Below are 57,671 nucleotides of genomic sequence, written 5' to 3'. Positions count from 1 at the left end.
CCCGGATGTGAACAGCATGTACGCGGCGTCGTCCGGCCGCACCGGCCGCGGCGCCGCCAGCGCGCCGGACGGGCGCGGCTCGATCCGTACGACGCCCGGGAGCGCGCCCGCCGGACAACCCGGCGCGAGCACCGGCAGCGCCGCGCCCGGGTCCTGCGCGGTGGACGCCGGCCCGTCGTCCGGGTCCGGCGCCAGCAGCTCCGGCAGCTGCGCCCAGCCGGCCTCGTCCACGATGACCGCCGACACCCCGGCGGCCCGCATCATCCGGCGGGTGCGCGCGACCGGGAAGCCCGGCTGGAGGGGCACGACGGTGGCGCCCGCGTACAGCGCGGCCAGGATGCCGACGTACGCGCGGACACCCTTCGCCGCCAGCACCGCCACCGCGCCCGGCGGCCCCGCCACCGCCGCCGACAGCGCGCCCGCCCACTCCAGGGCCCGCTCGTGCGCCTCCTCGTAACCGATCGCGTCGGCGCCGACCCGCACCGCGTCATTGCGCGGCGCCAGCTCCACTCCGCGCAGGAAACGCCCGTGCAGCGCCGTGTCCAGGGTGCTGTCCGACGTGGCGTCCACCGCTGCTCCTCTGCTGCTCACTGGGTTCGCTCCGGGACGTGCGGCGGCGCCGCTCAGGCGGCCTGGTCCGCGACCAGCCGGGACAGCGCCTTCCACAGCACGCCGGGCGTCGCGAACGTCTCGGGGCTGAGCGCGTCGTCGTGGAAGCGCACCTGGTACGCGTCCTCCAGCGCGGCGAGCAGCTCGACGATGCCCAGCGAGTCCAGGCCCAGGTCACGCAGCCCGGTGTCCTGCGTGAGCTGCTCGTCGGCGCCCAGGAACGGCAGGAACCCGCGCAGCAGGTCCTCGAACTTCTGGTCCCACATGGTGATGGCCTCTCGGTGAGTCGGTGTACGGAAAAGCGAGGGGAACGTCTTGGGGAGGGAGGGTTCAGGCGCTCGCGGGGCGCGGACGCGGGCGCAGCGCCAGCCGCGGCGTCGCCGGGACCACCTCGAAGGCGTCCGTGGTGCGCCGCACCCGGCCGAAGAGGCTGTCCTGGCCCGCCACGCACACCGTGCCGACCCCGGCCTCGCGCAGGGCGTCCACGACCGCCGGCCACCGCAGCGGGCGCACACAGCTGTCCAGCATCATGGCGCGCACCCCCTCGCCCGTGGTGACCAGCGCACCGTCCTGGTCGGCGATCACCGGGACGGTCGGGTCGGCGAACTCCAGCGGGCCGAAGACCTCCTCCTCGGCCCGGTCGCGCAGCCCCTTGAACAGCGAGCAGTGCATCGGCGGACGCATGGTGTACAGCGACATGCCGCCCAGCGCGCGGAGCCGGGCAGGCAGCCACTCCAGGTTGTGCTCGCGCAGCGTCAGCATGGTGAAGTCGTCGTCGATGTAGCAGGAGATCTCGTACATCTCCCCGCGCTCGTCCAGCTCCCCGAGCAGTTCGCGCAGCGTGTCCTGCGGCACGCGGACGAACGAGTGGGTGACGAGGTCCGTGTACTCCGTGGCGAAGTAGTCCTCCAGCAGCCGCGCGAACGCGGCGGTGGCGCGGACGGCGTCGGGGAAGTCCAGCGCCCCGGAGAACGCGGCGGCCGGCTTCTCGCCGAAGCTGGGGCCCGTGCACAGACCGGCCTCGACGCCCAGCGTGTGCCCCGCCCACTGGGCCAGCGCCAGCGAGTTGACCATGAACGCGACCTGGGCGTACTCGCTGTAGTCGCCCTCGGTGGTGCGGTAGCGGTCGACGAGCGAGTAGCCGAGCACCCGGTCGGCGGCGGCGACCAGCTTCCGGGCGAAGGGGTTGACGACCATGAACTTCCCGACCTCCGCGAAGGGGGTGGGCCCCATACCGGGGAAGATCATCGCGGTACCGGTCCGGGACGCGGTGGTCATGTGCGCGGTCCTTCCGAGACAAGCGGACGTGCGGGGGCCGGCCCCTCGTCGACCGGCCGCGCGGACGCGCGTGGCGGTGGACGGTGGCGGGGGCGGACGATGGCGGGGATGAGCGGCGGTGGAAGTGAGCGGCGGCGGCCGGCGGATGGCGCTCGCGACCGGCGGTTCCGGCGGCCTGGGAGACACGCCGCCGGAACCGGAAGTGACGGGCCCGGGGAGACCGCCGGCCCGGGGAAGGACTACTCCTCGGGCGCCAGCAGGGCGCCGCTGTCGGCGTCGCGCACCGCCAGCGCGGCCACCGGACAGGTCTCCGCGGCGTCGAGCACCGCGTCGTCGGGGTCGATCACGGCCGCCCGCGGCCGGGACTTGCCGTCCGCCAGCTCGAAGTGCCCGGGCGCGTAGTTCGCGCACACCGAGGCGCCGATGCAGACGCCGCGGTCGACCTCGACCGACCAGCGGCTCACCAGGTCACCCGCAGCAGCTTCGGGCCGCGCACCAGCATGCCCTGCTTCCACACCACCCCGTCCGCGCCGTCGGCGAAGTCCAGGGTCGGGAAGCGGGTCACCAGGGTCGTCAGCACCGTCTGCAGCTCCATCCGGGCCAGTTGGGCGCCCAGGCAGTGGTGCGGGCCGTGACCGAAGCCGATGTGCGGGTTGTGCTCGCGGGTGACGTCCAGCCGGTCCGGCTCCTCGAAGATCTCCGGGTCCCGGTTGGCCGAGGCCACCGAACCCACCACCGGCTCGCCGGCCTTCACCGTGACGTCCCCGAACTGGATGTCCTCCAGGGCGTACCGGGCGAACATCGCCGAGTAGTTCAGCGGGATCCAGCGCACCAGCTCCTCGACCGCGCGCGGCACCAGCGACGGGTCGGCGCACAGCAGCTCCCACTGGTCGCGGTGGCTGAGCAGCGCGTACAGGAAGTTGGGCATCTGCGAGGCGGTCGTCTCGGTGCCGGTGATGAGCAGGCCGCCGGTCACATGCATGACCAGCTCCTCCTCGCTCAGCCGGTCGCCGTCCTCGTCCCGCGTCTTCACCAGCGCACCGAGCAGGTCCTCGGTGGGGTTGCGGCGCCGCTCGGCGACCAGCGTCCCGATGTACGCGAACAGCTCCTTGGCGTTGCGCTCCATCTCCTCCCACGGCAGCGCCGTGGTGGAGACCATCGCCTCCGACCAGCCGCGCAGCCGCGGACGGTCGGCCTCCGGCACGCCGAGCATCTCGGAGATCACGGTGACCGGCAGCGGGATGGCGAAGTTCTCCACCATGTCGAACGGGGCACCCTGTTCGAGCATGTTGTCGACGAGCCCGTCCACGATCCGCTGGGTGTCGTCGCGCATCAGCTCCACCCGGCGTCCGGTGAACGCCCGGGCGACCAGCTTCCGCAGCCGCGCGTGGTCCGGCGCGTCCATGCCGACCAGACCGTCGTCCAGGTGCTCGTCGGGGTGGGTGCGCGGCTGGTCCCGGGTCTTGGCGACGGCCCGGCTGAACCGCGGGTCCGCCAGGACCGTGCGGACGTCGTGGTAGCGGGTGGCCAGCCAGGCCGGCTCGCCGAGCGGGAACTGCACCCGGCTCAGCGGCTCCTCCGCGCGCAGAGTGGCGTACATCGGATCGAGTTCGAGCCGGTCCGGTTCGCTGAACGGATAAGCGCGAATCTCATGAGCGGTGGTCACCCGAGCGCTCCTTCCTTGGGTTCCGTGGATTCCCCGGGCAGGGACGGGGACGGAATCGCCGCCGCCGCGCCCGGTATTGCTGTTCCTCCGGCACCGTCGAGCTCCGCGAGGAACGCGGTGAGAACGGAGGTGAAACGCTCGGGTTCCTCAAGGTGCGGCACATGGCTCGATTCCTCGAGGATTTCCCAGCGGACATCCGGTATCAGGTCGTAGAACGGCTGCACGGTCGCCGGGGTCGCCTCGTCGTGCCGCCCGCTGATCAGCAGCGTGGGGACGTCGATGTGCGGAATCCGGTCCTCGACCGACCAGTCCTTGAGGCTGCCGATGACGTGGAACTCGTTCGGCCCGTTCATGGCGTGGTAGACGGTCGGATCGTCGTTGATCTCCATGAACGTCGCCAGGTAGTCCCGCGGCCACGGCTGGACGCGGCACACGTGCCGGTCGTAGAACACCCGCATGGCCGCGAAGTACTCGGCGGTGTCCGTGGTCCCCGCCGCCTCGTGCCGCAGCAGCGTCTCCTGCACCTCGGGAGGCAGCCGCTCCCGCAGCACCGCCATCTCCCGCAGCCACAGGGGCATCGAGGCGGGGGAGTTGGCGATCACCAGGCCGCGCAGGCCGGCGGGCCGGTCGGCGGCGTGGTCCGCGGCCAGCATCCCGCCCCACGACTGCCCGAAGAGGATGTAGTCGTCGCCCACCTTGAGGTGCCGCAGGAGATTGTCCAGCTCCTCGCGGAACAGGCGCACGGTCCAGAAGTCCGTGCCGCGGTCCGGCAGCCGGGTGGACCCGCCGTTCCCGAGCTGGTCGTAGTGCACGACCGGCCGGCCGGCCTCCGCCAGGGACGCCAGGCTCAGCAGGTAGTCGTGCGTGCTCCCCGGGCCGCCGTGCAGGACGACGACGGGCGTACGCCCGCTCCCCAGGTCACCGGTGACGCGGTACCAGGTCTTGTGGTCGCCGAAAGGGGCGGTTCCTTTGACGATCGGTGTCGCGGGCATCTTCCTACCCCGAATCGATGTTTCGCGGCTTGCTGTTTCGCGGCTTCCTTGACGTGACTTCCGGCTTGACGTGGCTTTCGGACTTCCGGTGTTCGTTTCCGGCTCCAGCGGCTCTTCCGGTCCGGCTCTTCCGGCTCCTGCCGGTGTTCCGGCTCCTACCGGTGTTCCGGTCTTCCGGGATCGAGCGGCTTCCGAAGAAATCGAGCCGCCGGACGTTTCGCCGCGTCCGATGCCGAGAACGCTATAGCAGTGCGGTGGTGGGACGGACCCCTATCAAACCCCTAGGGGCCCTTAGCCGAACGGCGCCCGCGGCCCGCGGAGAACCCCTCCAGGACCCCGGCCCGACCCTCGCCGGACACATGGAATTCACCCGGACGTTTCCGTTCCGCGGCCCCTGATAGGGGTACCTAGGGGGAGCTAAGGGTGGCTGCCCCCGAGAAGCCGCCCGTAGCGTTCCGGGAGACCGCCCGTCCCGGCACGCGCAGTTCGCGGACGGCCCCTCGCAGAGGCAAAGCAGCCAGGCGAAGGCCCGGCACGTCACAGCCGGGACACGGGAGCACGGGGCGGAACGGCCGTACCAGCGGGAGCGGTACGGCCGGACCGCGGAACCACCGGGCCCCGCCCGGGCGGTGCGGGCGGCGACCAATCAGACCGGGTACCGGGCGCGTTCCGGGTTCAGGGGGTTCTTGGGTGGAAGGCGAGAAGAAACTTCTCGATTACCTCAAGCGGGCGACGGCCGACCTTCGGGAGGCCCGCCGCCGGCTGCGCGAAGCCGAGCGCAGGGAGCACGAACCCATCGCCGTCATCGGGATGAGCTGCCGCTACCCGGGCGGCGTCACCTCCCCCGAGGAGCTCTGGCGACTGCTGGACGAAGGCCGCGACGGCATCACCCCGTTCCCCGAGAACCGCGGCTGGGACACCGACGCCCTCTACGACCCCGACCCCGAGCGGCCCGGCACCACCTACGTCCGCGAGGGCGGATTCCTGCACGACGCCGCCGACTTCGACGCCGACTTCTTCGGCATCGGCCCGCGCGAAGCCCTGGCCATGGACCCCCAGCAGCGGCTGCTCCTCGAAGCGTCCTGGGAAGCCCTCGAACGGGCCGGCCTCGACCCCCACGCCCTGCGGGGCAGCAAAACCGGCGTCTTCGCCGGAGTGATGTACCACGACTACGCCGCCCGCCTCACCCACGTCCCCGACGAGGTCGACGGGTACGTCGGCAACGGCAACTCGGGCAGCGTCGTCTCCGGCCGCGTCTCCTACAGCCTCGGCCTGGAAGGCCCGGCGGTCACCGTGGACACCGCCTGCTCCTCCTCCCTCGTCGCCCTGCACTGGGCCGTCCGCGCGCTGCGCGCCGGCGAGTGCTCGCTGGCCCTGGCCGGCGGCGTCACCGTGATGGCGGCGCCCGACACCTTCACCGAGTTCAGCCGGCAGCGCGGCCTGGCCGCCGACGGCCGCTGCAAGGCGTTCGCCGAAGCGGCGGACGGTACCGGCTGGGGCGAGGGCGTCGGCGTCCTGGTGGTCGAGCGGCTGTCGGACGCGCTGCGCAACGGGCACAAGGTGCTGGCGGTCGTGCGCGGTTCGGCGGTCAACCAGGACGGCGCCAGCAGCAGCCTCACGGCCCCCAACGGCCCCTCCCAGCAGCGCGTCATCCTTCAGGCCCTGGCCGAGGCCGGCCTCCGGCCGTCCGAGGTGGACGTGGTGGAGGGACACGGTACGGGGACGACGCTGGGCGATCCGATCGAGGCGCAGGCGTTGCTGGCGACGTACGGCAAGGAGCGGCCGGACGACGGACGGCCGTTGTGGCTGGGGTCGGTGAAGTCGAACCTGGGGCATACGCAGGCGGCGGCGGGTGTGGCGGGCATCATCAAGATGGTTCTCGCGATGCGCAACGGCGTGCTGCCGAAGACGCTGCACGTGGACGCGCCGTCGTCGAAGGTGGACTGGACGGCGGGTGCGGTGGAACTGCTCACCGAGGCGCAGGTGTGGGAGAGTGACCGGCCGCGCAGGGCGGGTGTCTCGTCGTTCGGTATCAGCGGGACCAACGCCCACGTGATCCTCGAAGAAGCCCCGCCCGTGGAGGAATCGGCAGCGGAAGAGCAGGCCACCGGTCCGGCTCTGCCGTGGCTGCTCAGCGCCCGTTCCGCGGATGCTCTGCGCGCCCAGGCCGCGCAGCTGCTGAGCGTGTTGGAGCGCGAGGACGGACCGGGGCTGCTGCGGGAGGTGGCGGTGGCCCTGGCGACGACGCGGGCACAGCTGGAACACCGTGCCGTGCTCACCGGCACCAACCGCGCGGACCTCACCGCCGCCCTCGCCGCGCTGGCGGCAGGGCAGGACGCGGCGGGCCTGGTGCGGAGGACGGCCGCCGAAGGCCGGCTGGCGTTCCTGTTCACCGGGCAGGGGGCACAGCGGGTAGGAATGGGCCGGGAACTGTACGAAGCGTTCCCGGTGTTCGGCAAGGCGCTGGATGAGGTGTGCGCCCACCTCGACGCACGCCTCGAACTTCCGCTCAAGGACGTCCTCTTCGGCGAGGACGGCGAGCTGCTGAACCGCACGGAGTACGCGCAGCCGGCGCTGTTCGCCGTCGAGACGGCGCTGTTCCGCCTGGTGGAGTCCTGGGGCGTACGACCGGAGGCACTGGCCGGACACTCCATCGGCGAGATCGCGGCAGCCCACGTCGCCGGGGTGCTCTCCCTGGCGGACGCGTGCACGCTGGTGGCCGCACGCGGCCGGCTGATGCAGGCCCTGCCCGAGGGCGGCGTCATGGCCGCCCTCCAGTGCACCGAGGACGAAGCACTCACCCTCCTTGATGACGCTCAGGACGCTTCCGTTGCTGCCGTCAACGGCCCGCGCGCAGTTGTTGTCTCGGGTGCCGAAGCACCGGTCACCGCGATCGTGGAGAAGCTGCGGGAGCAGGGCCGCAAGACCTCGACGCTCAAGGTCTCCCACGCCTTCCACTCGCCGCTGATGGAGTCGATGCTGGAGGACTTCCGCACGGTCGTGGCGGGCCTGACCTTCACCGAGCCGCGCATCCCGATCGTCTCCACCGTCACCGGACAGCACGCCACCACCGAGGAGTTGACGAGCGTCGACTACTGGGTGGAGCACGTCCGCCGCCCGGTCCGCTTCGCCGACGCGGTCTCGACCCTGACCGCCGACGGCATCACCACCTTCCTGGAGATCGGCCCCGACGCCGTCCTCACCGCCATGGCGGCCGACCACACCACCGCCACCTGCCTCCCCCTCCAACGCCGCAACCGCCCCGAGGCACAAGAAGCCCTCACCGCCCTGGCGACCCTCTGGACCCACGGCCACCCCATCACCTGGCACACCCTCCACCCCTCAGCACAAAAGAGCACCATCGACCTCCCCACCTACCCCTTCCAACGCCGCCGCTACTGGCTGGAGGAGGGCGCGGGAGCCGGTGACCCGGAGGCTCTGGGCCAGGTGCCGGCGCGGCATCCGCTGCTCGGCGCGGCCGTCGCCGTGCCGGACACGGACACCGTCGTCCTGACCGGGCGGATCGGCACCCGTACCCACCCCTGGCTGGCCGACCACACCATCCTGGGGACCACCCTGCTCCCCGGCACCGGTCTCCTCGAACTCGCGCTGCACGCCGGTGACCAGGCCGGCACCCCGTACCTCGACGAACTGACGCTCCAGGCGCCCCTCGTCGTGCCCGCCGACCGGGCCGTCGATCTGCGGATCACGGTGGGACCGGCGGACGAGGCGGACCGGCGTACCGTCACCGTCCATTCGCGGCCGGCGGGCTCGGCGGATCACGCGGAGTGGACGCCGCACGCCACCGGGGGACTCACCGCCGAGGAGCCCGCCGCCGAGGACGCCGGCGACGAGCTCGCCGCGTGGCCGCCCGCCGACGCCCAACCCATCCCGCTCGACGCCGCCTACGAGCGGCTCGCCGACCAGGGGTACGACTACGGCCCGGTTTTCCAGGGACTCCAGGCCGCCTGGCGGCAGGGCGACACCACCTACGCCGAGGTCGCCCTCCCGCCGGAGGCTCAGCACGACGCCGCGTCCTACCTGCTCCACCCCGCCCTCCTCGACTCGGCCCTGCACGCCAACCTCTTCCACGAGGCGGATGAGCAGGCCGCCGCGGAAGGCCCGCGGCTGCCGTTCGCATGGAGCGGTGTCACGGTGCACGCGACGGGGGCCGCCGCGCTGCGCGTCCGCGTGGCGTCGCACGGCCCCGACGAGGCGTCGGTGCTGGTGGCGGACGGGTCCGGGGCACCCGTGCTCACGATCCGGTCGCTCGCCGCGCGGGCCGTGGACGCCGACGCCGTGCGGCCGGCGGGGGAGGAGACGGAAGGTGCCGACGGCGCCGCCCTACTGCGCCCCGTCTGGGCGGAGCGGGCCGTTCCGCCGCTGCCGGGGGAGGGGGAGGAAGACGGTGGCTGGGCGCTCGTCGGTACCGCGCCCGATCCGCTGCTCACCGCCGCGCTGGGACCCGAGGCGCGCGGGTACGCCGATCTCGCCTCGCTCGCCGCGGCGCCCGGCGCCGTGCCCGGCACGGTGGTGCTGCCGTGCGGCGGTCCCGGGCCGGACGGCAGCGGCGACCTGCCGGACCAGGTCCGTACCACCGTCACCGACGTTCTCGCGACCGTACGGGAATGGCTCGCCGAACCAGCGTTCGCCGCCTCCCGCCTGGTGGTCCTCACCAGCGGCGCGGCGGGCCCCGACGCCGCGTCCGGCCCCGCCGTCGACCTGGCGCGCGCCCCCCTGTGGGGCCTGGTGCGCGCCGCGCAGGCCGAGCACCCCGGCAGGCTGCTGCTCCTCGACTGGGACGGCACCCCCGCGTCGGGCCGCCGGCTGCGCGCCACCGCCGCCACCACGGACGACGCCGAACTCGCCCTGCGCGACGGCACGGTGTGGGCGCCGCGGCTCGTCCGGGAACGGCCCGCCGCCCCGGCCGCCGACACCGTCCTCGGCGCCGGCTGGGACCCCGACGGCACCGTCCTGATCACCGGCGGAACCGGCGGCCTCGGCGCCGCCGTCGCCCGGCACCTGGTGACCCGGTACGGCGCCCGCCGGCTGCTCCTGGTCAGCCGGCGCGGCGAGGAGGCGCCGGGCGCCCGCGAGCTGTGCCGGGAACTGGGCGCGGCGGGCGCCGAGGCGCGGGTGGCGGCGTGCGACGTCGCGGACCGCGCCGCGCTGGAGAAGCTGCTCGCCGACATCCCGGCCGGCCACCCGCTGAACGCCGTCGTCCACACGGCCGGACTGGCCGAGAACGGCCTGATCGAGACCCAGACGGCGCATCACGTCGACACGGCGCTGCGCCCCAAGGCGGACGCCGCCTGGCACCTCCACGAGCTGACGGTCCATCAACCACTCGCCGCCTTCGTGCTGTTCTCGTCCACCGCCGGTCTCTTCGTCGGCGCCGGACAGGCCGGTTACGCCGCCGCCAACGTGTTCCTCGACGCTCTCGCCCGCCACCGCGCGGACCAGGGCCTGCCCGCCCTCTCCCTCGCCTGGGGCCTGTGGGACGGCGAACAGGGCATGGGCGGCCAGCTGGCCGACACGGACGTCGAGCGGCTGCGCCGCATGGGCATGCGCCCGCTGCCGACCGCCCGGGCGCTCGACCTGCTCGACGCGGCCCTGGCGGCGGACGGCCCGGTGCTGGTGCCCGTCGGCCTGGAGGCCGCCGCCCTGAACGCCGGGAGCGCGACGGTGCCGGCCCTGCTGCGCACCCTCGTCCGCACCCGGCCGCGCCGTGCCGCGCGGCCGGCGGCCGGAGCTCCCTCCACCGGTGCCGACGCGCTCGCGCACCGGCTCGCCAGCCTCCCGGAGCCCGAGCGCGACCTCGTCCTGCTCGACCTGGTGCGCAGCAACACGGCCGCCGTCCTCGGTCACGGCAGCGGTGAACTCGTCGATCCCGAGCGGGCGTTCAAGGACGTCGGCTTCGACTCGATGGCCGCCGTCGACCTCCGCAACCTGCTGAACGCGGCCACCGGGCTGCGGCTCCCCGCCACCCTCGTCTTCGACTTCCCCACCCCGGCCGTCCTCGCCGCGCACCTCGCCGCCGAGCTGGTGCCGGACCAGGGGGCCGGACGGTCGCTGGCCGACCGGATCGACGACCTGGAGGCCGCCCTGCTGGCCGCGGCCGGCTCCGACGGTGTCCCCGACCGCGAGCACGCCGACGTCGCGGCCCGGCTGGACTCGCTGCTGCGCCGGTGGCGGCACGAGCGCGGCGAGGAGCCGCGCGCCGACGCCCGCACGGCGTTCGAGTCCGCCACCGACGACGAACTGTTCGCCGCGCTGGACGGCGACCTCGGCATGCCGTAGCCCGGCCGCCGCCGCCGTACCACCGTCCGGTGGCACACCCGTGCCCCGGGCGGTGCCCTGCCGACGGAACCGCACACCCACCACTCCCGACGCCCCGGAAACCACCGTCCGAGATTGGCTCACACTTCGATGGCGAACGACCAGAAACTGCGCGACTACCTTCGGCGCGCGACGGCCGACCTCCACGAGACCCGGCGCCGGCTGCGCGAGGTCGAGGACGGCCGGCACGAGCCGATCGCGATCGTGGGCATGGGCTGCCGCTACCCGGGCGGCGTCGCCGGCCCCGAGGACCTGTGGCGGGTGGTGGACACGGGCGCCGACGTCGTCGGGCAGTTCCCCACCGACCGCGGCTGGGACATGGACACGCTGTACGACCCGGCTCCCGGCCGGCCCGGGCGCAGCTATGTGCGCGAGGGCGGGTTCCTGTACGACGCCGCCGACTTCGACCCGGTGTTCTTCGGGCTCAGCCCCCGGGAGGCGCCCGAGACCGACCCCCAGCAGCGGCTGCTGCTGGAGGTCGCCTGGGAGGCGTTCGAGCGGGCCGGGATCGACCCCGGCACCCTCAAGGGCAGCCGCACCGGCGTGTTCGCCGGCCTGATGTACCACGACTACGCGGGCGGCAGCACGGCCGGCAGCCTGGTGTCCGGCCGCGTCTCCTACACCTTCGGCTTCGAGGGCCCGGCGCTCACGGTGGACACGGCCTGCTCGTCGTCGCTGGTGGCGCTCCACCTGGCCGCGCAGTCCCTGCGCAACGGCGAGTGCTCGCTGGCCCTGGCCGGCGGCGTCACCGTGATGGCCGGGCCGGAGATGTTCGTCGAGTTCAGCCGGCAGCGCGGCCTCGCCAAGGACGGCCGCTGCAAGTCCTTCGCGGGCGCGGCGGACGGCGCCGGCTGGTCGGAGGGCGCCGGGGTGCTGCTGGTGGAACGGCTGTCCGACGCGCGCCGCAACGGCCACCCCGTCCTCGCCGTCGTCCGGGGCTCGGCGGTCAACCAGGACGGCGCCAGCAACGGCCTCACCGCCCCCAACGGGCCCTCCCAGCAGCGCGTCATCCGCCAGGCCCTCGACAACGCCGGCCTCACCCCCGCCGACGTCCAGGCCGTCGAGGCGCACGGCACCGGCACCGTCCTCGGCGACCCCATCGAGGCCCAGGCCCTCCTCGCCACCTACGGCCGCAACCGCCCCGACGGCCAGCCTCTTTGGCTCGGCTCCATCAAGTCCAACATGGGGCACGCCCAGGCCGCCGCCGGCGTCGGCGGCATCATCAAGATGGTCGAGGCGATCCGGCACCGGACGCTGCCCCGCACCCTGCACGTCGACGAGCCGACGCCGAAGGTCGACTGGTCGGCCGGGAACGTCCGGCTGCTGACCGAGCCGGTGGAATGGAGCGGCGACGCCCCGCGCCGCGCCGGCGTCTCCTCCTTCGGCCTCAGCGGCACCAACGCCCACGTCATCATCGAGGAGGCGCCGGCCGCCGACGCCCCGGACGCCCCCGGCCTCCCGGAGGCCGCTGACGCCCCGGAGGCCGCCGAGGCCCCCGCCCGCCCGCTGCCCTGGCTGCTGTCGGCCCGCGACGACCGGGCACTGCGCGACGCGGCGGCCCGGCTGCGCGCCCACCTCACCGCACCGCACCCCCACGGCGGCCCCGCGAGCGCCGTGGACGTCGCCTTCTCCCTCGCGACCACCCGCGCCGTCTTCGACCACCGGGCCGCCGTCGTCGACGACGACCGCGACGGGCTGCTGCGCCGCCTCGACGCGCTGGCCGCCGGCGACGACACCCCCGGGCTGGTGCGCGGCACCCCGCGCGGCACCGGCGCCCGGACGGCCTTCATGTTCACCGGGCAGGGCGCCCAACGCCCCGGCATGGCACAGGAGTTGTACGCGTCCGAGCCCGCCTTCGCGGCGGCCCTCGACGCCGTCTGCGACGCCCTCGACCGGCGGCTCGACACGCCGGTGCGGGAGACCATGTGGCTCCACGGCGACGGGCGCGACGCGGCCCGCGCGGAACGGCTCGACCGCACCGGCCACGCCCAGGCCGCCCTCTTCGCCGTCGAAGTCGCCCTCTTCCGGCTGCTGGAGGAGTGGGGCGTCCGCCCCGACCTGCTGATCGGCCACTCCATCGGCGAGATCGCCGCCGCCCACGCCGCCGGGGTCTTCACCCTGGACGACGCCTGCACCCTGGTCGCCGCCCGGGCCCGGCTGATGGAGGCGCTGCCCACGGGCGGCGCGATGGTCGCCGTCGAGGCGTCCGAGGACGACGTACGGCCGCTCCTCGGCGACCGGCTCGCGGTCGCCGCCGTCAACGGACCGGCGTCCGTGGTCCTCTCCGGCGACGAGGACGCCGTCCTGCGCGCCGCCGATCAACTCCGGGAGCAAGGGCGCAAGACGTCGCGGCTGCGCGTCAGCCACGCATTCCACTCACCCCGCATGGACCCCATGCTCGCGGACTTCCGGAAGGCCGTCGACGGCCTCCCGACGGCCCCGCCCCGCATCCCCCTCGTCTCCAACCTGACCGGAAAGCTGTGCGGGGGCGACGAGTTGGCGTCCGCCGAGTACTGGGTGCGGCACGTCCGCGAGACCGTCCGGTTCGCCGACGGCATCGCCACGCTCCGCGAGCACGGCGCCGGCACCTTCGTCGAACTCGGCCCCGGCGCCACCCTCACCGCCCTCGCCCGCCGCTGCGTCACGGACGACACCGGGCCCGACGCCCCGGTCTTCGTCCCGCTGCTCCGCGCCGACCGCCCCGAGCCGCGCACCCTGACCGCCGCGCTGGCCGAACTCCACGTCCACGGCACCGCCGTCGACTGGCCCTCGGCCAGCGGGAGTTGGGGCGGCCGACGGGTGGACCTGCCCACCTACCCGTTCCAGCGGCAGCGCTACTGGTGGGAGGACGACGTCGCGGGCACCCCGCGTCCGGCCGCCCGACCGGGAACCGGCGCCGCCGACACCGCCTTCTGGGACGCGGTGCGCCGCACCGACACCGGCGCCCTCGCCGGGGCCCTGGGCGCCGGCCCCGGCGCCGAGCGGGACGCCCTGGACACGGTGCTGCCGCTGCTCGCCTCCTGGCACACCCGCCGGGTCACCGAGGAGACCGCCGACGCCTGGAGCTACCGCATCGACTGGCAGCCCCTCACCCCGCCCGCCCCCGACGCCGGCGCGGTGGCCGGCACCTGGCTCGTCGTCTCCCCGGACGGCCCGGCCGCCCGGCCGTGGACCGAGCGGCTCGACACGGCCCTGACCGGACACGGCGCCGACGTCCGGCACATCGGCCCGGACGCGGCCGACGTGACCGATGGGACCGACGCGCCCGGTCCGTCCGCCGCCGCCCTCGCCGACCGGCTGCGGTCCGCGCTCAACGGGGCCGGCGACGTACGCGGAGTGGTCTCCCTCCTCGCACTCGACGAGCGTGACGCCGGCGGCGGCCTGAACGCCACGGTCGCCCTCGCCCAGGCCCTGGGCGAAGCGGCCGTCGACGCCCCGCTGTGGTGCCTGACCAGCGGTGCCGTCGCGGTCGGCGGAGCCGAGGAACTGCCGCACCCGGAGCAGGCACAGGTGTGGGGCCTCGGCCGGGTCGCCGCCCTGGAGCAGCCCCGCCGCTGGGGCGGGCTCGTCGACGTCCCGCCGGCACCCGACGACCGCGCCGCCGAACGGCTCACCGCCGTCCTGGCGGGCGCGTCCGCCGCCCCGGACGCCGGCACAGGAACGGAGGACCAGGTCGCCGTCCGTGCCTCAGGAACCTTCGGCCGCCGACTGGTCCGGATACCGGCCGACACGGGCCTCGGCACGACGACCGGCGCCACGGCCGGCGGGGCCGCGGCCACCGAGGCCTCCACCGGCAGCGCTACGGCCGACGGCGTCATGGCGGACGGCACGGCGGTGAGCGGGACCGCGGCGGATCGCACCGTGACGCACGGCACCGAGGCCGGTGACTCCGCGGCCGCCGGTGCCGGCACCACGCCGACCGGCACCGGTAGCCGGGCCACCGGCACCGCCGCCCCCGCCCCCGCCACCGCGACGGTGGGCACCGACGCCCCTGCGGCAGCCGGCCCCGCTGCCGGCCGAGCCGGTGCGGACGCCGCGGGTACGGGCAGCGCGGACGGTGCGGTCGCGGACAGCGCGCCCGGGGAGATCCCCCACCCCTGGCCCCCGCGCGGCAGCGTCCTGATCACCGGCGGCACCGGCGCGCTCGGCGCGCACGTCGCCCGCTCGCTGGCCCGGGACGGCGCCGAGCACCTCGTCCTGACCAGCCGCCGCGGCCCGGACGCCCCGGGCGCCGCCGACCTCGCGGCCGAACTCACCGCCCTGGGCGCCCAGGTCACCGTGGCCGCCTGCGACGCCGCCGACCACACGGCCCTCGCCGCGCTCCTCGACGGGCTCCCGGAGGACCGGCCGCTGACGGCGGTCGTGCACACGGCCGGTGTCCTGGACGACGGCGTCCTGGAATCCCTCACCCCCGACCGGCTCGCCGGCGTCCTGCGCCCCAAGGTGACGGCCGCCCGCAACCTGCACGAGCTCACCCGGGACCGCGACCTGACGGCGTTCGTCACCTTCTCCTCGATCGCCGGACTGCTCGGCAGCGCGGGACAGGGCGCCTACGCCGCGGCCAACGCCTACCTGGACGCCCTGGCCGAGCACCGCAGGGCCCTCGGCCTCGCCGCGACCTCGGTGGCCTGGGGCCCGTGGGACGGCGGCGGCATGGCGGGCGAGGAGGCGTCCCAGGACCGTTCCTGGTGGCGCGGCCTGGCCCCGATGGACGCCGACGTGTGCCTGACCGCCCTCCGGCGGGCCCTGGACCGCCCGGCGGCCTGCGTCGGTGTCTTCGACGCCGACTGGCCCCTGCTCGCGCCGTCGTTCACCGCGACCCGCCCCAGCCCGCTGCTGTCCGCGCTGCCCGAGGTACGGGCCGCCGCCACAGCGCCCGCCGGCGACCCGGCCGGCGCGGCCGAGGCCCCGTCGGACCTGGTCGGCCGGCTCGCCGCGCTCCCCGAGAGCGAGCAGCGGCGCGAGGTGCTCACCCTCGTCCGCGACCAGGTGGCCCTCGTCCTCGCCTACGAGAACAGCGCCGCCGTGCAGTCCGGACGGGCCTTCAACGAACTCGGCTTCGACTCGCTCACCGCCGTCGAGTTCCGCAACCGGCTGAGCACCGTCACCGGCCTGACCCTGCCGGCCACCCTCCTTTTCGACTACGCCAACCCCGACGCCCTCGCCACGCACCTGCACGGCGAACTGTGCGCCGGCGGCGCGACACCCGCCGTCCCGGTCCTCGCCGAGCTCGAACGCATCGAGTCCGCGGCGGACTCCCTCTCGGCGGAGGAGATCGAACGCACCCGGATCGGCCACCGGCTCCGGGAACTCGCCGACCGCCTCACCGCCCGGCTCACCGAGCACGACGGCGCGAGCGGCACGGCCGGCGCGGCCGGGGCGGCACCGGCGGACGGGCCCTCCGTCGCCGACCGTCTCGACTCCGCGACGGCCGAGGACGTCTTCGACTTCCTCGACAAGGAACTCGGGCTCTCCTGACCCGTCGACCCGTCCCCGTCCCCCTACCTTCCACCCCACTTCCCGACCCTCCCGCACACGCAGTCCACGGGAAACGAGACACGGCGAGGCCCTGATGGCGAACGTGAACGAAGCGAAGCTGCTCGACTACCTCAAGCGGACCACCGCGGACCTGCATGCCACCAAGCAGCGGCTCCGGGACATCGAGAACGCCGGACAGGAGCCCGTCGCCATCGTCGCGATGAGCTGCCGGCTCCCCGGCGGCGTGCGCTCGCCCGAGGACCTGTGGCGGCTCGTCGCCGACGGCACCGACGCCATCGGCGGCTTCCCCGAGGACCGCGGCTGGGACACCGGCGACGCCCCCGACGCGCCGGCCGCCGGGACCGGCGAGGACGGCGACGGCACGGACTACCCGCGCAAGGGCGGCTTCCTCTACGACGCGGCCGAGTTCGACCCCGCGTTCTTCGGCATCTCGCCGCGCGAGGCCCTCGCCATGGACCCGCAGCAGCGGCTGCTGCTGGAGACCGCCTGGGAGGCGTTCGAACGCGGTGGCGTCGCCCCCGACACCCTGCGCGGCGAGCGCGTCGGCGTCTTCGTGGGCACCAACGGCCAGACGTACTTCGACCTGAAGCTGCCGGAGGAGTCCGAGGCGTACATGGCCACGGGCAGCAACGCGGCCGTCCTCTCCGGCCGCATCTCCTACGTCCTGGGCCTGGAGGGCCCGGCGGTGACTGTCGACACCGCCTGCTCGTCCTCGCTGGTCGCGCTGCACCTCGCCGTACAGGCCCTGCGCGAGGGCGAGTGCACCCTCGCCCTCGCGGGCGGCGCGACCGTCATGGCCACGCCCGGCCCCTTCGTCGCCTTCAGCCGCCAGCGCGGCCTGGCGGCCGACGGCCGCTGCAAGGCGTTCTCCGAGGCGGCGGACGGCACCGGCTGGTCCGAGGGCGTCGGCGTGCTGCTCGTGGAGCGGTTGTCGGACGCGCTGCGCAACGGGCACAAGGTGCTGGCGGTCGTCCGGGGTTCGGCGGTCAACCAGGACGGCGCCAGCAACGGACTGACGGCCCCCAACGGCCCGTCGCAGCAGCGCGTCATCTGGGACGCCCTGGCGAACGCCCGCCTCTCCTCCGACCAGGTCGACGCGGTCGAGGCCCACGGCACCGGCACGAAGCTCGGCGACCCGATCGAGGCCCAGGCGCTGCTGGCGACCTATGGCCGCGACCGCGCCCCCGAACGGCCTCTGTGGCTCGGGTCGGTGAAGTCCAACCTCGGGCACACCCAGGCGGCGGCGGGCGTCGCCGGCATCATCAAGATGGTCATGGCGATGCGCAACGGCGTGCTGCCGAGGACGCTGCACGTCGACGCGCCGTCGTCCAAGGTCGACTGGTCGGCCGGGCTCGTGCGGCTGCTGACCGAGGACGTGCGGTGGGACGGCGCCACGCCGCGCCGGGCCGGCGTCTCCTCGTTCGGCATCAGCGGCACCAACGCCCACATCATCCTTGAGGATGCCCCGACCCCGGACCCCGCCGAGCAGCCGGACACCCCGGCCGGCGACGACGCACGGGGCCCGGTCCTCTGGCCGGTGTCCGGCGCCACCGCCGAGGCCCTCCGCGCCCAGGCGGCGCAGCTGCTCGGTGTGATGGAGCACGAGGACGCCCCCGAGCCGCGGGACGTGGCGGCGACGCTGGCGACGGCACGGGCACAGCTCGAACACCGCGCGGTGGTGCTGGGCACCGGACACGGGGAATTGACCGCCGGGCTGGGCGCGGTGGCCGCCGGCGAGGGCGCCGGCGGAGTGATCACGGGGACGGTTGCGGAAGGGCGGCCGGCGTTCCTGTTCACCGGGCAGGGCGCGCAGCGGGTGGGTATGGGCCGGGAGCTGTACGAGAGGTTCCCGGTGTTCGCGCGGGCGCTGGACGAGGTGTGCACACATCTCGAACTTCCGCTCAAGGACGTTCTCTTCGGTGAGGACGGGGAGCTGTTGAACCGTACGGAGTACGCGCAGCCGGCGCTGTTCGCGGTTGAGACGGCGTTGTTCCGGCTGGTGGAGTCGTGGGGTGTGCGTCCGGAGGTGCTGGCCGGGCACTCGATCGGTGAGATCGCGGCGGCGCATGTCGCCGGGGTGCTGTCGCTGGCGGATGCGTGCACGTTGGTGGCCGCGCGTGGCCGGCTGATGCAGGCCCTGCCCGAGGGCGGGGTCATGGCGGCCCTCCAAGCCACCGAAGAGGAAGCTCTCGGTCTGCTCGGTGACGCTGAGGACGCTTCCGTCGCCGCGGTCAACGGCCCGCGTGCGGTCGTGGTTTCCGGCGCCCGGGCCACTGTCACCGCGATCGTGGAGGAGCTGCGGGAGCAGGGCCGCAAGACCTCACTGCTGAAGGTCTCCCACGCCTTCCACTCACCCCTCATGGAGCCGATGCTGGAGGACTTCCGCACGGTCGTGGCGGGCCTGTCGTTCGCCGAGCCGCGCATCCCGATCGTGTCGACCGTCACCGGACAGCTCGCCACCGCCGAGGAGTTGACGAGCGTCGACTACTGGGTGGAGCACGTCCGCCGCCCGGTCCGCTTCACCGACGCCGTCGCCACCCTGACCGCCGACGGGGTGAGCGCGTTCCTGGAGATCGGCCCCGACGCCGTCCTCACCGCCATGGCGGCCGACCACACCACCGCCACCTGCGTCCCCCTCCAGCGCCGCAACCGCCCGGAAGCCGCCGAGGCCCTCACCGCCCTCGCCCGCCTGTGGGTGCAGGGTCACCGCGTCGACTGGACGGCGCTCCACCCCGTGGGCCCGGCCGGGCTCGTGGACCTGCCCACCTACCCGTTCCAGCGCGAGCACTACTGGATCAAGAACACCTCGGCCGTCGGCAACATCGCCTCGATCGGCCTGGACGCGGCCGACCACCCGCTGCTGGGCGCCGCCATGATGCTCGCCGATTCCGACGGCGCGCTGTTCACCGGCCGCCTCTCCGTGGGCGGCCACGCCTGGCTCGCCGACCGCGCCGCCGCCGGGTCCGTCGTGTTCCCGGAGACCGGCTTCGTGGAGCTGGCCATCCGGGCGGGCGACCAGGTCGGCTGCGGCGTCCTGGACGACCTGACGCTGGAGACCCCGCTGGTCCTGCCCGCGCGCGGCGGCGTCCAGGTCCAGGTCGCGGTGGGCGCGCCCGACGCGTCCGGCGCCCGGTCGGTGCGGGTGTTCTCGCGCGCCGAAGGCGCGGTGGGCGACGCGTCCTGGACCCGGCACGCCACGGGCCTGCTCGGCTCGGCGGCCCGCGCCGGGACGGACGACGCCGGCCTCGCCGCGTGGCCTCCGGCGGGAGCGGCACCGGTGCCGGTCGAGGGCCTGTACGAGCGGTTCTCCGGGGCCGGCCTGGCGTACGGACCCGCCTTCCGGGCGCTGCGTGCCGTCTGGCGCGACGGTGACACGCTGTACGCCGAGGTCGCCCTGTCCGGGCAGGCCGCCAAGGACGCCGAGCGCTTCGGCCTCCACCCGGCGGCCCTGGACGCCGCCGTCCAGGCGCTCGTGCTGCCGGGCGCCGACGGGGACGCCGAACAGGCCCTGGAACTGCGGTGGAACGCGGAGTGGCGCGGTGTCGCGCTGCACGCCACCGGCGCGTCCGCCCTCCGCGTGCGCCTGTCGCCGCTGGGCGCGGACAGCGTGGCCGTGCACATCGCCGACGCCGCCGGGGAGCCGGTCGCCTCGGTCGAGACCCTGACCGTCCGCCCCGCCCGGGCCGCCGAACTGGCCGGCGGCGGCGAGACGGCGTACCCCGAGTCGCTGTACCGCGTGGACTGGGTGCCGGCGGTGATGGCGACGACGGTGTCCGAATCGGCTCCCGTCGTCGTGGACTTCGAGGATCTGGCGGGTGTGTCCGGAGAGCCGGACGTGGTGATGCTGCGGGCGTTCGGCGGCGGGGTGCCGGATGTGCCCGGCGACGTGAGCGCGACCCTGGAGCGCGTCCTGCTCGACGTACAGGAGTGGCTGGCGGGGGAGCGGTTCGCCGACTCGACGCTCGTCGTGCTGACCAGGGGCGCCGTGTCGGCGGACGGCGCCGAGGTCACGGACCTCGCGGGCGCCGCCGTGAGCGGCCTGGTGCGGTCGGCGCAGGCCGAGCACCCGGACCGGATCGTGCTCCTGGACCTGGACGGGGACGGTGTTGCCCTGCCGTCGGAGCTGCTGAGCCGCGCCCTCGCCTCGCGCGAGCCCCAACTGGCTTTGCGCAACGGGGTGTTCTTCGTCCCGCGCCTGGTGCGTGCGGGTGTCCCTGCTGCCGTCGAGGACTTGGTGTCGGATGACGGCACGGTGTTGGTGACGGGTGGTCTGAGTGGTCTGGGTGCGGTGGTGGCCCGTTGGCTGGTGGTGGAGCGTGGGGTGCGGCACTTGGTGCTGACGTCGCGTCGTGGTGGTGCGGCCGAGGGTGCTCAGGCGTTGGTGGATTCGCTGCTGGAGGCGGGTGCGGTGTCGGTGGACGTCGCGGCTTGTGATGTGGCGGACCGTGAGGCGCTGGCCGGGGTGCTGGCGGCGATCGGTGAGGAGTTCCCGCTGCGTGCGGTGGTGCATGCGGCGGGTGTGCTGGATGACGGTCTGGTGGGCTCGCTGTCGGTGGAGCGGTTGGCCGCTGTGCTGCGTCCGAAGGTGCTGGGCGGCTGGAACCTGCATGAGTTGACGGCCGGGTTGTCGTTGGACGCGTTCGTGGTGTTCTCGTCGGCTGCGGGTGTGCTGGGTGCGCCGGGTCAGGGCAACTACGCGGCCGCGAACGCCTTCCTGGACGGCTTGGTGGAGTCGCGGGTGGCGTCCGGCCTGCCGGGTGCCGCGCTGGCCTGGGGCTTGTGGGGCGAGGTGGGTGGTATGGGCGGTGGTCTCTCGGAGGGTGACCGTGCCCGGATGGCTCGTGGTGGCGTGCTGCCTCTGTCGACGGACGAGGGGCTGCGGCTCCTCGGGGTCGGGGCACGCGCGGACGCCGCGTTGGTGCCGGTGCGTCTGGATGTCGAGGCGCTGCGGGCACAAGGCCCGTCCCTCCCGACCCTCTACCACCACCTCACCGGCCGCCCGGCCCGCCGTCAGGCCACCGCGCGGTCCGCGTCCGCGAGCGTCGGCACGCTCGGCGAACGGCTCGCCGCGCTCCCCGCGGCCGAGCGCCACGAAGCCGTCCTGGACCTGGTGCGCGGGCAGGTCGCCGCGGTGCTCGGGCACGCGACCCCGGCGGCCATCGCGCCGGACCGGGCCTTCAACGACCTGGGCTTCGACTCCCTCACCGCCGTCGAACTGCGCAACAGCCTCAACACCGTGACCGGCCTGCGGCTCCCCGCCACGCTCGTCTTCGACTACCCGACCGCCGGCGACCTCGCGGACCACCTGCTGTCCGAGGTCTCCGGCGAGGTGGCCGCGGCCACCGTCCTGCCGTCCACCGCCCTCCGCACCGACGACCCGATCGTCATCGTCGGCATGGCCTGCCGCTTCCCCGGCGGCATCGCGTCCCCGGAGGACCTGTGGCGCCTCGTCGCCGACGGCGGCGACGCGATCACCGACTTCCCCGAGAACCGCGGCTGGAACACCGACCGCCTCTACGACCCCACCGGCAACCGCCCGGACACCACCTACGTCAACCAGGGCGGCTTCCTGCACGACGCCGCCGACTTCGACGCGGACTTCTTCGGCATCAGTCCCAACGAGGCGCTGATCACCGACCCGCAGCAGCGGCTGCTGCTGGAGACGTCCTGGGAGGCCCTGGAACGGGCGGGCATCGACCCCGCCACCCTCAAGGGCAGCCCCACCGGCGTCTTCGCCGGCGTCGTCTACCACGACTACACGGGCAGCGCCAGCTCCGGCAGCATCGTCTCCGGCCGCATCGCCTACACCTACGGCCTGGAGGGCCCGGCGGTGACGGTGGACACGGCCTGCTCGTCCTCCCTCGTCGCCCTGCACCTGGCCGGCCAGGCGCTGCGCAACGGCGAGTGCGACCTCGCGCTCGCGGGCGGTGTGACGGTCATGGCGTCGCCCGCCGCCTTCGTCGAGTTCAGCCGCCAGCGCGGCCTCTCCCGCGACGGCCGCTGCAAGGCGTTCGCGGCCGGCGCCGACGGCACGGGCTGGGGCGAGGGCGTCGGCATCCTGGTCGTCGAGCGGCTCTCCGACGCGCTCCGCAACGGGCACCGGGTGCTCGCCCACGTCCGCGGCTCGGCGGTCAACCAGGACGGTGCCAGCAACGGCCTCACCGCCCCCAACGGCCCCTCCCAGCAGCGCGTCATCCGCCAGGCCCTGGCCAACGCCGGGCTGGCGCCCGCCGACGTGGACGCCGTCGAGGCCCACGGCACCGGCACGGTCCTCGGCGACCCGATCGAGGCCCAGGCCCTGCTCGCCACCTACGGCCAGGACCGCCCCGACGACAACCCGCTGTGGCTGGGCTCGGTGAAGTCCAACATCGGACACACCCAGGGCGCCGCCGGTGTCGCCGGGATCATCAAGATGGTCATGGCCATGCGCAACGGCGTCCTGCCCAGGACCCTGCACGTCGACGCGCCCTCGGCGCACATCGACTGGACGGCCGGCGCCATGCGCCTGCTCACCGAGGAGGTCGCCTGGGACGCCGGCCGGCCGCGCCGCGCCGGCATCTCCTCCTTCGGCATCAGCGGCACCAACGCCCACGTGATCATCGAGCAGGCGGAGCCCGTCGAGCGGACGGAATCCGCGGACCCGGCCCCGGCGGCGGCCGGTGCCCTCGTGCCGTGGCCGCTCTCCGGCCGCGACGAGGACGGCCTCCGCGCCCAGGCGGCCCGCCTCGCCGCGTACGTCGAGAAGTACGGTGAGGAGCACGGCGAGACGCACGCCGCACTCCGCCCCCAGGACGTCGGCTGGTCCCTGGCGACCACACGCGGCGCCCTCGACCGGCGCGCGACCGTCCTCGGCACCGACACCGCCGAACTTCTGTCCGGCCTGCGTGCCTTGGCCGACGGCGGTACCGCGCCCGACGCCACACGGACCGGCGGGAAGACCGCCTTCCTGTTCACCGGGCAGGGCGCGCAGCGCGCCGGCATGGGACGCGAGCTGTACGCGGCGTACCCCGCCTTCGCCCGCGCGCTCGACGAGGTCGGCGACCGGCTCGACGGCCTGCTGCCCCGCCCGCTGAAGGACGTGCTGTTCGCGGCCGAAGGGACGGCCGAAGCGGACCTGCTGGACCGCACCGAGTACGCCCAGCCCGCCCTGTTCGCGGTCGAGGTGGCCCTCTACCGCCTCCTGGAGACCTGGGGCGTGCGCCCGGACGTGGTGATGGGCCACTCCATCGGGGAGATCGCCGCCGCGCACGCCGCCGGGGTGCTCACCCTCGCGGACGCCTGCCGGCTGGTCGCCGCGCGCGGCCGGCTGATGCAGGAACTCCCGGCCGGCGGCGCCATGATCGCGGTCGAGGCGACGGAGGACGAGGTCCTGCCGCTGCTCGCGACGGCCGACCGGACCGGCCTGGCCGCCGTCAACGGCCCCCGCTCCGTAGTCCTCTCCGGCCCCGAGGCCGAAGTGGAGCGCATCGCCGGGCAGTTGCGGGACCAGGGGCGCAAGACGTCCCGCCTGAAGGTGTCGCACGCCTTCCACTCACCGCTGATGGAACCGATGCTGGACGCCTTCCGGCAGGTCCTGGAGCAACTGACCTTCGCCGAGCCCCGCCTGACCGTCGTGTCCAACGTCACCGGCGACGTGGCCGGCCCGCAGGAGCTGTGCTCCGTCGCGTACTGGCTGCGGCACGTCAGCGAGGCCGTGCGCTTCGACGCCGGCGTCCGCGGCGCGGCGGACCGCGGGGCGACGCGCTTCGTCGAGATCGGCCCCGACGGTGTCCTGACCGGCCTCGCGCAGACGAGCCTGGCGGCGGACGACGCGGAACGGCCGGAGGGCGCGGTGTGCTGCGTACCGCTGCTGCGCAAGGGTCGGCCCGAGGCGCGGTCGCTGCTGACCGGCCTCGGCCGGCTGTACGCGGCCGGCGGCGACGTCGACTGGGCGGCACTATTCGAGGGCAGCGGCGCCCGGCGCGTCGACCTCCCCACCTACGCCTTCCAGCGCCGCCGCTTCTGGTCCCAGGCCCCGGCCGACCAGGGCGACCCGGCGGCCATCGGCCTCGGCGCCACCGACCACCCCCTGCTCGGCGCGGCCGTGGCGCTCGCCGACTCGGCGGGCTTCCTCTTCACCGGACGCCTCTCCGTCCACACCCACCCCTGGCTGGCCGACCACGTCGTCGGCGGCTCCGTCTTCTTCCCCGGCACCGGCTTCGTGGAGCTGGCCATCCGGGCGGGCGACCAGGTCGGCTGCGGCGTCCTGGACGACCTGACGCTGGAGGCCCCGCTGGTCCTGCCCGCGCGCGGCGGCGTTCAGGTGCAGGTGGTGGTGGGCGCGCCCGAGAGCACCGGCGGCCGCTCGGTGCGCGTGTACTCCCGTGGCGAGGACGGGGCCGGCGACGGTGTGTGGGTGCGGCACGCGAGCGGCGCCCTGGGCGCGGTGCGTCGCGGTGACGGTGGTTCCGTTCTCGGTGTGTGGCCACCGGAGGGCGCGGAGCCGGTGCCGCTGGACGGCGTGTACGAGCGGTACGCCGAGGGCGGGCTGGTGTACGGGCCGGTGTTCCGGGGGCTGCGGGCCGCGTGGCGGTCGGGTGACGAGGTGTTCGCCGAGGTGGCGCTGCCGGACGGTGTGAGTGTGGACGGGTTCGGCGTGCATCCGGCCGTGTTGGACGCGGCGCTGCACGCGGTGGGTCTGACGGGGGTGGGGGAGCGGGCCGGTCTGCCGTTCGCCTGGTCCGGTGTGGAGTTGCACGCGACGGGTGCTTCGGCGCTGCGGGTGCGGGTGTCGCCTCTGGGCGAGGGTGCGGTGGCGCTGGAGGTGGCGGATGCCACCGGCCGGCCGGTGGTCTCGGTGGAGCGGCTGGACGTACGGCCGATCTCCGAGGAGCAACTGGCCCAGGCGCGCGCCGAATACCCCGAGTCGCTGTACCGCGTGGACTGGGTGCCGGCGGTGATGGCGACGACGGTGTCCGAATCGGTTCCCGTCGTCGTGGACTTCGAGGATCTGGCGGGTGTGTCCGGAGAGCCGGACGCGGTGGTGCTGCGGGCGTTCGGCGGTGCGATACCGGAGGTGCCCGGCGACGTGAGCGCGGTGCTGGAGCGTGCGCTGTCGGCCGTACAGGCGTGGCTGGAGGACGAGCGGTGTGCGCGGTCGCGGCTGGTCGTCGTGACGCGCGGCGCGGTGTCGGCCGGCGGCTCGGACGTGGCCGACCTGGCGGGCGCGGCGGTGGGCGGTCTGGTGCGGTCGGCGCAGGCCGAGCACCCGGACCGGATCGTGCTCGTGGACCTGGACGGGGATGAGCTGCCTTCGGACCTGTTGAGCCGCGTCCTCGCGGCGGGCGAGCAGCAACTCGCCCTACGGGACGGTGCGTTGTTCACGCCGCGTCTGGTGCGTGCGGCTGTTCCGGCTGCCGCCGAGGACTTGGTGTCGGATGACGGCACGGTGTTGGTGACGGGTGGTCTGAGTGGTCTGGGTGCGGTGGTGGCCCGTTGGCTGGTGGTGGAGCGCGGGGTGCGGCGTCTGGTGTTGACGTCGCGTCGTGGTGGTGCGGCCGAGGGTGCTCAGGCGTTGGTGGCTTCGCTGCTGGAGGCGGGTGCGGTGTCGGTCGACGTCGCGGCCTGTGATGTGGCGGACCGTGAGGCGCTGGCCGGGGTGCTGGCGGCGATCGGCGAGGAGTTCCCGCTGCGTGCGGTGGTGCATGCGGCGGGTGTGCTGGATGACGGTCTGGTGGGCTCGCTGTCGGTGGAGCGGTTGGCCGCTGTGCTGCGTCCGAAGGTGCTGGGCGGCTGGAACCTGCATGAGTTGACGGCCGGGTTGTCGTTGGACGCGTTCGTGGTGTTCTCGTCGGCTGCGGGTGTGCTGGGTGCGCCGGGTCAGGGCAACTACGCGGCCGCGAACGCCTTCCTCGACGGTCTGGTGGAGTCGCGGGTGGCGTCCGGCCTGCCGGGCGCCGCGCTGGCCTGGGGTCTGTGGGGCGAGGTGGGTGGTATGGGCGGTGGTCTCTCGGAGGGTGACCGTGCCCGGATGGCTCGTGGTGGCGTGCTGCCTCTGTCGACGGACGAGGGGCTGCGGCTCCTCGGGGTCGGGGCACGCGCGGACGCCGCGTTGGTGCCGGTGCGTCTGGATGTCGAGGCGCTGCGGGCACAAGGCCCGTCCCTCCCGACCCTCTACCACCACCTCGTCCCCGCCGTCCGGCGCACCGCGGCCGTTAGCGACGGCGGCACCGCCGACACCCTGCACCGGCAGCTGTCCGCGCTCCTGCCGGCCGAGCGGGAACGCGCCCTGCTCGCCGTCGTGCGCGGCCAGGTGGCCGCGGTCCTGGGGCACGCCAACCCGGCCGCGATCGCGCCGGACCGGGCCTTCAACGACCTGGGCTTCGACTCGCTGACCGCCGTCGAACTGCGCAACAGCCTCAACACCGTGACCGGCCTGCGGCTCCCGGCCACGCTCGTCTTCGACTACCCGACCGCCGGCGATCTCGCGCGCCACCTCCACGACGAACTCCTCGGCACGCTCGACACGCCCACCGGCACCCCGGCCGTCCAGGAGAGCGCCCACGGCGACGACCCGATCGTCATCGTCGGCATGGCCTGCCGCTACCCGGGCGGCATCGCGTCCCCCGAGGACCTGTGGCGACTGGTCGCCGACGGCCGCGACTCCGTCTCCGCGTTCCCCGACGACCGCGGCTGGGACATCGACGCGCTCTTCGACCCGGACGCCGAACGCCCGGACACCACCTACGTCGACAAGGGCGGCTTCCTGCACGACGCCGCCGACTTCGACGCGGACTTCTTCCGGATCAGCCCGAACGAGGCACTGAGCACCGACCCGCAGCAGCGGCTGCTGCTGGAGACGTCCTGGGAGGCGTTCGAGCGCGCCGGCATCGACCCCGCGACGGTCAAGGGCAGCAAAACCGGCGTCTTCGCCGGCGTCATGTACCACGACTACCCCACCAGCCACAGCGCGGGCAGCATCGTCTCCGGCCGCATCGCCTACACCTACGGCCTGGAGGGCCCGGCGGTGACGGTGGACACGGCCTGCTCGTCCTCCCTCGTCGCCCTGCACCTGGCCGGCCAGGCCCTGCGCAACGGCGACTGCTCGCTGGCCCTGGTCGGCGGCGTGACCGTGATGTCCACCCCGGCCACCTTCATCGAGTTCAGCCGCCAGCGCGGCCTGGCGCGCGACGGCCGGTGCAAGTCCTTCGCCGACGCCGCGGACGGCACCGGCTGGTCCGAGGGCGTCGGCGTGCTCGTGGTCGAGCGGCTGTCGGACGCGCGCCGCAACGGGCACCAGGTGCTGGCGGTCGTCCGCGGCTCGGCGGTCAACCAGGACGGCGCCAGCAACGGGCTGACGGCTCCCAACGGCCCGTCCCAGCAGCGCGTGATCCGTGCGGCGCTGGCCAACGCGCGGCTGTCGGCGGACCAGGTGGACGCGGTGGAGGCCCACGGCACCGGCACGGTGCTGGGCGACCCGATCGAGGCCCAGGCGCTGCTGGCGACCTACGGCCGCGACCGCGCTCCCGAACGGCCGCTGTGGCTCGGCTCCATCAAGTCCAACCTGGGCCACACCCAGGCGGCGGCGGGCGTCGCGGGCATCATCAAGATGGTGATGGCGATGCGCAACGGCGTCCTGCCGCGGACGCTGCACGTGGACACGCCGTCGTCGAAGGTGGACTGGTCGGCGGGCGCGGTGGAACTCCTCACCGAAGCCCGCCCCTGGGAGTTCCACGGCGTCAGGCGCGCGGCGGTGTCGTCCTTCGGTATCAGCGGCACCAACGCGCACGTCATCATCGAACAGGCCGCCCCCGAACCCGTCCCCGCCGAGCAGGAGGCGGACAACTCCCCGGCGCCGCTCTGGCCCGTGTCCGCCGCGACCGCCGACGCCCTGAAGACCCAGGCGGCGCAGCTGCTGGACCTGCTGGAGCGCGAGGACGCTCCGGGGCTGCGGGAGGTGGCGGTGGCGCTGGCCACAACGCGGGCGCAGCTGGAACACCGTGCCGTGCTCACCGGCACCAACCGCGCGGACCTCACCGCCGGGCTCGCCGCGCTGGCGGCCGGGCAGGACGCGGCGGGTCTGGTGCGGGGGACGGCCAGCGAGGGCCGGCTGGCGTTCCTGTTCACTGGACAGGGGGCACAGCGGGTCGGGATGGGCCGGGAGCTGTACGAAGCGTTCCCGGTGTTCGCCAAGGCGCTGGATGAGGTGTGTGCACGCCTCGAACTGCCGCTCAAGAAGGTCCTGTTCGGCGAGGACGGGGAGCTGCTGAACCGTACGGAGTACGCGCAGCCGGCGCTGTTCGCCGTCGAGACGGCACTGTTCCGGCTGGTGGAGTCGTGGGGTGTGCGTCCGGAGGTGCTGGCCGGGCACTCGATCGGTGAGATCGCGGCGGCGCATGTCGCCGGGGTGCTCCCGTTGGAGGACGCCTGCACGCTGGTGGCGGCACGCGGCCGGTTGATGCAGGCCCTGCCCGAGGGCGGGGTCATGGCGGCCCTCCAGTGCACCGAGGACGAAGCACTCGCCCTTCTCGGTGACGCGGAGGACGCTTCCGTTGCTGCGGTCAACGGCCCGCGTGCGGTCGTGGTTTCCGGCGCCCGGGCCACTGTCACTGCGATCGTGGAGGAGCTGCGGGAGCAGGGCCGCAAGACCTCACTGCTGAAGGTCTCGCACGCCTTCCACTCCCCGCTGATGGAGCCGATGCTGGAGGACTTCCGCACGGTCGTGGCGGGATTGTCCTTCACGGAGCCGCGCATCCCGATCGTCTCCACCGTCACCGGAATGGCGGCAGCAGCCGAGGAGTTGACGAGCGTCGACTACTGGGTGGAGCACGTCCGCCGCCCGGTCCGCTTCGCCGACGCGGTCTCGACCCTGACCACCGACGGCATCACCACCTTCCTGGAGATCGGCCCCGACGCCGTCCTCACCGCCATGGCGGCCGACCACACCACCGCCACCTGCGTCCCCCTCCAGCGCCGCAACCGCCCGGAAGCCGCCGAGGCCCTCACCACCTTCGCCCGCCTGTGGGTCCAGGGCCGGCCCGTCGACTGGCAGGCCCTCCACCCCACAGCCCCCACCCGGCCGGTCGACCTGCCCACCTACCCCTTCCAGCGCCGCCGTTACTGGATCGACGGCTACTCCCCGTTCGGCGCGGCCTCCAGTGCCGGCGGTCATGCGCTGCTGGGGAAGCCGGTGTCGCTGGCCGGTTCGGACGGGCTGCTGTTCTCCGGCCGGCTCTCCCTCCGGACCCACCCCTGGCTCGCCGACCACGCGATCGGGGACACCGTCCTCTTCCCCGGCACGGGCTTCGTGGATCTGGCCATCGCGGCCGGTGACCAGGTGGGACGCACGGTTCTGTCGGAGATGGCCCTGGAGGCGCCGCTGGTCCTCCCCGAGCAGGGGGACGTGCACACCCAGCTCGTGGTCGACGCTCCCGACGCTTCGGGAGACCGCGCTTTCAGTATTCACTCACGCTCTGAGGACACGCTGGGCGACGGCGTGTGGGTCCGGCACGCGAGCGGCGTCCTGGGCACGGTGAGCCCCGGCGCCGGTGGTGCCACCCTCGGCGTCTGGCCCCCGGAGGGCGCGGAGCCCCTGCCGGTCGAGGGCCTGTACGAGCGGTACACCGACGGCGGTCTCGTGTACGGGCCGGTGTTCCGGGGGCTGCGGTCCGCGTGGCGGTCGGGTGACGAGGTGTTCGCCGAGGTGGCGCTGCCGGACGGCGTGAGCGTCGACGGATTCGGCCTGCACCCGGCCGTGTTGGACGCCGCCCTGCACGCGGTGGGCCTCACCGGGGTGGGGGAGCGGGCCGGTCTGCCGTTCGCCTGGTCCGGTGTGGAGCTGCACGCGACGGGTGCCTCGGCGCTGCGGGTGCGGGTGTCGCCTCTGGGCGAGGGTGCGGTGGCGCTGGAGGTGGCGGATGCCACCGGCCGGCCGGTGGTCTCGGTGGAGCGGCTGGACGTACGGCCGATCTCCGAGGAGCAACTCGCCCAGGCCCGTGCCGAGTACCACGACTCCCTCTACCGCGTCGACTGGACCCCGGTCCCGTCGCCCGTCCGCGTCCCCGCCGGGACGTGGACGGTGGTCGGCCCGGGCGCGTCCGCCTGGTCGCGGGTGCTGGCCGCGGCCGGTCAGGTGACGAGCGCCGAAGCGGCCTCCGGACTGCCGGACGCCGGTACGACGGACGTCGTCGTGCTGCCGGCCGTGGCCGAGGGCACGGGAGGCGACGAGGCCGGTGCGGCACGGGAGCGTACCCACCGGATGCTGGCCGACCTCCAGTCCTGGCTGGCGGACGAGCGGTTCGCCGGCTCGACGCTCGTCGTGGTCACCCGGGGAGCGGCACCGGCGGGCGGCGGCGAGGTCACCGACCTCGCGGGCGCCGCGGTGGGCGGGCTGGTGCGGTCGGCCCAGGCGGAGAACCCCGGCCGGATCGTGCTCGTCGACACCGACGGCACCGACGCCTCCCTCGCCGCCCTGCCCCGCGCACTGGCCGCCGGAGAGGAGTATGTCGCCGTCCGCGACGGTGAGTTGTCCGTACCCCGGCTGGCCCGGGTCCCCGCGACCGTCCGCACCACCGACTCCGGCGAGGACCGCGAGGAGCACGGCACGATCCTCGTCACGGGTGCCACCGGCGCCCTGGGCGTGCTGGTCGCCCGCCACCTGGTGGCCGAGCACGGGGCACGGCGCCTCCTGCTGGCCAGCCGCCGCGGCCCGGACGCCCCGGGCGCCCCGGAGCTGGCGGCCGAACTGGCGGAACTAGGCGCCGAGGTGACGTTCGCCGCCTGCGACATCGCCGACCGCGGCCGGCTGGCGGCGCTCCTCGGCTCCGTACCCGCCGAGCACCCGTTGACCGCCGTGGTGCACGTCGCCGGCGCGCTCGACGACGGCGTCATCGGCTCGCTGACCCCCGACCGCATGGACACCGTGCTCCGGCCCAAGGCCGACGCGGCCTGGAACCTGCACGAGCTGACGCGCGGCCTCGACCTGTCCGCGTTCGTCCTCTTCTCCTCCATCGCCGGCGCCCTGGGCGTACCGGGGCAGGGCAACTACGCGGCCGCCAACGCCTTCCTGGACGCCCTGGCACACCACCGCCGGGCAGCGGGGCTGCCGGTGACCTCGCTGGCCTGGGGCATGTGGGCGGACGACAGCGGGATGGCCGGCGGGCTGAGCGACGCGGACGTACGGCGCATGGCGCGCTCGGGCGCCGGCGCGCTCTCCGCCAAGGAGGGGCTGGCGCTGTTCGACGCGGCGTTCACCGGCAGCGGGCGGTTCGCGCCCCCGGACGAGGCACTGCTCGTCCCGGTCGCGCTGGACCCGCGCCTCCTGGCGCAGGGCGATCCCGGAGAGCTGCCGCCCCTCTTCCGCGGCCTGGTCCGGACGACGGCCCGGCGCACCGCGCGGTCGGCCCAGGAGCCGTCCGCCGGCACCGGGGACCTGCTCGCCCGCCTGGCGGAGACGCCCGCGGCGGACCGCCGGGACCTGCTGACGGAGGTGGTCCGGGCGCAGGTCGTGGCGGTGCTCGGGCACACCGACGCCGAGGGCGTCGACGCCGACCGGTCGTTCAACGCCCTGGGCTTCGACTCGCTGACCGCCGTCGAGTTCCGCAACCGCCTCAACGCCGCCACCGGCCTCCGGCTCCCCGCCGCGCTCACCTTCGACCACCCGAGCAGCCGGGCCGTCGCCGACCACCTGTGGGAGGAGCTCGCACCCCGGCTGGAGGAGGAGCCGGCGGCGGACGGGAGCGGTTCCGGTTCGGCCGAGGACCGCGTCCGCGCGGCGCTCGCCGCCATCCCGCTCTCCCGGCTGCGGGAGGCCGGCCTGGTGGACAGCCTCCTGGAGCTCGCGGGACTCGGCACCGACGCCCTGGCCGCCGACGAGGAGGCGGGCGGCGCCGCGTACTCCATCGACGCGATGGACACCGACGCCCTGATCAGCATGGCCCTCGCCGACACGGGCGCGGCGGGGGACGGCGACGGAGCGGACGGAACGTATAACGCGGAGGACGACCACGCCTACGACGCCTACGACGTCTTCGGGGGAGACCCGGAGGAGGACGGCGGACCGGGCCACCAGGACGTCGACGTCCTCGACGTCACTGACATGACGCGGGAGAAGTGACATCACCATGACCCAGCCCAGTCAGCCCAGTCAGCCGAGCCGGCCCGGCCGGCCCGGCCCCGCGCCCCGGCAGGCCGTCGCCGCCCCGGAGGCCAAGCTCGTCGACGCCCTCCGGACCTCGCTCAAGGAGACCGAGCGGCTGCGCGAACAGAACCGGAGACTGTCCGGCGCCCTGCGCGAACCGCTGGCCATCGTCGGCATGGCCTGCCGCTACCCGGGCGGCGTCCGCTCCCCGGAGGACCTGTGGCGGCTGGTCGGCGAGGAGATCGACGCCATAGCGGAGTTCCCCGAGGACCGGGGCTGGGACGTCGACGCCCTGTACGACCCCGACCCCGATCCCGACTCCGATGCCGGGAGCGACGGCACGTCCACCACCCGCCACGGCGGATTCCTCTACGACGCCGCCCACTTCGACGCCGCCTTCTTCGGCGTGGCACCCCGCGACGCCCACGCCCTCGACCCGCAGCAGCGGCTGCTGCTGGAGACGTCGTGGGAGGCGCTGGAACACGCCCGGCTGGACCCGCGCGCCCTTCGCGGCAGCAGGACGGGCGTGTTCGCCGGCGTCATGTACCACGACTACGTCAACAGCTACGGCAGCGGCAGCGTCGTGTCGGGCCGCGTCGCCTACACGCTCGGGCTGGAGGGCCCGGCGCTGTCGGTGGACACGGCGTGCTCGTCCTCGCTGGTCGCCCTGCACCTGGCCGGGCAGGCCCTGCGCAACGGCGAGTGCTCGCTCGCGCTGGCGGCCGGCGTCACCGTCATGGCCACCCCGGGCACGTACGTCGACTTCAGCCGCCAGCGCGGGCTGTCCCCCGACGGCCGGTGCAAGTCCTTCGCCGAGGCGGCGGACGGCACCGGGTTCTCGGAGGGCGTGGGCGTGCTCGTGGTGGAGCGGCTGTCGGACGCGCGCCGGAACGGGCACAGGGTGCTGGCGGTCGTCCGGGGCTCGGCGGTCAACCAGGACGGCGCCAGCAACGGACTGACGGCACCGAACGGTCCGGCGCAGCAGCGGGTGATCCGTGCGGCGCTGGCCGGCGCGCGGCTGTCGGCCGAGCAGGTGGACGTGGTGGAGGCGCACGGTACGGGGACGACGCTGGGCGATCCGATCGAGGCGCAGGCGCTGCTGGCGACGTACGGCAAGGACCGCCCGGCGGAACGGCCGTTGTGGCTGGGGTCGGTGAAGTCGAACCTCGGTCACACGCAGGCGGCGGCGGGTGTGGCGGGCATCATCAAGATGGTGATGGCGATGCGTCACGGTGTGCTGCCGAAGACGCTGCACGTGGACGCGCCGTCGTCGAAGGTGGACTGGTCGGCGGGCGCCGTGGAACTCCTCACCGAAGCCCGCCCCTGGACGTCGGACAGGGCGCGCCGCGCGGCGGTGTCGTCCTTCGGGATCAGCGGGACGAACGCGCACGTGATCCTGGAGGAAGCGCCGCAGGAGGCCCCCGCTTCCGCCCCGGAGACGTTGACGGGCCCGGTGCTCTGGCCGCTCTCCGCCACCACCCCGCAGGCCCTGCGCGCCCAGGCCCGCCGCCTGCGGGAGGCGCTTTCGGACGACGACGGCCTCGCGTCGATCGGTCTGTCCCTGGCCACGACCCGTGCCCACTTCGACCACCGCGCCGTCGTCACCGGACGCACCCGCGCGGACCTCGTCACGGCCCTGACCGCCCTCGCCGACGGCACCCCTGCCCCCGGGCTCGCCCAGGGCACGGCCCGCACCACCGGCAAGACCGCCTTCCTCTTCACGGGGCAGGGCGCACAGCGGGCGGGGATGGGCCGGGAACTGTACGAGACGTTCCCGGTGTTCGCGCGGGCGCTGGAGGAGGTGTGCACACATCTCGAACTTCCGCTCAAGGACGTTCTCTTCGGCGAGGACGGCGAGCTGCTGAACCGCACGGAGTACGCACAGCCCGCCCTGTTCGCCATCGAGACGGCACTGTTCCGACTGGTGGAGTCGTGGGGTGTGCGTCCGGAGGTGCTGGCCGGGCACTCGATCGGGGAGATCGCGGCGGCGCATGTCGCCGGGGTGCTGTCGCTGGAGGACGCCTGCACGTTGGTGGCCGCGCGTGGCCGGCTGATGCAGGCCCTGCCCGAGGGCGGGGTCATGGCCGCCCTCCAGTGCACCGAGGACGAAGCTCTCGCTCTCCTCGGTGACGCGGAGGACGCTTCCGTCGCCGCGGTCAACGGCCCGCGTGCGGTCGTGGTTTCCGGCGCCCGGGCCACTGTCGCCGCGATCGTGGAGGAGCTGCGGGAGCAGGGCCGCAAGACCTCGATGCTCAAGGTCTCGCACGCCTTCCACTCCCCGCTGATGGAGCCGATGCTGGAGGACTTCCGCACGGTCGTGGCGGGCCTGTCGTTCGCCGAGCCGCGCATCCCGATCGTGTCGACCGTCACCGGACAGCTCGCCACCGCCGAGGAGTTGACGAGCGCCGACTACTGGGTCGAGCACGTCCGCCGCCCTGTCCGCTTCGCCGACGCCGTGCGGGCCGCCGTGGCGCGTGGTGCCGTCAGGTTCGTGGAGGTCGGTCCCGACGCGGTGCTGTCGGGCATGGTGGAGGCGTGCCTGGAGCCGGACGAGGCCGAGCGGGCGGCCGTCGTGCCGTTGCTGCGCAAGGGGCGGGACGAGGCCCCGGCGGTGGTGGCGGGCGTGGGACGGCTGTACACCGCCGGTGTCTCCGTGGACTGGGCGGCGTTCCACGAGGGCAGTGGCGCGCGTGTGGTGGACCTGCCGACCTACGCGTTCCAGCACCGCCGCTACTGGATCGACTCGCCCGCCCTGTTCGGCGGCTCCGGCTCCGGCTCCCGCCCCGGCTCCGGCACCGCCGGACAGGACACGCCGGAGGCCGCCGAACCGCGGGACGACCCGGCCGCTCCCGAGCGGCTCCGCGCCCGGCTCGCCGAACTCCCGGACGTGGAAAGGGAGAAGGTGCTCACCGAGGTGGTCGTGGAACACGTCGCCCTGGTACTGGGGTATGGGTCCGTGGCCGAGGTGGACCCGGAACGCGGGTTCCTGGAGGCGGGCGTGGACTCGCTGTCCGCCGCCGAACTGCGCCGCGCCCTGGGGCGGGCCACCGGGCTGGACATCGACCCCGCCGCGGTGTTCGACCTCGGCAGCCCGGCCCGGCTCGCCGCGCACCTGCGGGCCGCGCTGGACACGGCCCCCGCGCTCCCCGACAGCGCTGTGCGTTCCGTCCGCGAGGCGTCCGCCGTACCGCGCCCGGCGGAGACGCTGGGCGAGCTGTTCCGGGCGGCGGTCCGGGAGGGGAAAATGGCGGCGGGCACCGCCCTGCTGAACGCCGCGGCCGACCTGCGCCCCTCCTTCCGTACCGCCGCCGAAGCGCGGGGCGTGCGCGAGCCGGTGACCCTGGCCCGCGGTTCCCGGGGCCCGGCCCTGATCTGCTTCCCGTCGCCGATGGCCCTCGCCGGCCCCCAGCAGTACGCGCGGCTCGCCGCGCACTTCCGGGGCGTGCGGGACGTGCACGTGGTGACCTCGCCCGGCTTCGCGGCCGGCGAACCGCTGCCCGCGTCCGTGGACGCCGCCGTCGACCACTTCGCGCACAGCGTGCGGGAGTTGGCGGGCGACGAGCCGTTCGTCCTGGTGGGCTACTCGTCGGGCGGACAGTTCGCGCACGCCACGGCCGGCCGGCTGGAGGCCGGCGGCACGCGGCCCGCCGCGATCGTCCTGCTGGACACCTACCTGCCCACCGACGGCGCGGACGACGACGCCGGTACCGGCGGCGACGCGCTGTGGGCGGGGATGCTGGACGGCATGCTGGAACGCGAGGACGCCTTCGGGACGTTCACCGCCGACCGGCTCTCCGCCATGGGCCGCTACAGCCTCTTCATCACCCGGTGTGCCCCCGGGCCCGTGGCGGCCCCCGTGCTGTTCGTCCGGCCGACGGAGCCCTTCCCCGGGCAGGCGGAGGCCGGGGAAGGCGAGGCCGACTGGCGTTCCTCCTGGCCCGCCGCGCACACCCTGCGCGAGGTCCCCGGCAACCACTTCACCCTCCTCGAAGGCGCGTCGGACACGACGGCCGAGGCCGTCGAGGCGTGGGTCGCGGCACTCGACGAGCGCCGCGGTGGGCGCTGAGCACGGCTTTGACGGCGGGTCCCCGGCCCCGGCCGCGGCGATGCCCGGCCGGCACGCCGGGGCCTCGCGTCATGGCTTCGCTTTTCTGATGTTCCGTCAGGTCCTGGCCCTGTTTGTGATCAATGCCACGGTTGCCGGGCCCTGTCACCGGAAAGTTAGTCACGGGGGGCATACGCACAGACGGTTTCGCGAAAAGCTCGAAGGACCGGACGCGGGGTCTTTCCCCTGTACAAGCGATATCCGTCGCGCATTCGACCACCACCGGTATGGCCGGGAACGCTCGGCCGCCCGGGGGCGGGCCGTCGGATGCGTCCGCACCGCGCCGCACGCGTGCTACGCTCCGGCGCCAGGCCAAGGATGCGATCTCATCAGCGAGTTGATACCGGGGCATGTGATCCCCGTGAAGATTCGTCCGGGTACCGCGCGGGCCGGTGGGAGGGACCTCGGACCCGTGCCGCGAGGGGGCGTCGCGCTCATGGAGAAGGAGCCCCCCAAGCCCGGCTACACCATTGCCGTGATCAGCGCGCCGGACGAGGCCCACACCCGGCCGATGCTGCCCATCGTGCGCGAACTGCGCCGCAGGGACCACCGGATCACCTACATCACCACCATGGAGTTCGCCGAGCGGGCCGCCACCGCCGGCGTGGACGTCCTGGTGCCCGAGTCCCGGCCCGAGTACGGGCCGTACGGAGAGGCGCGGGACCCGGCCGCGGCGCTCGACCTCTCCAGTGTCGAGGAGACGCTCGACTGCGCGGAGGAGATTTACGCCGAGTTCGCCGACGACGTCCCCGACCTCGTGCTGTACGAGTCCTCCACCCGCGTCGTCGCCCGCCTGCTCACCTGCCGCTGGAACCGGCCCGGCGTCCAGGTCTACCCCTCGTTCGCGTGGGACGACGGCCGCGGGCCCGACGCCCCGGTGTCCGACGCCCCGGTGTCCGAGGAGCGGTCGCCCGAGGAGCGGTCGCCCGAGGAGCGGTCGTCCGAGGAGTGCCTGGCGCGCCTCCCCGACGTGCTGCGAAGACGGCTGGCCCGGTTCCTGGCCTACGCCGAGCACGCCGGCGCGCCGCCGCGGGACTTCTACACCCGGGCCGAGCCGCTGTCCATCGCCCTGATGCCCAGGGCGTTCCAGAGCGGCGGGGACCGCTTCGACAGCCGGGTGGCGTTCGTCGGGCCGTGCATCCCCGAGCGCCGCATCGACGAGCGCTGGATGCCGGCGGGGAACGGGTTGCCCGTGGTGTTCCTCGCCCTGGACCCCGCGCTGCTCCGCCGGGAGCCGGGCTACCTCCGGGAGTGCGCGACGGCGCTGGCCCGCCTGCCGCTGCACCTGGTCGTCACCACCGGCGGCGCGGACGACCGCGGCCGGGAGCAGGGCGGGTTACCGCCGAACGTGGAGGTGCACGCCCGGGTGCCGCGCTCGGTGGTGCTGCGCCAGGCCTCCGCGTACATCTGCCATCCGGACGCCGGCAACGTCATGGAAGCCCTCTACTTCAACACCCCGCTGGTCGCCGTGCCGACGACCGCGTCGGAACGGGCGGTGGCGGACCGCGTGGCGGAACTCGGCCTCGGCGTACGGCTGCCGCCGGAGGCCGCCGCTCCGGAACGGCTGGTGGAGGCGGTCCGCACCCTCCTCGACGACGCCGACACCCTGCACCGGGTGCGCGGACTCCAGCGCGAGGCGCGCCGGGCGGGCGGCGCACGCCGGGCCGCGGACGAGATCGAACGCTATCTGGAGTGGATCTACGAGCCGTGACCGCGGATCCACGAGCGGGCGCGCGGGCCGGGCCGGCGCACCGGAACCGGCCGCTCAGGCGGACTCGGCGTCCGGTGCGCCCAGGCCCAGCCGGGCGGCCAGGTCCCGCCGCCGGCTGACGTCCAGCTTGCGGTAGACCCGGGTGAGGTGCTGCTCGACGGTGCTGACGGTGATGAACAGCTTCCGGCCGATCGCCCGGTTGGTCACACCCGCCGCGGCGAGTTCGGCGACCCGCCGCTCGGCGTCGCTCAGCACCTCGGCGGCGGGCGGTCTCGGCTCCTTGAGCGGACCGGCCGGACCGGCCGCCCGCTCGGACGCGGCCGGCGCCACGCCCGAAGGCGCGGAAATCGCCGTGGCCGGCGCGGCCGGAGCCGGCCGGACGACGACCTCGGGGCGCGCCCACTCCGCGGGCACCTGGCAGGACGCCATCATCTCGGCGGCCCGCCGCCCCGCCTCCTCGGCCGCCTCGCGTTCCCCCAGCGCCTCGTGGGCGTCCCGGAGGTCGGCCAGCGCCCGGGCGAGCTCGAAGCGGCCGGTGTCCGGCCGCAGCAGCTCCACGGCCTGGCGCAGGAGCCCCGGCCGGTCCTCCGGCGCCCCGGTCGCGGCCAGCAGCCGCAGGGACGTGCCCCGGGTGCGGGGCTGCCGGGTGCCGGGCCGCGTCAGCTGCTCCTCGACGAGGGCCCGGGCCCGGGTCGTGAGCCCCAGGGCCAGCGCGGCCTCGGCGGCGCCGCCGCGCCAGGGGATCAGGGCGGGCAGGTCGAGCTTCCACGCGGTCGCCAGCCGGCCGCAGCTCTCGAAGTCGGTGAGCGCCGCCGCCGGCCGGCCCGTCGCCAGGTGGAAGTGGCCACGGGCGTGGAGGTAGTGCAGGCCGTAGCGGGCCTCGAACATGGTGTCCGGCACGGGCCGCCGGATGTACCGCACCGCCTCGTCGTGCCGTCCCATCATGGTCGTGGCGAGGATCAGCACGGCGAGCGGGCTGCCGATGGCGACGCCCCAGGCCGACGCCGGGAGCCGGGCCAGCGCGGCCTCGCCGTGCCGCACGGCGGTGGCCATGTCGCCCTGCCGGAACGCCGCGTCGGCGCGCATCGCCGCGAACACCACCTGCCACATCGGCGCGTCGTGCTGCTCGGCCTCCTTGAGCAGCTCGTCGCTCCAGGCGGCGGCCTTGTCGGGATGGTCGGCGCAGAGCAGGGTCAGCAGGGCGGCGTGCAGTGACTCCAGGGTGGCGCCGCCCAGGACGACGCTGTGCAGGATGGCCTCGGCACGGGCCGCGGCGGCCTCGCCGGCGCCGTCCGCGAGCAGCCGGTAGAGCACGCTGACGGCGTGCCGGCCGAACGGACGGGCCGCGTCCGGGCCGGTCCGCGGCGCGGTGGCCAGGGTTCCGCCGGGGGACGTCATCAGCGAGGGATGCGAGTACGCCATCCAGGTCGTCAGGGCCGCCAGCTCCTCCGACTCGGTGGGGTCGGACGCTGCGCCGTACGCCTTCCACAGCGCGAGCGCCTCCCGGGCCTCCCGGTACCGGCCGTGCCAGAGCAGACCGCGGGTCAGCAGCCCGGCGTCATGGCCGTTCAGGTGCCCGGCCCGCAGCGCCTCCCACAGCAGTTCCACGTGCCGCATGGCCTTGAGGGGCGACTTCTGCCACTCGATGCGCATCCGGTCCGCGGTGAGGGCGGCGAGCTGCCGGCGGTCCGCGCACTCCTTCAGGGCCAGGTCGAGGTAGGCACAGGCGGTCGCCCTCCGGCCGGCGGCGAGCGCGCCGCGGGCGGCCTCCCGCAGGACGCCGATCATCCACGCCTCGGGGGCCTGTTCCGCCGCGCACAGCTGCTCGGCGACGGGACCCGGCGGCGCCCCGGCGTGGTGCAGCGCGGCCGCCACCCGCAGATGCAGGTCGTGCCGGGTGTCGGGCGGCGTCTCCGCCAGGACGGCCGTGCGGGTCGCGGGGTGCCGGAAGTCCTCCGGGCCGAGCAGTCCGGTGGCGGCCAGTGAGGCGATGGCGTGCTCCACCGTGGACGTGTTCATGTCGAGGGCGTGGCCGATCAGGGCCGGGGAACCGGCCGTGCCCAGCGCGGCCACCGCCCGCGCGACCGCGAGCGCCGACGGCTCCGCGAGGTAGAGGCAGTCGGTCAGCGCGGTGCGGAAGGCCGCCTCGGAGGCGGCCGGTTCCGGGACGGCCGGTTCGCCGCCCGGGCGATGGGCGGCCTCGTGGTCGTCCAGCAGGGCGGTCAGGAACAGCGGGCTGCCCCCGGAGGCCGCGTGGTACGCCTCGGTGAGCTCCCGCGCCTTCGCCGGACCGAGCCGGGCCTCGATCAGGGTGTGGACGCCCGAGCGGCTGAGCAGGTCCAGCCGTATCTTGCGGCAGTTCGGCTGGCGGAACAGCTCGGCGTGGAAGACGGGATGGGGAGAGCGCACCGTGGACAGCTCCGCGAGCAGGAGCAGCACACGGGAGGTCTTCATCCGGCGCTGGAGGAACAGCAGCATCTGCAGCGACGGACCGTCGGCGTACTGGAGGTCGTCGATGCCCACCACGACGGGGCCGCGGTCGCTCAGCTCCAGCAGGATCGACCGCAGGCCGTTGGCCACCTCGACGCTCGGCTGGTTCATCGTCTCCGGGCCGGCGTCCGGTCCCCGGGCGCCGGACGGTTCGCCGGCCAGCAGCGCGGTCGCCCGCCGCCGGAGCTCCGCCGGCAGCGTCTCGCACCGGAACAGCTGGTCCATCACGCCCAGCGGCAGTCCGGACTCGGCCCGGGACGCCATGGCGGTCAACACGAGAGCGCCGGAATTCTCCGCCTCTTTACAGAATGTTTGCAGGAGGTGGGTCTTTCCGCTGCCCGCCGGTCCGCTCACCAGCGCGACACTCCCACGCCCCGCCCCTGCTTCCGTGAGTAACCCCCCGAGCGCGGTCAACTCCGCCTTACGTTCGGCATAATCCGGACTGCGCAGCACATCCATATTCCCCCCAGCGCGCGACCATACCTGGGCCATGAACCGTAAACATAGCAACCCAGTTCGGTTGATTGCGGTCACCCTGAGCGTGGCGTAGCGGAACCTGCGATTCCGCCCCCTGTTTGCGCAACAACCTTAAAGAAACGTTCAGTTGACGGAAATTCGATTGGCTGAAATCGAACGGCCCGTGTGCAAAGAACCCTTCGTCCGCGCGGCCGGGCGGCGTCGATTCTCCAGTGGGGGACGTTGTGCGCGTTGTGCTCATCATCGGGCAGGTCGCCCATGCGATGATTTCCGGCCATTTCGATCACTCGTCGCCACGCACGGAACCGCCCACCCTCCGGGACACGAGGGGCCTCGTGGGACCGGAGGGAATGACGAAGCGTCACCTAAGGTTGAGTGATCGTTCACCCGCACCTCGTCGGGACGCCTCGGACAGGGAGAGAACGTGCCAGCGGATCACGACGCCGCAGCGGACACCGCCGTCGAAGCGGCCGTGCAGGAAGGCAGGCTCCGGCGGGACCTCGGCTTCTGGGCGCTCACCGCCATCGGCTTCTCCAACATCGTGGGCTCCGGCTGGCTCTTCGCGGCGATGTACGCGGCCCGCACCGCCGGGCCCGCCTCCCTGCTGACCTGGGTGGGCGCCGGCCTGCTCTGCGGGCTGGTCGCCCTGGTGATGATCGAGCTCGGCGCGTCACGGCCCGAGGGCGGCGGCACGGTCCGCTGGCCGCTGTACGCCGGAGGGCGGCTCGTCGGGACACTGATCGGCTGGTCCGTCCTGCTGTCGGTGGGCGGCACCGCCGCCGAGATCAGCGCCATCATGCAGTACGCCGACCACTACCTGCCGGACCTCTACCACGGCCATGTGCTCACCCCCACCGGCCTGGCGCTCGCCGTCGGCCTGAGCGTGCTGCTGACCGCGCTGAACTGGTTCGCGGTCCGCCTGTTCGCACGGCTGAACAACCTCGTCTCCATCTTCAAGATCGTCGTGCCGGTCGTCACCGTCATCGCCCTGTTCGCCTCCGGCTGGCACTCCGGCCGCCTCACCGACCACGGCGGCTTCGCCCCCTACGGCTACGCCGCCTGCCTCTCCGCCCTCGCCGGCGGCGGCATCGTCTACTCGGTCAACGGCTTCCAGGCCGCCCTCGACTTCTCCGGCGAGGCCCGCGACCCCCGCCGCACCATCCCGGCCTCCGTCCTCACCGGCATCGGCCTGGCGCTCCTGATGTACCTGGCGCTCCAATTCGCCTTCCTCTTCACCGTCCCCGAGAGCCTCCTGGGCCACGGCTGGAAGGGCGTCGACCTGGAGTCGCCCTTCGGCCAGCTCGCCCTGATCCTCAACCTGCACTGGCTCTCCAGCCTCCTCTACGCCGACGCGGTGCTCTCGCCCGGCGGCTCGGCGTACGTCGGCGTGGCCCTCAACGCCCGCCACACCTACGCCCTCGCCAAGAACCGCACCCTGCCCCGGACGTTCATGCGGGTGGACCGCCGGTCCGGCATCCCGCACCGGGCGCTCGCCCTGAACCTCGTGGTGATCGTCGTCTTCCTGCTGCCCTTCGGCGAGTGGCAGCGCATCGTCAGCATCATGGGCGACATGTACCTGCTGATCTACGCGGCCTCGGCCGTGGCGGTCGCCGTCTTCCGCGCCGACCCCGGCACCCCGATGGCGGGCTGGGTACCCGGCCTGCGCTGGATCGCCCCGGTCAGCTTCGTCGTCGCCACCGAGTTCGTGTACTGGTCGGGCTGGCACGACCTGCGGCTGGCGCTGCCCGTCGTGCTGGCCGGGCTGCTGATCTTCCTCGCCATGCGGCGCACCGCCGCCGACGGCCCGCTCGCCGCCGAACTGCGCGAGGGCGCCTGGCTGGTGTGCTACCTGGCGGTGCTGACCCTGCTGTCGTGGCTGGGCACCTTCAAGGGCTCGGGCCACCTGCCGGCCCCCTACGACTCCCTCGCCGTCGCCGTCTTCGCCCTGGGCGTCTTCCGGTGGGCCGTACGCTCGGGCGTCCGGCACCGGGCGACGGCGCGGGAGGAGACGGCGTAACGGGTCCGGGCGCACGGCCGTCGTCCTGACGGCGGGGCGGCTTCCCCGCACTGGTGCGGCTCACCGCGAGGAGCGGCCTACGCCGGGCCGGGTGCCGACGAACCGGCGGGCCGGCGGCCGAGGAGCGACGCTCGCGGGGCCCGGCTTCGCACTAGTTGCGAATACACGTGTATGGCCGGGGCGCGGCTCGTCACGCCTCCCAGTAGTGCCCCTCCTCCAGGTCCGCGAGGAGGCTGGGGTGGACGGGACGCCAGCCCAGCCGCTCCCGCGTCAGGGCGGCCGAGGCGGGGGAGCCCAGGCCGGCGAACGGGGCCGGCCACCCGAAGCGCGCGGCAGCCTCGTCGAGCGCGTGGCGGCGGGCGAGGCCGTGGCCATCATGACCGCCGGGGCGACGGCCGGCCTCCGCCCGGACCTGACCGTGGTCCCCCTGGTGGACGTCGAGCCGAGCCATGTCGTCCTGGCAACCCGCGCGGGCGACCGAAGCCGGCTGGTGACGGCCCTCACCGCGTGCGCCGGGGAGCTGCTGACGGGACCGGGGCGGGACCGAGGGCGGAGGGGGAGCCCGGATCCGCGCGCGGTTTGGTGTGTGCGCCCGCGCCGGGCGGGGAACCGGGTTCCGCGCGGGGTGCGTCACCCGCTCTCGTACGGGGCGTCGCGCCCGGCTCCGCGAGGTGCGTCGGGCTCGGTCGCGGGCGGGGTGCGGTGCCTGTGCCGGACGCGTCCGGCTCTGTGTCGGGTGCGGTGCCCGCCCCGTGTCGGGCGCGAAGCCCGGCTTCCGGGGGGAACTGGGTCCGGTCGTGGTGGGGCGTGGTTTTCGTGCCTGTGCCGGGCGCGGGTCCGGTTCCGCGTCGAGTAGGGGGACCGCCCGCCCGCGAAGGGTGCGGAGCCCGGTCCCGAGCGGGACGCGGGGTTCGACGCGGGCACGGGGCGGCTCCTGCCCCCGCGCCCAGCCCGGCGTTCGACGTCCGGCCCTGCGCCCGAGGGGGCCCGCCCCGCGTCGGGCGACCGAACATGGACCGGCTCCGACCCCGGAATCCGGCTTCGCCTGGTAGCGCCCGGCCGACGCTGTGCGAGCCGGAGGGGCGGCGCATGTGAGCCCGCCCATGAGACCCGCGTCACCTACGGTGCCGGGCCGTATCCGGCCGTCGCGCCGCCGCCCGGACGTGCCCCGGAGCGCCTCTGTCCGTACGGTCCCCGCCTCGAAAGAGGGCCGTAGACACGGTCGTTGCCAGGGGTTTTGGCCGCCGCTAAGAATGGTGGGACCGCACGGCGCCGTCCGACCGAGAACGGCGCTTTTCTTTGCGCCGGTCCAGGCCCGTCGCGGTTTCCCGATCCGAAAGGTTCACCCTTCTCATGCGTTCCACTCACTCCGGCTATACCCGTCTGACCAAGGCCCACAAGTTCTCCGCCGCGGCGCTGACCGCCGCGGGTGCCGCCGCCGTCGCGTTCGGTGCCGCCTCGCACGCCGTGGCCGCCCCGGCGCCGGTCAAGCCGGTGGCCTGGAACGCGGAGACCTTCGCCCAGACGCAGGACGCCGAGCGGGCGGACGCCGCCGAGAAGGCGGCCGAGCAGGCCCGGACCGAGGCCGCCGCGGCCAAGCACGCCGCCAAGGCCAAGGCCGACGCCGACGCCAAGGCGAAGGCGGACGCCAAGGCCAAGGCCGCCGCGGACAAGGACCGTGCGCAGAAGCAGGCCGCGAACCGTTCCACCGCCCGCAAGCCGATGCGGAAGCCGGCTGCCCCCGCCGCTCCCGCCCCGAAGGCGTACGGGGACAACCTGGAGGGCTGGATCTCCCAGGCTCTGGACATCATGAAGGCCAAGGGCATCCCGGCCTCGTACGAGGGTGTGAAGCGGAACATCATGCGGGAGTCGACCGGTAACCCGCACGCGATCAACGACTGGGACGTCAACGCCGTCAACGGTGTGCCGTCGAAGGGTCTGCTGCAGATCATCGACCCGACCTTCAAGGCGTACCACGTCGAGGGCACGTCCTGGGACATCTACGACCCGGTCGCCAACATCGTCGCGTCCTGCAATTACGCGGCCGACAAGTACGGCTCCATGGACCACGTGAACTCCGCCTACTGACCGGCGGAAACCACACGACAGCCGTGGGCGGCGTCCCCTCCGGACGCCGCCCACGGCTGTTGTCGTATCCCGGCCGTATCCCGCCGGCGTCCCGGTCAGTCCCGCAGGGCGGCGAACACGCCGGGCTCGTACGAGCCGCCCGGCCGGCGCAGGATCACGCCGAACCGGTTGGCCGCGTTGATCATGGCGACGAGCCCGACCAGCGCCGCGACCTGGTCGTCGTCGTAGTGCTCGCGCACCCGTGCCCAGGTCTCGTCGGACACGCCCTGGTGGGCGTCGGCGAGCCGGGTGCCCTCCTCCGCGAGCGCCAGCGCGGCCCGTTCGGCGTCCGTGAACACGGTGGACTCGCGCCAGGTGGCGACCAGGCCGAGCCGGAGCGGGGACTCGCCGCAGGCCGCGGCCTCCTTGGTGTGGACGTCGGCGCAGAAGCCGCAGCCGTTGATCTGGCTGGCGCGCAGGCAGACCAGTTCCCGGAGGGACTTGGGCAGGGCCGGCTCGATCACCGCGCTGACCGCGGCGGTCCGCTTGCCGATCCTCGTGCCGGTCTCGGTGGCGAACAGGTCGAAGCGGGGTTCCATCAGAGCGTCCTCCTCGTGAGTCGGGGGCGCCGCGCACGGTGTCGGCGCGGTGTCCTTGCGCCCACCAGACGCCGCCCGCCGGGGGTGTGTGACGGCGCGGCGATGTGACGGGTGCCACCGCCCGCGGGCGTCACACGGCGGCCGGGTCCGGCGTCCTGTGCGCGTGACACGGCCGAGAACGGCGACCACGGACAGACAGGAACCCCCGATGCGCGAGCCCAGCCGCCCCACCCCCGACCCCGCCACCGAGACGTTCCTCGCCCACCGCAGCCTGCTGTTCACCGTCGCCTACGAGATGCTCGGCTCCGCCGCCGACGCCGAGGACGTCCTGCAGGAGACCTGGCTGCGCTGGGCGGACGTCGACCTCGACACCGTGCGCGAGCGGCGCGCGTACCTCGTGCGGATCACCACCCGCCAGGCGCTGACCCGGCTCCGCACCCTGCGCCGGCGCCGGGAGTCCTACGTCGGCCCCTGGCTGCCCGAGCCGCTGCTCACCACGCCGGACGTGGCCGAGGACGTCGAGCTCGCCGACAGCGTCTCGATGGCGATGCTGCTGGTCCTGGAGACGCTCACGCCGACGGAGCGGGCGGTGTTCGTACTGCGCGAGGTGTTCGACCTCGCGTACGACGAGATCGCGGCGGCCGTCGACAAGAGCCCGGCCGCGGCCCGCCAGATCGCGCACCGCGCCCGCGCGCACGTCGCGGCGCGACGCCCGCGCGGCGCGGTCTCCCCGGCCGAGACCCGGGACGCCCTCGCGGCGTTCCGGCGGGCCGTCGAGACCGGTGACCTGAACGCGCTGCTCGACGTCCTCGCCCCCGACGTCGTCCTGCTGACGGACGGCGGCGGTGTCGTGCGGGCCGCGACGGCCCCCGTCGTCGGGGCCGGGACGGTGGCCCGGGTGCTCGCCCGGATCCCCGCCACCGCGGCGTCGCTGCGCCCGGTGTGGGCCAACGGCTTCCCGGCCCTGGTCGTCCGGCTCGCCGGCGCGGTCGACACCGTTCTGGCGGTGCGGTTCGACGACGGCCGCGTCACCGGCCTCTATGCCGTGCGCAACCCCGAGAAGCTGTCCCGCCTCGAACGGGAGACCGCCGTCACCCGCTGAGCCCGGCCACCATGCCGGGCCGCCGTGCCGGGCCGCCGGTTTCCGGCCGCCGCCCCGGGCGCAGTAATCGAGGAGGGGAGCAGAGGAGCAGGGGTACAGCGGAGGGGACGACGCATGACCGTGATCGCCGGGCTCGTACACAACGGGCGGGTGCACCTGGGCGGGGATTCGGCCGGGGTCGCCGGCCTCCGGATCACCGTCCGCCGGGATCCGAAGATCTTCCGGAACGGCCCGTACGTCATGGGTTTCACCACCAGTTTCCGCATGGGCCAATTGCTGCACCACGCGTTCCGCGCCCCCAAACCCGCCGGCGACCTGGACCGCTTCATGACGACCGTCTTCGTCGACAAGCTCCGCAAGTGCCTGAAGGACGGCGGCTGGGCGCGCAAGGACGCCGAACAGGAATCCGCCGGCACATTCCTCGTCGGCATAAACGGCCGCCTGTTCACCGTCTACGGCGACTACCAGATAGCCGAACCCGCCGACGGATACGCCGCCGTGGGCTGCGGCGAGGGATTCGCGCTGGGCGCCCTGCACGCCACGGCGGACCTCGACCTGAAGCCGCGGAAGCGCCTGGAACTGGCCCTTTCGGCGGCCGACCACCACAGCGCCGGCGTCTCGGCGCCTTTCGCCTATGTGGCCACACGCAGGCAACCTGCCTGACCGGAGGCGACCCGGCCGCACTAGGCTGACGGAACGCGACGACAACGCCGCGTTCCCCGCCCCCCCCGCCGAGGCCGAACAGGAATTCCCGAGCACCGAGCATGTACTGGATCACCGAAGAGGAAGAGTACGTCTATGGGAATTCCCGGGAGGGCTCGGACCTTTGGGCGCTCCTTTCCGACTGGTCGGAGAGCGAGGACGAGGAGGAATGGGAGCGGCACGTCCCGCTCTTCGCCGGCATCGTCTCCCGGTGGTGCCGGAAGGGGTACATCGACGTGTACGAGGGGCCGGAGCCGCCCGCCTGGATGGACGGTCGGCGGATTACCGGTGCCGAACTCGACCGGCTGCTCGCGGACCCGGCCGCGTGGAGGTACCGGGAGCACCCGGACTCCGTCTTCGGCCTCGCCCTCGGCGAGAACGTCCGGGAGATCGCGGAGCCGCCGGAGCCGCCGGAGGAACCGCAGGCACCGGCGGCGCCCGCGCGCTGACCGCCCCGCACACCCGTCCGTACCGCCGCCCCGGCCACGCCCTCTGTTCACCGCCCGCCCGCGACGGCAGATTGGGGACGGCCGGCAAACGATCAGCCCCCAAGGTGAGGTGAGCGGAGTGCAGCGACACGACGAGGCGACGCGGCGCTACTACGAGACCCGTGACGTGGACGCCTTCTACGACGCCGTCTGGGGCGGAGAGGACATCCACACCGGCAGTTACACACGCGAAGGGGAGCCCGTCGCCGACGCGTCGCGGCGGACCGTGGAGCGGCTGGCGGCGCACCTCGCCGACCGGCTGGGGCCCGGGCGGCGGGCCCTGGACCTCGGCTCCGGATACGGGGGCACCGCCCGCTACCTGGCCGGGCGGTTCGGGTGCCGGGTCGTCGCCCTCAACCTCAGCGAGGCGCAGAACGCACGGCACCGCAAGACCAACACCGAGCGCGGCCTGGACGGTCTCGTCGACGTCGTCACCGGCTCGTTCCACGACGTGCCGTATGGCGACGGCGAGTTCGACGCCGTCTGCTCGCTGGAGGCGTTCTGCCACAGCGACGACCGCGCCCGCGCGCTGGCCGAGGCGGTACGCGTCCTGGCGCCCGGCGGCGCCCTGGCGTTCACCGACGTCATGGCCGCCGAGGGCACCCCCGACGACGCGCTGCGGCCCGTCGTCGCCCGGCTCGGCGTCGACGCGCTGGCCACACCGTCGTTCTACCGGGAACGGCTGACCGCGCTCGGTCTGGAGGACGTCGGCTTCGACGACCACAGCGAGCAACTCGTGTGCCACTACGTCCGGCTGACCGAGGAGACCGAATCCCGGAAGGACACCCTCCGGGACCTCATCAGCCCCGACTACCTCCAGGGCCTCCTCCTCAACCTGCCGCTGTGGGTGGACGCGGCCCGGAGCGGACGGCTGCGGTGGGGGATCTTCCACGCGCGGCGCCCGGCGGCGTGAGACGGCCGGGGCGGCACGACCGATTCCGCCGTCCCCTTCCACTGGACGGCCCCGGCGCGCCTCCGCCAGGATGCCGCCGGGTGCCGAGTGCCACCGCGGCACCCCGGACACGCGTGAAGGGGTCGATCCGATGCGAAGAGTTCTCCGCGGCCTGGTCGCCGGCACGGCCGCCGCCCTCGCGGTGACGGCCGTGCCCGCCACCGCCACGGCACAGGAGCATCATGAGCACAAGGCGCCACCGGAGTTCGTCGCCCTCCGGGACGTCGACCCGACCATCCAGCAGGAGATGCGCTACCGCACCCGCCACAACTTCACCGGCGAACGGATCGACGGCTACCGGCAGCCCCTGTGCGTCGTCACCCGCGACACGGCCGCCGCGCTGCGCCGGGCGCAGCGGACGTTCCTCCGGCAGGGCTACTCCCTCAAGGTCTACGACTGCTACCGGCCGCAGCGCGCCGTCGACCACTTCGTCCGCTGGGCCAAGGACCTCGGCGACCAGCGGATGAAGGCGGAGTTCTACCCGCGCGTCGACAAGACGCGGCTGTTCGACGACGGCTATATCGCGGCCAAGTCCGGCCACAGCAGGGGCAGTACGGTCGACCTGACCCTCGTCCGGCTGCCCGCGCTCCCCACCCGCCCGTACCACCCCGGCGAACCGCTGAAGCCGTGTTACGGCCCGCAGCGCGACCGGTTCCCCGACAACTCCCTCGACATGGGCACCGGGTTCGACTGCTTCGACACCCTGTCGCACACGCTCGACCCGCGCGTCGTCGGCACCCAGCGCGCCAATCGGCTGCTGCTCAAGAACGGTCTGGAGAAGGCCGGTTTCCGGAACCTCCCGGAAGAGTGGTGGCACTACACGTATCAGCCGGAGACGTTCCCGGACACGTACTTCGACTTCCCGGTCACCCGGCACGCGCTCCGGCCGGGCCGCTAGGGACGCGAGATCCCCGGCCGGCGCGCCCCCGGCCGGCGCGCCCCCGGCCGGGACGCGTCCGGCCGGCGCGGCGGTGTCCCCGGCATATCGGCCTCAGGCCCGGCACGTTGACCTCAAGCGAGGTTGGGGTTCTAGCGTTCTCCCGTCCCCCCATCCTCACGAACGGATCGAGGTCATTCCGTCATGGAGTACTCGCACAGCGACGCGGACCTTCTCCGGCAGCCCGTCGGCTACTGGAGCTGGGCCGCCTACAAGGCCACCGTCGGCCGGACCCGCGCCGCCCTCGCCGGGATCGGCACGACGCAGCCCCAGTGCTGGATCCTGGAGCAGATCGCCCGGGCGGACACCGCCCCGTCCCGCGAGGAGGTGTCCCGGACCCTGCGGGACTACCTCGACACGGGGGCCGGGACCATCGCGGCGGAGATCGACGAGACGGCGGCCCGCGGCTGGGTCGCCGAGGACGCGGAGGGGCGTCTGAGCCTCACCGCCGAAGGGCGGGCGTTCCGCGAGAAGACCGCGGCCCTTCAGCACGAACTGTGGGCGGAACGGCACCGGGGCATCTCCGACGAGGAGTACCTGACCACGCTCAAGGTGCTCCAGCGGTTCATCCGCAACACGGGCGGCCGGGCGTGGCACCAGTGACCGTCCGCCCGGCCGCGTACCCGCCCTGACGCCACGTCGGCGCACCGGCGCCGGGTGGGGGAGGCCCCACCCGCCGTCCGGGGGCCTCCACCAGTGAGCCGGACCGCGCGGGCGCTTAGCGTGAGAGGCGGCGCGGCCGTCGAGGCCGGCCGGTGCCGGAACGCCCAGCGTTCACGCCCGAACGCCCGACGTTCATGGCGGAACGCCCGCGCATGGTCGAAACGCCCGCGCAGGGCGCAACGCCCCGCTCATGGTGAAGGAGACGCGATGACCCCCTTGCGCAGAGCCGCCGCCGCGCTGACGGCCGCCGCCTGCCTGGCCGCCCTGCCCGCCGTCGCGGAGGCCGGCACCGGCACGAGTACCGGCGACGAGCCCGGTACGTCCGCCGGGCTCACCCGCTATCAGCACCAGCGGCCGGACTGGAAGAGCTGCCTCCAGGGGCCCGACGACGAGACGGGCCGGGCACTGGAACGGGCCGGCGCCCGCTGCGCCACGATCACCGTCCCCCTGGACTACACCGACCCCGGCGGCCGCACCCTCACCCTCGCCGTCTCCCGCATCAAGGCCACCGACACCGCCCACCGGGCCGGCGCGCTCCTCGTCAACAACGGCGGCCCCGGCGGCCCGTCGCTCGGCCTCGCCGCCGACATCCGCGAGGTCATGAAGGACGTCGGCAAGCGCTACGACGTCATCGGCATGGACCCCCGCTTCGTCGGCCGCAGCACCCCGCTGGACTGCCACTGGCCCACCGGCACCTGGCTCCGCTCCGCCGGCTCCGACCGGAAGGGCTTCGACCGGCAGGCCGCGTTCCAGCGCGACCTGGCCGAGCGCTGCGGCCGGGCGGCCGGCGACGTCCTGCCGTACGTCACCACCCGCGACACCGCCCGCGACATGGACGTCGTCCGCGCCGTCCTCGGCGAACGCCGGATCTCCTACCTGGGCTACTCCTACGGCACCTACCTCGGCACCGTGTACACCCAGATGTTCCCCGGCCGCACCGACCGGGTCGTCCTCGACGGCGCCCTCGACCCGCGCGCCTACAACCCCCGGCTGCTGACCACGGCGATCGACGCCAACGAGCGCGCCCTGGAGCACTGGGCCGACTGGACGGCACGCCGCGACGCCCGGTACGGGCTCGGCGGCACCCGCGCACAGGTCCTCGCCGCGGTCGACGACACCGTCCGCACGGCCGCCCGGCGTCCGCTCGCCCTGCGCGCCGGGGACCGGACGTACCGGGTGGACGACACCGTCGTCCCCTCCCTCCTCTTCGGCGCCCTGGCCGACGACCGGGACCCCAACCGCGCCGCCCTCGCCGGCTCGGTCGCCGCGCTCCACCGGGCCGCCCGCGGCGGTGACACCGTCGAAGCGCCCGAACAGCTGGCCGACATCCTCGCCGCCACCCTGAGCGGGGCCGCCTCCGCGGCGGGCAGCGTCCAGGCGGCGATCCTGTGCGGCGACGTCGCCGCACCGCGCGACCCCGAGACGTACCGGCGCGCCGTCGAGGACTCCCGCGCCGCGCACCCCCTCTTCGGCCCGCTCGCGCACAACACCAACCCCTGCGCCTTCTGGCCGCGGCCGCCGCGCGAACGGCCCACCGAGGTCCGCACCGACGCCCGCGCCCTGATCGTCGCCGCCACCGGCGACCCGCGCACCCCGTACGCCGGAAGCCAGGCCCTGCACGGCCTGCTGCCGTCCTCCCGCCTCCTCACCGTCGAAGGGGCCGAGCACCACGGCCTCTACGGCGAGTACGGCAACGCGTGCGTGGACGGGCGGGTGAACGCCTACCTCGCCACAGGCCGCCTCCCGGCGACCGATGGGACCTGCCCGAAGTAGCACCGGGCCCGGCCGCCGTACCCACCGCCGCCGCACCTGCCACCGCGCCATTGCGGACCGTCCGCTCCGCACGGCACCCTGGGGGACCCATGGAGACAGGTACGCTCACCGTTCCCGGCGCCGAAATCCACTACGAGGTACGCGGAGCGGGCCCGCCCCTCCTCCTGATCAACGGCGGCGACGGCGACGCCGCCATGTTCGGCCCGCTGGCCCGCCTGATGGCCGAGGACCACACCGTCGTCACCTTCGACCCGCGCGGCAACTCCCGCAGCCGCCTGACGGCCCCGCCCCGCGAGCAGACGATCGAGGAGCGCGGCCACGACGCCCACCTGCTGCTGGACGCGGTCGCTCCCGGGCAGCCGGCGTACGTCTTCGGCACCAGCTACGGCGGCATGACCGGCATGGACCTCCTGGCCCGCCACCCCGGCCGGGTACGGGCACTGGTCGCCCACGACCCGTTCGTCATCGACCTGCTGCCCGACGCCGACCGCTGGCACGCCCTCTTCGAGGAGATCCACGCCCTCCACCGGCGCGAGGGGCCGCGCCCGGCGATGCGGCGGCTCTGCGCGGAGATCGGCCTCGACGACGTCCCCGAGCCGGACGAGGCGCTGCCCGCGCCCGCGCGGGAGATGCTGAGCCGCGTCGAGGCCAACGGCGCGTTCTGCCTGGAGTACGAACTCCGCTCCTTCACCCGCTTCCGCCCGGACACCGAGGCGCTCCGCGCGGGCCGGTGCACCCTGGTGACGGGAGAGGTGCGGCCCCGCGCGCTCACGTACCGCACGACGGCGACCCTGGCGGAGCAACTGGGCGCCAGGGTCACGGAGTTCCCGGGCGGGCACGTGGGGTACCTGACACACGCGGCGGAGTTCGCGGTGGCGCTGCGGGGGGCTTTCGCCGGCTGACGGTGGTCTGCTGACGGGCCTTCAGGGGCGGTGGGGTCCCCGGAGACCTCACCGGCCCTACGCGCCTGGGGTCCCGCGCCTTGCCGCCTCCCCCGCGATGCGGCACCCTGGCGGCCCACGCCCCGCCCCCGACACCGGGACCGCCCCGGGGAAGGACGCCCGGCATGGCCCCCCACGCCCAGGACACACCCCTGTCCGCCGACCCCGTGCCCCTGCACCGGCTCGCCGTCCCGGCCGCCTGCCCGCCGCCCTTCGCGATGGGCTCCTTCGACGCCCTCGGCCCGGAGTCCCGTGCCGGATACCCCCACCGGCACACCTTCTACGAGATCGCCTACGTCACCGCCGGCACCGGCACCCACGTCGTCGACGTCGTCCACCACCCGCTGCGCCCGCCCCACCTGTGCGTCATCCTGCCCGGCCAGGTGCACTACTGGGACCGCGCCGCCGGCCTCAGCGGCGTCCTGCTGCTGTTCACCGAGGACTTCCTGCTGTCCCGCCCCGACGACCGGCACCTGCTGCGCGCCCTGGGGGAGCGGCGGGTGCCGCGCCTGCCCACCGGGCCGGACGGCGGCGACACGGCCGGGATCGGCGCCCTGATACGGGCCATGGAACGGGAGTTCACGGCCCGCGCCGACCGCTACGCCTCCGTCCTGGAGGCGTACCTGCACATCCTGCTCGTCCGCGCCCTGCGGCTGCCGGGGGAGCGAAGACCCGAGGCGGACGCGGGCCGCTCCGCCGAGGTCGCCAGGGAGTTCGACGCGTTGCTCACCGAGACCGCGGGCGCCGGGGGAGCGGTCCGCGCCTACGCCGACCGGCTCGGCGTCTCCGTCGGCTACCTCATCGAGTCCGTCAAGCAGGCCACCGGCCGGACGCCCGGCGAACTGGTCCGCGCCGCCCGCGCCTTGGAGGCGAAACGGCTGCTCACCGGATCCGGCCTGACCGTCGCCCAGATCGCCCGGCGGGTGGGGTTCGGCGATCCCGCCTACTTCTGCCGCTTCTTCCGGCGGGAGACCGGGGTCAGCCCCGGCGACTTCCGCCGGGCGGCGGGCGGGTGCCGGCGGGAGGAGACGCGGGCAGGGCCACCGGAGAAATCACCGGAGTAAACACCACGTTCACCGAACGGAGTGCATCGATCCGTCCCGTCCGCCGCCCTAGGTTCATCAACGCACAGGCGAAGTCCTGTGGCGCACGCCCCCACCCCCACCCCCAGGAGGCGGAACCATGGCGGACGAGACCCTGCCTACCGGCGGGACGGCCGACGGCGACGGCGACGGCTACGACCATGACCCCGGCCACAGCTCCGACCCCGGCCACAGCCCCGACCCCCACCCCGGCGACGACACGAAGGGACGGCGGCACATCAGCCGCAAGACCGTGCTCAAGGCGGCCCTCCTCGCCGTACCCCTGCCCGCCCTGCTGGGCGGTGGCGTCGCCCTGGCCCGTGACCAGCGGCCCGCGGACGCGCCCTTACCCCACACCCCGTACTGCGACGACGGGGACGCCCCCACCCCGCCCCAGATAGAAGGCCCCTACTTCAAACCGAGCTCACCGGAACGCGCCTCCCTGCTCGAACCGGGCATGCGCGGTACCCGCCTCACGGTCGCCGGCTTCGTCTTCGGCCCGACCTGCCGGCCGGTCGCGCACGCGCTGCTGGACTTCTGGCAGGCCGACAACGCCGGGGCCTACGACAACCGCGGCTTCCGGCTGCGGGGCCACCAATACACCGACGAACGCGGGGCGTTCACCCTCACGACCATCGTCCCCGGCCTCTACCCCGGCCGCACCCGGCACCTCCACGTCAAGGTCCAGGCGCCGGGCGGCCCCATCCTCACGACCCAGCTGTACTTCCCCGGCGAACCCCGCAACCAGACCGACTCCCTCTTCGACCCGCGGCTGCTCATGACGGTCCGCCAGGCGGGCCCCGCGAAGGAGGCGGCCTTCGACTTCGTCATCAACCCCGGCGTGCCCGGCGCGGCGCGGAGACGCTGACCGCGGCACCGCGGCCGGCGGGGCGCGCCGTGCATCGGCGGCGGCGCGCCCCGCCGGCCCGTTCCGCGCCGGTCGTGCGGCGTGCGGTGGTGGGCGGGGCGCTGCTCGATGACGGCGGTGAAGGCGGTTCGTCCCATGCGTGGACGAGCAGTTGGCACATCGCGGGGCGGAACCCGGGGTCGTACGGCGGCGCGGGGCAGTCACCGTTCCAGGACCGCCCGGATGCCGGGCCGGTCCCGGCCGCGCTCGATCACCGAGGCCGCCGCCTCAGGAGCTCGGTCCGCCTCGCCCTGTGGTCGCCCGTCGGCCGTCCGCGCCGCCCGGCCGGCCCGCTTCCGTCATCCGCGGTCGCCGGGCGGGGCGGATGCTCGGGCGCCCCGCGCGTGTGTGCCCCATCGTCAGAGTGACGATCGTTGTGCCAATGTGCGGCATCGGCGGGATCACCTCGAGACACGCCCTCAATGCCGCCGCCCAAGCGCCGGAGTCCTCATACCATCGACCGGGAGCTCCCCCCGAGTGCCACCCCGACGACGATGGTCGAGAGAGGCCCGTCCGTGCACCGCTGGCTATCCGAACGGCGCCGATCGACGGTGAGCCTCGCCCTCGCGGTGTCCGCGGCGGCGGTCCTCCCCGGCGACAGCGTGGCGGATCTCTCGACGGCGGACATCGGCGTGTTCGTACTCTTCGCCTACCTGCTCCCGTATCTCGCGATGACCTTGTCCGCCTTCCTGCGCGTCGACCCGGAACAGGTCCGGTCCTGGGCGCATCGCGAGGCTCGCGGCACGTTCATGCAGCGCTACGTCCTCGGAACCGCACCCGGGCCCGGGGCGTCGCTCTTCATCGCGGCCTCCGCCCTGGTGGTGGCGGTGCTGTGGCTTCCCGGCCATCTCACGACCACCTTCTCGGCCGTCCCCCGCACGCTGGTGGCGCTCGCGCTGGTCGTCGTCGCCTGGGTCTGCGTGGTGCTGACCTTCGCGGTCACCTTTCAGGCCGACAACCTCGTGGAGAACGAGCGGGCGCTCGACTTTCCCGGGGAAGAGGCGCCGGCCTGGGCCGACTACGTCTATTTCGCCCTGGCGGCGATGACGACGTTCGGCACCACCGACGTCAACGTGACCTCTCGGGACATGCGGCGGACGGTGGCGGCGAACACGGTCGTCGCCTTCGTCTTCAACACCGTCACGGTGGCGAGCCTGGTGTCCGCGCTGGGCGGCCGTTAGCACCGCGACGGTGGCGAAACGGCCGTCGGTGCGCGAAGCGTCGAGGCGACCCTGGTCGGCGGGCCGCGGTGGGCGGAAAACGGCGTGCGGCACGTGCGCACGTACGGCACGATGGCCGAGCCGGGACTGGGCGTACCTACCCCTTGGGGCGGCGACCGGAGTTATCGGAGGGGCCCTCCGGTACGGTACCGGTCAACGACCACCGAGGGGATTCCCGATGACGAACCAGACCGACCGGCCTTTCCGCTTCGCCGTCAACATGTTCCGTACGGGCACGGGCGCCGAATGGCGCGCGAAGTGCCGCCGGGCCGAGGAGCTCGGCTACGACGTGATCCTGGTGGCCGACCACCTGGGCATGCCGGCCCCGTTCCCGTTCCTGGTGGCCGCCGGGGAGGTCACCGAGCGGGCCCGGCTGGGCACTTACGTGCTCAACGCCGGCTTCTGGAACCCGGCCCTGCTCGCCCGCGAGGTGGCCACGACCGACCAACTGACCGGCGGCAGACTGGAACTGGGCCTCGGCGCCGGCTACGCGCAGGCCGAGCACGAGAGCGCCGGACTGCCCTTCGGCTCGCCGCGCGAGCGCGTGGACCACCTCACCCACACGGTGACCGAGGTCGGCCGGCTGCTCGCGGACCCGGCGCACGCACCCGCGGCCGCCCAGCCGCGCGTCCCGATGGTGATCGGCGGGAGCGGCGACCGGCTCCTGCGCACGGCCGCCCGGCACGCCACCACCATGGCCTTCACCGGAGGCGGAATCGGCCCGGGCGGAGTGCCGCGACTGCTGGCTCCCGACGCCCTTGAGGAGCGCGTCGCGGTCTACCGCCGCTTCGAGGCCGAACGGCCGGCCGAACTCGCCCCCGCCGAGCTGAACTTCCTGGTCCAGGTCGTGACCGTCGACGGCGACCCCTTCGCGAAGAAGGACGACCTGATCGGCGACGTGTCCCACTTCACGGACGAGGACCTGATGACCCACCCCG

General features: G+C 74.2%; 26 protein-coding genes and 2 pseudogenes (2 of these 28 cut by a window edge). 19 read left to right on the top strand and 9 right to left on the bottom strand.

What is annotated here, in order from left to right; translation table 11 throughout:
* The 6 genes from K7I03_RS00390 to K7I03_RS00365 all read right to left on the bottom strand — a co-directional run.
* Positions 1-570: the beginning of an AMP-binding protein gene (locus K7I03_RS00390; RefSeq protein ID WP_185946164.1), read on the bottom strand. Its footprint begins 1,098 nt before the window's first position; the window shows 570 of its 1,668 coding nt (coding positions 1-570); it begins with the start codon at positions 568-570; its stop codon lies off the left edge, out of view.
* 53 nt (positions 571-623) lie between these two features.
* A complete protein-coding gene (locus K7I03_RS00385) occupies positions 624-875 on the bottom strand; it encodes an acyl carrier protein (protein ID WP_004951735.1) in 252 nt (83 codons plus the stop codon).
* 64 nt (positions 876-939) lie between these two features.
* Positions 940-1,887, bottom strand: coding sequence for an ACP S-malonyltransferase (locus K7I03_RS00380; RefSeq protein ID WP_185946165.1), 948 nt, complete (start codon positions 1,885-1,887; stop codon positions 940-942).
* A gap of 239 nt (positions 1,888-2,126) precedes the next feature.
* The gene (locus K7I03_RS00375) at positions 2,127-2,351 is read right to left on the bottom strand and encodes a ferredoxin (protein WP_224346787.1); all 225 of its coding nucleotides are present in this window, start codon (positions 2,349-2,351) and stop codon (positions 2,127-2,129) included.
* Complete coding sequence (locus tag K7I03_RS00370) at positions 2,348-3,553, bottom strand: cytochrome P450 (protein WP_185946166.1); 1,206 nt, start codon at positions 3,551-3,553, stop codon at positions 2,348-2,350. Before K7I03_RS00370 ends, K7I03_RS00375 begins: the two co-directional genes overlap by 4 nt.
* Positions 3,550-4,545: a proline iminopeptidase-family hydrolase gene (locus K7I03_RS00365; protein ID WP_185946167.1), complete on the bottom strand. Its 996-nt coding sequence runs from the start codon at positions 4,543-4,545 to the stop codon at positions 3,550-3,552. The genes K7I03_RS00370 and K7I03_RS00365 overlap by 4 nt, the downstream gene beginning before the upstream one ends.
* Positions 4,546-5,235: 690 nt before the next feature.
* Here K7I03_RS00365 and K7I03_RS00360 point away from each other — a divergent pair.
* The 5 genes and pseudogenes from K7I03_RS00360 to K7I03_RS00340 all read left to right on the top strand — a co-directional run.
* Positions 5,236-10,845, top strand: a pseudogene (locus tag K7I03_RS00360) (SDR family NAD(P)-dependent oxidoreductase); the annotation flags it as partial.
* Positions 10,846-10,974: 129 nt separating this feature from the next.
* Positions 10,975-16,362, top strand: coding sequence for a type I polyketide synthase (locus K7I03_RS00355; protein ID WP_185946173.1), 5,388 nt, complete (start codon positions 10,975-10,977; stop codon positions 16,360-16,362).
* A 94-nt stretch (positions 16,363-16,456) separates the two neighbouring features.
* Positions 16,457-32,476 (top strand): SDR family NAD(P)-dependent oxidoreductase, encoded by a 16,020-nt coding sequence (locus tag K7I03_RS00350; protein ID WP_449657233.1) that lies wholly within the window; start codon positions 16,457-16,459, stop codon positions 32,474-32,476.
* 7 nt (positions 32,477-32,483) lie between these two features.
* On the top strand, positions 32,484-36,566 hold the full coding sequence (locus K7I03_RS00345; protein WP_185946255.1) for a type I polyketide synthase: 4,083 nt from the start codon (positions 32,484-32,486) through the stop codon (positions 36,564-36,566).
* Positions 36,567-37,041: 475 nt separating this feature from the next.
* A complete protein-coding gene (locus K7I03_RS00340; protein WP_185946256.1) occupies positions 37,042-38,316 on the top strand; it encodes a macrolide family glycosyltransferase in 1,275 nt (424 codons plus the stop codon).
* A gap of 54 nt (positions 38,317-38,370) precedes the next feature.
* Here the strand turns inward: K7I03_RS00340 and K7I03_RS00335 are convergent, their stop codons facing one another.
* Positions 38,371-41,265 carry a helix-turn-helix transcriptional regulator gene (locus tag K7I03_RS00335; RefSeq protein ID WP_185946257.1) on the bottom strand — a complete coding sequence of 965 codons (2,895 nt, stop codon included), beginning with the start codon at positions 41,263-41,265 and terminating at the stop codon, positions 38,371-38,373.
* Positions 41,266-41,707: 442 nt separating this feature from the next.
* Between K7I03_RS00335 and K7I03_RS00330 the strand changes: the two genes are divergently transcribed.
* Positions 41,708-43,300, top strand: coding sequence for an APC family permease (locus tag K7I03_RS00330; protein ID WP_224346785.1), 1,593 nt, complete (start codon positions 41,708-41,710; stop codon positions 43,298-43,300).
* Between the two features lie 190 nt (positions 43,301-43,490).
* Here the strand turns inward: K7I03_RS00330 and K7I03_RS34175 are convergent, their stop codons facing one another.
* Positions 43,491-43,751 (bottom strand): hypothetical protein, encoded by a 261-nt coding sequence (locus tag K7I03_RS34175; protein WP_185946258.1) that lies wholly within the window; start codon positions 43,749-43,751, stop codon positions 43,491-43,493.
* Between the two features lie 902 nt (positions 43,752-44,653).
* Between K7I03_RS34175 and K7I03_RS00320 the strand changes: the two genes are divergently transcribed.
* Positions 44,654-45,388, top strand: coding sequence for a transglycosylase SLT domain-containing protein (locus K7I03_RS00320; RefSeq protein ID WP_224346784.1), 735 nt, complete (start codon positions 44,654-44,656; stop codon positions 45,386-45,388).
* 95 nt (positions 45,389-45,483) lie between these two features.
* Here the strand turns inward: K7I03_RS00320 and K7I03_RS00315 are convergent, their stop codons facing one another.
* Positions 45,484-45,966, bottom strand: coding sequence for a carboxymuconolactone decarboxylase family protein (locus K7I03_RS00315; protein ID WP_185945902.1), 483 nt, complete (start codon positions 45,964-45,966; stop codon positions 45,484-45,486).
* A 208-nt stretch (positions 45,967-46,174) separates the two neighbouring features.
* Here K7I03_RS00315 and K7I03_RS00310 point away from each other — a divergent pair, with 208 nt between their 5' ends.
* The 12 genes and pseudogenes from K7I03_RS00310 to K7I03_RS00255 all read left to right on the top strand — a co-directional run.
* Positions 46,175-47,068, top strand: coding sequence for an RNA polymerase sigma-70 factor (locus K7I03_RS00310; protein WP_185945903.1), 894 nt, complete (start codon positions 46,175-46,177; stop codon positions 47,066-47,068).
* Between the two features lie 114 nt (positions 47,069-47,182).
* Complete coding sequence (locus tag K7I03_RS00305; RefSeq protein ID WP_185945904.1) at positions 47,183-47,731, top strand: hypothetical protein; 549 nt, start codon at positions 47,183-47,185, stop codon at positions 47,729-47,731.
* Positions 47,732-47,832: 101 nt separating this feature from the next.
* A complete protein-coding gene (locus K7I03_RS00300) occupies positions 47,833-48,219 on the top strand; it encodes a hypothetical protein (RefSeq protein ID WP_185945905.1) in 387 nt (128 codons plus the stop codon).
* Between the two features lie 118 nt (positions 48,220-48,337).
* Positions 48,338-49,171: an SAM-dependent methyltransferase gene (locus tag K7I03_RS00295; protein ID WP_185945906.1), complete on the top strand. Its 834-nt coding sequence runs from the start codon at positions 48,338-48,340 to the stop codon at positions 49,169-49,171.
* Between the two features lie 130 nt (positions 49,172-49,301).
* The gene (locus tag K7I03_RS00290; protein WP_185945907.1) at positions 49,302-50,108 is read left to right on the top strand and encodes a M15 family metallopeptidase; all 807 of its coding nucleotides are present in this window, start codon (positions 49,302-49,304) and stop codon (positions 50,106-50,108) included.
* Between the two features lie 183 nt (positions 50,109-50,291).
* Positions 50,292-50,750 carry a MarR family winged helix-turn-helix transcriptional regulator gene (locus tag K7I03_RS00285; protein ID WP_185945908.1) on the top strand — a complete coding sequence of 153 codons (459 nt, stop codon included), beginning with the start codon at positions 50,292-50,294 and terminating at the stop codon, positions 50,748-50,750.
* A gap of 267 nt (positions 50,751-51,017) precedes the next feature.
* The gene (locus tag K7I03_RS00280; RefSeq protein WP_185945909.1) at positions 51,018-52,583 is read left to right on the top strand and encodes an alpha/beta hydrolase; all 1,566 of its coding nucleotides are present in this window, start codon (positions 51,018-51,020) and stop codon (positions 52,581-52,583) included.
* An 89-nt stretch (positions 52,584-52,672) separates the two neighbouring features.
* Positions 52,673-53,485 (top strand): alpha/beta fold hydrolase, encoded by an 813-nt coding sequence (locus K7I03_RS00275; RefSeq protein WP_185945910.1) that lies wholly within the window; start codon positions 52,673-52,675, stop codon positions 53,483-53,485.
* Between the two features lie 164 nt (positions 53,486-53,649).
* Complete coding sequence (locus K7I03_RS00270; protein ID WP_185945911.1) at positions 53,650-54,588, top strand: helix-turn-helix domain-containing protein; 939 nt, start codon at positions 53,650-53,652, stop codon at positions 54,586-54,588.
* Between the two features lie 118 nt (positions 54,589-54,706).
* Positions 54,707-55,456 (top strand): annotated as a pseudogene (locus K7I03_RS00265) (dioxygenase family protein); the annotation flags it as partial.
* Positions 55,457-56,007: 551 nt separating this feature from the next.
* Positions 56,008-56,694, top strand: a complete 687-nt coding sequence (locus K7I03_RS00260; RefSeq protein WP_185945913.1) for a DUF1345 domain-containing protein — start codon at positions 56,008-56,010, stop codon at positions 56,692-56,694.
* A gap of 217 nt (positions 56,695-56,911) precedes the next feature.
* On the top strand, positions 56,912-57,671 hold the 5' portion of the coding sequence (locus tag K7I03_RS00255) for a TIGR03621 family F420-dependent LLM class oxidoreductase (protein ID WP_185945914.1). It continues 137 nt past the right edge of the window; only the first 760 of its 897 coding nucleotides appear in the window; it begins with the start codon at positions 56,912-56,914; its stop codon lies off the right edge, out of view.

The sequence above is a fragment of the Streptomyces mobaraensis genome, assembly GCF_020099395.1.
Lineage (GTDB): Bacteria > Actinomycetota > Actinomycetes > Streptomycetales > Streptomycetaceae > Streptomyces.
The sequence above is the reverse complement of the archived record's forward strand: the minus strand, read 5'-3'. Positions and strand labels throughout refer to the sequence as shown.

Excerpts from the sequence above, each read along its gene's own strand:
- K7I03_RS00320 (WP_224346784.1), top strand. The coding sequence starts at position 44,654 with ATGCGTTCCACTCACTCCGGCTATACCCGTCTGACCAAGGCCCACAAG.
- K7I03_RS00300 (WP_185945905.1), top strand. The coding sequence starts at position 47,833 with ATGTACTGGATCACCGAAGAGGAAGAGTACGTCTATGGGAATTCCCGG.
- K7I03_RS00260 (WP_185945913.1), top strand. The coding sequence starts at position 56,008 with ATGGTCGAGAGAGGCCCGTCCGTGCACCGCTGGCTATCCGAACGGCGC.
- K7I03_RS00355 (WP_185946173.1), top strand. The coding sequence starts at position 10,975 with ATGGCGAACGACCAGAAACTGCGCGACTACCTTCGGCGCGCGACGGCC.
- K7I03_RS00305 (WP_185945904.1), top strand. The coding sequence starts at position 47,183 with ATGACCGTGATCGCCGGGCTCGTACACAACGGGCGGGTGCACCTGGGC.
- K7I03_RS00365 (WP_185946167.1), bottom strand. The coding sequence starts at position 4,545 with ATGCCCGCGACACCGATCGTCAAAGGAACCGCCCCTTTCGGCGACCAC.
- K7I03_RS00345 (WP_185946255.1), top strand. The coding sequence starts at position 32,484 with ATGACCCAGCCCAGTCAGCCCAGTCAGCCGAGCCGGCCCGGCCGGCCC.
- K7I03_RS00270 (WP_185945911.1), top strand. The coding sequence starts at position 53,650 with ATGGCCCCCCACGCCCAGGACACACCCCTGTCCGCCGACCCCGTGCCC.
- K7I03_RS00285 (WP_185945908.1), top strand. The coding sequence starts at position 50,292 with ATGGAGTACTCGCACAGCGACGCGGACCTTCTCCGGCAGCCCGTCGGC.
- K7I03_RS00385 (WP_004951735.1), bottom strand. The coding sequence starts at position 875 with ATGTGGGACCAGAAGTTCGAGGACCTGCTGCGCGGGTTCCTGCCGTTC.
- K7I03_RS00310 (WP_185945903.1), top strand. The coding sequence starts at position 46,175 with ATGCGCGAGCCCAGCCGCCCCACCCCCGACCCCGCCACCGAGACGTTC.
- K7I03_RS34175 (WP_185946258.1), bottom strand. The coding sequence starts at position 43,751 with ATGGCTCGGCTCGACGTCCACCAGGGGGACCACGGTCAGGTCCGGGCG.
- K7I03_RS00340 (WP_185946256.1), top strand. The coding sequence starts at position 37,042 with ATGGAGAAGGAGCCCCCCAAGCCCGGCTACACCATTGCCGTGATCAGC.
- K7I03_RS00275 (WP_185945910.1), top strand. The coding sequence starts at position 52,673 with ATGGAGACAGGTACGCTCACCGTTCCCGGCGCCGAAATCCACTACGAG.
- K7I03_RS00290 (WP_185945907.1), top strand. The coding sequence starts at position 49,302 with ATGCGAAGAGTTCTCCGCGGCCTGGTCGCCGGCACGGCCGCCGCCCTC.
- K7I03_RS00335 (WP_185946257.1), bottom strand. The coding sequence starts at position 41,265 with ATGGATGTGCTGCGCAGTCCGGATTATGCCGAACGTAAGGCGGAGTTG.
- K7I03_RS00350 (WP_449657233.1), top strand. The coding sequence starts at position 16,457 with ATGGCGAACGTGAACGAAGCGAAGCTGCTCGACTACCTCAAGCGGACC.
- K7I03_RS00380 (WP_185946165.1), bottom strand. The coding sequence starts at position 1,887 with ATGACCACCGCGTCCCGGACCGGTACCGCGATGATCTTCCCCGGTATG.
- K7I03_RS00280 (WP_185945909.1), top strand. The coding sequence starts at position 51,018 with ATGACCCCCTTGCGCAGAGCCGCCGCCGCGCTGACGGCCGCCGCCTGC.
- K7I03_RS00315 (WP_185945902.1), bottom strand. The coding sequence starts at position 45,966 with ATGGAACCCCGCTTCGACCTGTTCGCCACCGAGACCGGCACGAGGATC.